Here is a 42,301-nt window from a genome sequence, read left to right on the forward strand (position 1 = left end):
CCGTGGGCGGGCCCCCGCCCGGTCTGGTCAATCACAAGGCCCGGTTGTTGACCGAAGCGGCCCAGGCCATGCGCCTGACCACCGACCGGGCCACCGTGCGCGACGTTGCGGGAGAGGTGGAGTGGGCCAAGGTCTCCATGCTCACCCCGGACACCTACGCCGCCGCGGCCGAGAAGCGCAGCATGCCCATGGGTTACGACGTACGCACCATGCAGCGGCTCTACCAGTCCTACGAGGATCTCAAGGCGGATCGCCACCTGATCGACTTCGAGGACGTGTTGCTCATCACCGTGGGCATCCTGGAGGAGGACGAGCGGATCGCCGCCGCCGTCCACTCCCAGTACCGCCAGTTCGTGGTGGATGAGTACCAGGATGTTTCGCCGCTGCAGCAACGGTTGCTCGATGCGTGGCTCGGGCAGCGGGACGACCTCTGCGTGGTGGGGGATGCCTCGCAGACGATTTACTCGTTCACCGGCGCGACCTCCCGGCACTTACTCGAATTCCCGTCCCGTCATCCGAATGCGCGCGTGGTGGAATTGATCCGCGACTACCGCTCGACTCCCCAGGTGGTCAACACGGCCAACCAGTTGCTCGCCGCGCGCCGACCCGCTGCCGGGTCCACCCCCGGAACCTGGGCCACGCCGCTCCAGCTGATCTCCCAGCGCCCGGCCGGTCCCGAGCCGTCCTGGAACGAATACCCGGACGACGAGGCCGAGGCCGCCGGGGTCGCCACGCGCATCCAGGACCTCATTGACGACGGCGTTCCCGCCCGGGAGATCGCCGTCCTGTTCCGCACCAACGGGCAATCCCAGGCCTTCGAGGCCGCGCTCGCCGATGTGAACATCGGCTTTCAACTGCGCGGCACCGAACGGTTCTTCAACCGCCCCGAGATCCGGCAGTCACTCGTGCAGATCCGGTCCGCGGCCAAAACACTGGGGGATGCTCCCGTCCAGGTCCCGCAGCAGGTCAGGGACATGCTCAGTTCCCTGGGTTATTCGGCCCGCGCGCCCCGCTCGGACAGTGCGACTCGTGCCCGGTGGGAGTCGCTGTCCGCGTTGGTGTCCCTGGCGGACTCCATGGCCCATCGTGCCTCGGACGAGGACGAGGAGTTCACCCTTCAGCAGTTCTCGGACGAGTTGGAACGGCGGGCCAAGGCTCAGGAGGCACCGGTGATGGACGGCGTGACACTGGCCTCGATGCACTCCGCCAAGGGCCTGGAGTGGGATGCGGTGTTTCTCGCGGGGCTGTCCGAGGGGCTCATGCCCATCTCCTTCGCGGAGACGGCGGACGGCGTGGACGAAGAACGCCGGCTGTTCTACGTGGGCATCACCCGCGCCCGCGAGCACCTCGTGCTGTCATGGTCCCTGTCTCGGACACCTGGGGGCCGGCCGACCCGATCACGCTCACGGTTCCTGGACGCGATCTTGCCCGCGGGGTCCTCGAACGCCGCCCAGCGTCGGGCTCGCCGCGTCGGATGAGCGCGAAGACCGGGGCGTGATCAGCCGAGCTCCGGGGCCGCGATCGATTACCGGGTCTTGTGGAGTTGACGCGCCAGATAATGCCGATGATTGACGGGCATCACTCGTGAGATCACGTCCACCAGAACCGCCTTCCGTGTGATGACCACACGTTCCCTCCGTTGCGCCACAGCGTCCACAATCTGCGCTGCGGCACGCTCCGGGGGCATGGTGAGGAAACGCGCAAACTGAGCACGCCGACGTTGCGCTTCCTCGTTGCCCAGGAGGGAGCCGGTGCGCGAGTTGCGGGCGATGTTCGTGGCGATCCCACCGGGGTGCACCACGCTCACGCCGATGCCCCGAGGAATCAGTTCGGACTGCAGGGCCAGGGTGAAGCCACGGATGCCGAACTTACTGGCCGCGTATGCGCTCTGCCCCGCCGGTGCCACCAGACCGTACAAGCTGGAGACGTTGACGATGTGTGCGCCGTGTTCCCGTTGCAGGTAGGGCAGGAACGACTTGGTCATGGCTATGGGTGCCCGCAGATTGATGGCAAGCACCCAGTCGAGGTCCGCCATCGAGATCTCATCCACTGTTCCGTTCAGGGCCACGCCCGCGTTATTGATCAGCAGACTCAACCGATGGTGCTCCGCGGCCACGGCCGCCGCCAGACCATCGAAGTCAACGGGCTGCGCCAGGTCCACCTCGTGGGTAGTGATGACCAAGCCCGGGTGTTGGCGGGTGAGTTCCGCCTTGACGGCATCGAGACCGGTCTTGTCCCGGTCCACGAGCGCAAGATCATTGCCGCGCTCGGCAAGGTTCATGGCGGTTGCGCGTCCAATGCCACTGGCCGCGCCCGTGATGACCGCGCTTCCAACACCGAACTGGAAGGGCTGGAGACCCCGGGGTTTCTTGCTCTCGGGGCTGAAGGACATGCTGTCTCCTTGATCGACGCCGTCCCAGAACTTCCGGGCCAGGCGAGCGAATTCATCGGCTTGTTCGATCTGCGGACCGTGACCCGTGTTCGGGAACCGGTGAGTGGCTGCGCGCAGCATCCGGGCCCCGCGCTTGAGATGCCGGAAGGGCAGGACGGCGTCTTTGTCGCCCCACACGATGAACGTGGGGATACCGGTGGCACGGACACGGGGCGTGAGCGCTCGCCGCCACCCACTCTTGACCCCGGCGACGGAGCCGAGCGAACGCAGCATGTCGAGAAAGGCTTCTGTGCCTCCCGGACGCTGTGCCAGGTCGAAACCACGCTGCACGCGGGCGGGCGTGGCGAAACGCGGGTCGTGATACATGGCGTGTTCGGACCGTTGAGACCCCTTGCGGCTGGGCCGCAGTAGTCGTTCGCCCACTCCGGGGATACTTGCCAACCGGAGAACGGGGCTCACCCCCCGGCCGAAGCCCGCCGAATTCGCCAGCAACAGACTGGACACGAGCCCGGGATGGTCCGCCGTCAACTGCATTGCCACTGCGCCCCCAAGACTGTTTCCACCCAGATGGACGGGGCCGATGTCCATGCCGCGAATGAAATCTGCCATCAGGTGGGCCAGATGCTCTAGCCGCATCCCGTGGGGTGGTGGTTGGGAAGCCCCGAATCCGGGGAGATCCACGCTCCACACCTGATAAAAATCACTCAGCCGCTCATGCTGGTCGTCCCAGTCCGAGAGGCTACGACCAATGCCGTGGATAAGGAGCACTGGTCTGCCCCGACCGGTGACGCGGTACCGGAGACCGTTCCACGTATCGGTGGTCATGAGTTCACCTCCGCTGCGGCATCGGATGTCATCGCGTAGTCGAGCTGGCTGTCCAGTTCGGTGCCCGGGCGGAACAACACACAGTCCCGGAGATAATTCTGTCGGACGAGCCACGCGCCGCGGCGGCCTTGGCGGGGCATCAAATGGGCGCCGCGTCGAACGTAGCCCGAAGCGAGGTCAAGGAGGGGACGCAGCTCAGACCTGGAGCCGGAATAACGAGGTGTGACCATCCGAGCGCCCTGCCGCTTCGCACGGTCCAGGACACGGCGGAAGTACCTCGTCACCAGGTCCACGCGCAGGGTCCAGGACGAGTTCGTGTACCCGATGGAGAAGGCCAGGTTGGGTACACCGTCGAGCATCATGCCTCGGTAGCTCACGCGGGTAGCGGGATCTATCGTTTCACCGTCCACCACGAGGTCCATGGTGCCGAAGAACTGCACATTCAGTCCCGTGGCCGTCACGATCACGTCCGCCGGCAGATGGCGCCCCGTGCCCAACATGATGCCGTCGGGGGTGAACCGCTCGATGGTGTCGGTCACAACCTCGGCCTGCCCGCAGCGGATGGCCTCGAAGAAGTCTCCGTCCGGTGCCGCACACAAGCGCTGGTCCCAGGGATCGTAATCGGGGGTGAAATGTTCGGCCACGGGGAAGGTAGGGCCCAAATGTCTGGCCACACCCTTGTGCAGCAATTCCCTCATGGCCCGGGGGCGGCGTCGGCTGTATTCATAGATCATCATGCCCCGCATGATGTTGCGCCACCGGTTGACTTCCCCGGCCACACGAGGGGGCAGCCACTTGCGCACTGTCATACCGGTCTCGTCCCGGCCGGGCACGGAGGCCACGTACGAGGGGGATCGTTGCACCATGCTCACGCGGGCGCCCAGCTCCGCCAGGGCGGGCACGAGTGTCACGGCCGTGGCTCCGCTTCCGATCACAACCACCCGCCGATCCGCCACTTCTAGGTTGTCCGGCCAGAGCTGCGGGTGAACCACCCGGCCCTGGAAGTCTCCGAGGCTGGGCCAGTCCGGGGTGAAGCCCTGGTCGTAGCGGTAGTACCCGGTGGCCATGAAGAGCCACCGCCCGGTCATCTGGGACACCTCGCCCGTGTGCTCGTTCTGGTAGGTGACGGTCCACGTGCATGCGTCGGAGGACCACTCGGCGCGTTGCGCCCGTTGACCGAAGCGGATGTTCTGCGTCACCCCGGCCTCATCGGCGGCCGTGCGGACGTAGGTCAAAATGGTCTCGCCGGTGGCCAAACTCCGATCCTCCGTCCACGGACGGCTGCGGTACCCGAAAGTAGCCATGTCCGAATCCGACCGGATTCCGGGGTAGCGGAACAGGTCCCATGTTCCACCCAAAGCATCCCGTGCCTCGAGAATGGCCACCGTGTGGGCGGTGCCCGCGAGTTCCCGTGCGGCCCCGATTCCCGAAATACCGGCGCCGATAATAATCACATCAACAGTGTGCGTTTCCATGGTGCCTTTCGACGCTCTGGTGGTGTCACCGCTCCACACGGGGCCTGATCGTTCGGATTCGCCGCGTTCGGTGGGGGGAGAAGGTGGTTACTAACACGTGTTAGTAGATCGATGTCACAGTGTAACAGGTCACATTTACGGGGCGACGGGCCTGGCGGCGCCGAGCGTTGATTAGCATGTGGAGATCGAATTGAAAGGGGATACCGCGGCATGCACGGACGCAACGACCCACCGCGTCGAGCCACGAGTGCCGACGTCGCGCGGTTGGCCGGGGTGTCTCGAACCACCGTCAGCTTTGTGCTCAATGACACCCCGCACCAGTCCATCTCGCCCCTCACTCGCCGCAGGGTCCTGGACGCCGCACAGCAATTGTCGTACGCGCCGTCGGCGGAGGCGCGGTCCCTGAGCCGCGGGCATTCCAGTTCGGTGCTGCTGTATCTTCCCCCGGCGCGTGCTCTGTCGGAGGACATCGGGGACATGATTGAGCGACTCTCGGTCTTGTTCGCCCACGTCGGTCTGTCCATGGTGATCCACGCGTGGACGCGGAGACCCGCGGCCCAGGTATGGTCCTCGGTGACGCCCGCCGCAGTCCTGGCGTGGGACCTGCGGGATGACGACGCCGAGCTCATGCGTCGCAACGGCGTGCTCGGCGTGGTCTCCTGGACAGGCTCTGATGCCATGGGTCGGTGGATCACGGGCCCTCGCGAGGAGGAGATTGTTCGACTGCAGGTCGAACGGCTCACGCGAGCAGGCCACCGGCACCTGGTGTACGCGGTCACCGGCGGGGATCACATGCATGGTGCCGCCCAGTGGCGATACGAGGTTCTGCGGCGCGAGTGCGCGTCACTGCAGCTGCCCGAGCCGGCCGTGCTCCACGTTCCCGCTGATCCCCACGGGGCCGCCGAGTCCTTGCAAGCATGGCGGGGGCGGAATCCAGCGGCGTCAGGTGTGTGCGCCCACGATTCCACCGCAGCGCTGGCGGTACTGTCGGGCATGCGAGTGCTGGGGTTGACTGCGCCGAGTGACCTGGCCGTTGTGGGCGTCGGCGATTCCCCGGCCGCAGCGCTTGCCCAGCCGCCCCTGACCATGGTGGCGCTGGACACGGACATCACCGCCCGCTACATCGTGGATGTCATAACGTCCCTCGTGCGTGGTGCACCCGCGCCGCCCATCCCCCGCAGGAGTGGGGCGTCGATCGTGGACCGCAGTTCCGTGTGATCCACCTGCGTCAACCGTCCAGGGTGCACAGGCAGTCCCCGCGGGGTGTCAAGGCGGTCCGGTGGAGTCCGTGGCGGACCGTGAGCCGTCCCGGAGCTTCCACGGCCACATCGTCTCGGGGGGTGACCTCGGATTCCAAGGCCCGGCCCAACAGTTCGACCGCGAGGTGGGACGCGGTAATGACGCGTGTCAACGTGGTGATGGCGGGGGAGTGCGGGGTGGCTACCGCTTCATGATCTCGGAGTGGCTGATTGCGCAGCAGCCTGCGGGCGTCACGGACGGCCACCTCCAGACATTCCCGACATGGTCGGCGGTACCAGGGGGTCAGGGGCCAGGTCAGGGACACGGACCCGTCCGTGACGACCGTGATCGTGGGCAGGTGAGCGTCCGGTGTCGTTGCCAAGACCGGTACGGAAAGGTCCTGGGGGAGCGGCCCCGCCACACACGCACTGCGCAGCATGACGGCCGTGGGGATGACCGATGAGCAAAACAGCTCGGGCGCGCTCAAGGGAACGCAGCGCGGCCACCGAGCGCGAAGCAGCTTGCGCAGCGCGTATTCCCGCGGTGAACCCGCGAGCGCGGAGGGATAGGGCCCCACCGCTGCATCGTGGACCGTCACGAGAGTTGGATCCGTGACATTGATCAGGCACACTCCGGCATCCGCCATGAGCAGGGCGGTGGTTGCGGCAACGGGATCCAAACCCGCGAACAGCACATGCACCTCATCAGGCCGGGAGGCGGACGCGGAGGGCCGCTGATCCACCGAAAAAGACGTTGACGTGTCGGGTGTGGGCGCCATGAGTTGCTCCGCTGGTCGAGGATCGGTTGGTTGTCCCAGGCTGTCAAGAAGCCGAGGAAGGCGCAGCACAAAATCCGTCATCCACAGTTCGAGTGCACCCTGACGGCCCGCGGATTCGCGTGAGCACGGCACACCCGGGCGAGAAATGCGACCTCGAGCGGGTCTGCCGTGATTGGTCAGCACCACCCCTCAGGTGGTGAACTACGGACCATGTCCCCGTTCCAGCCGCCCCGCAGCGCGCAGCCACGACACCCCGAGCCGCAGCCGCCCTCCGACTCGCCCGAGGTGCTCGTGCAACGCAGCGCTCGCCGGAAAAAAACGGTCAGCGCCCACTTCAGCGGAGACACGGTGATCCTGGCCGTCCCGCAATCGGCCACCCGCCGCGAGGTGGAACAGTGGAAAACCACCCTGGTGCCCAAGATCGTGGCCAAACGGGATCGGGCCCGGCAGAACGCACGGCGGCGCGGAACGGATGAGGCCCTGTGGCACATGGCCCAGGAATTATCGGCCACGTACCTGAACGGCCAGGCACAGCCCACCCAGGTGAAATGGTCTTCGCGGCAGAACACCCGCTGGGGGTCGGCAACTCCCAGCACCGGTGTGATCAGGATTTCCACTCGACTGGCCGCCGTGCCGGACTGGGTGTTGGAAACCGTGGTGCTCCACGAATTGGTGCACTTGCTGGAGGCCCAGCACAACGACCGATTCTGGTCGCTGGCCCGCAGGCACCCCAAAGCACGCGACGCCGCCCAGTTCCTGGACGGCGTCGCGTGGGCGGATACCAACCCGCGGGAGGGGTCGGCAGCCACTGATTAGGCCTTGGGGGTGTCTCCGGGCTCCTCCGGCGAGTCTTCATCGGAGTCAGCGGAACCCTCGGAACCACCCGGCCCGTTCGGATCGGAGGAGTCGGAACCGGCGGGAGCATCGGACTCGGCGCCCTCGGCCCCGGCCGCGGGACCGCCCTCGGAGTCCTCGTAACCACCGGAGAGCAACTTGGCCAGCGCGGCGTCCATTTCGTCATCGCTGGCGGTCAACAGGCCACGGCGCTGTTCGAAACCCTCGGGATCATCGAGGTCTTCGTTGCTGGGCAGCAGTTCCGCAGATTCCCAGAGCCCGTCTCGTTCCTGGATGCCGCGCTTGCCCTCCACGTGCTCCCAGAACGCGGCGGCCTCGCGCATCCGGCGCGGGCGTAATTCCAGACCGACGAGCGAGCCGAAGGTGCGTTCGGCGGGGCCGCCCTCGGCGCGGCGTCGGGACATCATCTCGGTCAGCGCCGCGGCGGAAGGGATGTTGCCGGTCGAGGCCACGGTGACGCGCGTGACCCAACCCTCGATCAGCGCCAGGACGGTTTCCAGGCGTGCCAGGGTGGCTTCCTGCTCGGGGGTCATCTGCGGGCTGAACACCCCGGACGACAGGGCGTCCTGGATGCCGGACGGGTCCATGGGATCCAGGTCCTGCGCAATGGTCTCAATGCGGTCCATGTCGATGTGAATGCCCGCGGCGAACGAGGTGATCAGGCCCAATACGTGATCGCGCAGCCACGGAGCACCGTGGAACAACCGCACGTGAGCGGCCTCGCGGATGCCCAGGTACAGCATCACATCGGTTGCGGGCAGCTCCAGGCCCTCGCTGAATTCGGCAATGTTGGAGGGAACCAGTGCCGAGCGGTCCTTGGCCAGCGGTAGGCCCACGTCCGTGGAGGACACGACCTCGCAGGACAACGCGCCCACTGCCTGACCCAGCTGCATGCCGAACAACATGGAACCCGCGCCGGACAGCATCCCCGACAGGTCCGCGCCGCCCATGGCCTGGGAGAGCTCGGGAGGCAGCTGCTTGGTCATGGCCTCGGTCATCGCGTTGGACACCGACGCCGCCACCGGCGTGGTCATTTCCTTCCACGTTTGCGCGGTGGCCTCGATCCACTCCGCCCGTGACCAGGCCGCGGGCAGGGTGCTGGGTTCGGCGAAGGCCGTGTTGGGCGTGAGCCACAGTTCGGCAAGTTTCATGGCGTCGTCCACGGCGCCCTTCTGCTTACCGGTCACCGACGGATCGCCCTTTTGCGAGGCGACCTGACGGGCGTGGTTGCGCGCCAGCTCCCAGTTCACGGGCTCATCGGTTCCACCGGAGCTCATCATGGACTGGATCTGTTGGAACATCATGGACATCGCCTGCGGGTTCACGGGCATACCACCGGGCATGTTCTCGCCCGACATTCCCTGGGATCCGAGCAGACGTTCGAACATCTCCTGGAACGGATCCTTCGGGTTGTCGCCGTTCTCGTCACGAGGAGGGTTCGAACTCATGGGTACCGCCAATCGGGTGGGGAAAAAGGATTCGATTAAGCCTATCGGCAGGGCCCTGGGAGTACCACCGGGGCGGCCCCACAATTCGCTGCCAGCTCACGGAACGGCCGCTCACCCCCGCTGGGTGCCCCGCCGACGCCGACGCCGACGACGCCGCGCACCCGGCCGAGCGTCGTCGTCGCCGTCGCGTGCCGGCCGGGGAGCGGCGGGGCCGGTTCCCAGGGGAGGCACGTACGCTATGACGGTCCTGACAACGGTGAGAGGAGCGCGCGTGCGCAGCACTGATGGCACCACGCGGTGGTCGCGATCGCGCAAGAAGCGATCCCTGGAATCGGTGAGCCTCATGGGCACCGCGGCCCTGTTGATCGCCGGTGTGGTGATCCCCGCGCCCTTCGTCATTGAATCCTCCGGTCCCACCTTCAATACGGTGGGACAGTTCGAGGACCGGGAACTGGTGCGTATCGACGGTGCGCAGACGTACCCGAGCGAGGGCAACCTGGACTTGACCACGGTGTACGTCAAGGGCGGGCCGTCCGGGCACGTCAACGCGGTCAACGTGCTCATGGGTTGGTTGAACCCCTCGGACACCGTGCTGCCCCAGGACACCGTGTACGACCCCACTCTTACGGGACAAGAGGTGGACGACTCCAATGCTGCTGCCATGCAGACCTCCCAGGAGGATTCGGTCGCCGCGGCCCTGGACTACCTGGACAAGCCGTTCAAGACCACCCTGCAGGTGCACGCGAGTATTCCCGACACACCCGCTGACGGTGTCCTGGAACCGGGGGACACCCTCGTCGCCATGAACGCCGAAGACATCACGGAACTGGACCAGCTGCGTGACGGTCTGGACGAGGCGGGGGACCAAGGCGTGGACCTGACCGTCAAGCGGGGCGATGAGACCGTGACCCGTCACGTGGACCTCACGCGCAGCCAGGACACGGGCAGGTGGCAACTGGGCGTGTATTTGATTCCCGAGTACGAGTTCCCGCTCACGGTCGATTTCGAACTTGACCAGGTCGGTGGGCCGAGTGCGGGCATGATGTTCGCGCTCGGTGTGATCGAGGAGCTGACCCCCGGATCCATGGTGGGCTCCGAACACGTGGCCGGCACCGGAACCATTACCCCGCAGGGCGAGGTCGGTCCCATCGGAGGGATCAGGCAAAAACTTCAGGGCGCCGCGGACGCCGGTGCCCGCTATTTCCTGGCGCCGAGCGGAAACTGCAACGAGGTCACCGATCACGTCCCGGACGGCCTGGACGTGATCGAGGTGGAGAACCTCGGCGAAGCCGTCAATGCCGTGGAACAAGCGGCCGCGGGCAATATCTCCGCCCTCCCCAGTTGCGGTACCAGATGACACCCCCGGGGAGTGTCATTGCACGTGCACTGACCACCCCGCAGAATAGTCTTGACCTTGACCTAATAACAGATCATGTTCATCAGCGCAGGAAGCTCAGAGGTAATCAGTGACCGCCGGATCTGCTGCCCCCCGTCCATCCAGAACCTCCTCGGGAGGCCGCCAAAAACGCGGAGCACTGATCCCCACGGTGATTGCGGTGGTCGTTCTGATCGCCGCCTTCGTGGGCTTCACGCAGGTTTACACCAACATCCTCTGGTACGACCAGCTCGGATACCTGCGCGTGTTCGTCACACAGAACATCACGGTGATCAGCCTGTTCATCATCTCGGCGCTGGTCGTGGCCGGACTGATGTTCCTGAGCCTGTGGCTCGCCTACAGGTCCCGGCCCAAACAGAACGCCGCCCAGACCACGGACACCATGCGCAAGTACCAGCAAGCGCTGGACCCCGTGCGCAGGATCGTCATGATCGCCGTCCCGGTGATCTTCGGCCTGTTCGCCGCATCCACCATTGCCACCCAGTGGCAGACCGTTGCTTTGTTCTTCAACCAGGAACCGTTCGGTCAGACCGATCCGCAGTTCAACCTGGACCTGAGCTTCTACGTGTTCACCCTGCCGTTCCTGCGACTGCTTCTGGGCTTTTTGGTCACCGCGCTGTTGTTGGCCGGTGTGGCCGGTTTACTCATGCATTACGTCTATGGCGGTATTCGCCTGCACGAGCGCGGCATCGACTCCACGCGAGCCGCTCGGGTCCAGTTGGGTTCGATCGCGGCGGCGTTCCTCGCACTGCAGGCCGTGAACTTCTGGCTGGATCGCTACTCCACCCTGACCTCGAACTCGGGTAAGTGGACCGGCGCGCTCTACACGGACGTGGAAGCCGTCATCCCCACCAAGGGCATTTTGGCCATCGCAGCGCTGTTGGTGGCCATTCTCTTTGTCGTGGCCGGTTTCATCGGCCGCTGGCGGCTCCCGCTGATCGGTGCGGCCATGCTGGTGGTGGTGGCCGTGGTGGCCGGTGGCCTGTACCCGTGGGCCGTTCAACGTTTCCAGGTGACCCCCACCGAGCAGGCGCTGGAAAACGAATACATCCAGCGCAACATCAACATGACCCGGCAGGCCTACGGCCTGGACAACACCGAGGTCACCCCCTACGACGCCACGACCCAGACCGAGCAGGGCGCGTTGCGTGAGGACACCGAGACCACCTCGAACATTCGTTTGCTGGATCCCAACGTGGTGTCCTCCGCATTTGCGCAGCTCCAGCAGTTCCGCCCGTACTACCAGTTCCCGGACATGTTGAACGTGGACCGCTACGAGATCGACGGTGAAGTGCAGGACACCGTGATCTCCACCCGCGAGCTCAACCCGGACCAGATCGACGGCTGGTACAACCAGGCTGTGGTTTACACCCACGGTTACGGTGTGGTGGCAGCGTACGGTTCCCAGGTCCAGGCGGACGGTAAGCCCGAGTTCATGCAGTCCGGCATCCCCTCCACCGGCGAGATCTCGGACAGCTACGAACCGCGGATCTACTTCGGTGAAGACTCGCCGCAGTACTCCATCGTGGGCGGTTCCGAGGACGACGTGCCGCTCGAACTCGACCGTCCCCAGACCAACGACGACGACGCCGGCGACGCCAAGACCACGTTCGCCGGTAACGGTGGGCCCGGCGTGGGTAACTGGTTCAACCGTCTGGCTTACTCGATCAAGTTCCAGTCCACGGACATGCTGCTTTCGGATGCCGTGCGGGACGAGTCGCAGATCCTGTACGACCGCAACCCGCGGGAGCGGGTGGAAAAGGTAGCTCCGTACCTGACGGTGGACGGCAACCCGTACCCGGCCATCGTGGATGACAAGGTCGTGTGGATCGTGGATGCATACACCACGGCTACTTCCTATCCGTATTCCACGCCGTCCGTGCTGCAGGATGCCACGCAGGACACCCAGACGGCCCAGGGCGCCGCGGCCACGCTGCCCCCGGAGCGCGTGAACTACATTCGCAACTCGGTCAAGGCCACCGTGAACGCCTATGACGGTTCCGTGGACCTGTACGCCTGGGATGACCAGGACCCGATCCTGAAGTCCTGGCAGAAGGTGTTCCCCGAGACCATCAAGCCGTACTCGGAGATGTCCGCGGACCTCATGGCCCACGTGCGCTACCCCGAGGACATGTTCAAGGTGCAGCGTGAGCTACTCAACCGCTACCACGTGACCAATGCGAACAGCTTCTACGCCAACGACGACGTGTGGTCCGTTCCCAACGACCCCACCCAGCAGGACCGCGACGTGGCGCAGCCTCCGTACTACCTGTCTATGCGCATGCCGGGTGAGGACAAGGCCAACTTCTCCCTGACCACGTCCTTCATTCCGCAGCAGAACGAAACGGGCAACACCCGCAACGTGATGTACGGCTACCTCTCCGCCAACGCGGACGCCGGAACGGGTGAGAACGGCGTGAAATCCGAGGACTACGGCAAGTTGCGGTTACTCGAACTGCCGCGTTCGTCCGTGGTGCCGGGACCGGGTCAGGCGCAGAACGTGTTCAACTCCGACACCGATGTGTCCACGGAACTGAACTTGCTGCGACAGGGCGCCTCCGAGGTCATTAACGGCAACCTGCTGACCCTGCCCGCCGGTGGCGGCATGCTCTACGTGCAGCCGGTCTACGTGCAGTCCTCCGGCGACGCCGCGTACCCCACGCTTCGGCGTGTGCTCGTGGGCTTCGGTGAGAACGTGGGCTTCGCCCCGACGCTGGAAGAAGCTCTTGACGAGGTCTTCGGCGGCGACTCCGGCGCCACCACCGCGAACGGCGCGGGTGTCAGCGAGGCCGAGGCGCGTGAGGCGCAGGGCGACAGTGCGGAAGGCGGTGCGAGCGGTAACGAGCAGGACGGTGCCTCCGCGAGCCCGTCACCGTCGCCTTCGGGATCGGCTCCGGCGCCCCGTTCGTCGTCCCTGCAGGAGGCCCTCGACAACGCGAACACGGCCATGCAGGAAGCCGATCAGGCCCGCCGCGACGGCAACTGGGCCGAGTACGGTGAGGCCCAGGAGCGTCTGCAGCAGGCCATTGACGAGGCACTGGAGCAGGACGGCGCGACCGGGTAAGACACCACCGGGCCTGGCCGGGTCCCGCGACGGGGCGCTCATCCCACCGGATGGGCGCCCCGTCGCATGCCGTGGCGCGGGCAGTGGGACCGGCACCGGGTCTCTGACGTGACGGGGAGGCGCTTACCCAGGTCAGCGGGAGTATCATCGTGACACCGGAGCGAATTGCACCGGAGCGGCTTGCGCTCACAGGAAGTGGTCATCATGCCCGTTCCTCCCGGATCCACTACCTCCCAGCAGATCGGGCGGCACAGCATCGCTTCCCGCTCCCACGAGGTCTCCCCGCACCGCCAGCTGTCCCAGCCCGCCGCCCCGGCCAAGTCGTCCTTCATGAAACTGTGGACGGACGCGCTGGGGCGGGCCGCGATCCGCGGTGTGCAGCTGCTCGTGCTCATTGCCGTGGCAGCGGTGGTGTTCTACGTCCTCCTGGCGGTGAAGGTCGTGGTGCTCGCGGTGCTGGTCGCCCTCATCCTGGCCTCGGCGGTGCGCCCCCTCGTCTCCGCCCTGGAGCGCCACGGCTGGCACAGTGCCCCGGCCGCCGCCGTGGTGTTTCTGTCGCTGCTGCTGCTGCTCGGCGGGGTGGTCACCGGGGTCGCGCTCGGCATCCGTGGGTCGTTGCCCGATCTCACGACCGCCGCGGCCTCCGGGTGGCGCCAACTACAGGACCTCGTGCACGGCGGCCCGCTCCCGGTTCCGCTCGATGCAGGCACGGTCAACGACGCCCTCTCCCAGGTCGGTGACTACCTCAAGAGCGCCACGGCCCGCAACAGCGCGATCACCGGGCTATCGGTGGCCGCGGAGGTGCTCACGGGGACCGTGCTGATGGTGATCGTGCTGTTCTTCTTCCTCAAGGACGGCCCGCGTCTGTGGGCCTTCGTGCTGCGCTGGTTCCGCGGCAGCACTCGGGCCCGGCCGCCCCGCGCCGTCGCCCCGGCCGAGCACGACGGCGCCCCCGGCACCTGACCGCCCCGGCCCCCAGCTACGCGGGGACTTTCTCTGAGTCGCCTAGTCGATTTGCACGGTGTGGCTGGGGGACGTATAGTTTTGTTCATCGCCGCGGGGTGGAGCAGTTCGGTAGCTCGCTGGGCTCATAACCCAGAGGTCGCAAGTTCAAATCTTGCCCCCGCAACTCGATTAAAGAATCCCCGGTCAGCACAGCTGGCCGGGGATTCTTCATGTCCAGGTGGGGGACAAGCCATGGGTCCGTGTGGTTCCTTTGGGCCACAGCGGACCGTGGCCCCTCCTCGGGGCCGGTGGACTCGGCTAGTTTGGCGCTATGGGAGTTCCGGAGACGTTGGTATCGCTGAGGAAGCACCGCTGGGCGCGGCTGGCCCTCTTACCCCTCAACCTGTCCATTCCGGCTGAGGTGGAGATCGGAAGCGAATTCAGGCTCCTTCACTACGGAATGGGCACGGTGATTTATCCGGAGGTGACCATCGGTGATCGCGTGCGGATTTATCAGCAGGTCACCGTGGGCCGAAAAGATGCCCACCTGCCCCGTGCGCAGTCCCGGTTCGAGTGGCTGACCATCGGGGACGACGTCGTGCTGTTCCCCGGCTGCAAGGTGCTGGGCGGCGCCGGCGTGACCACCATTGGCCGCGGCACACTGGTGGGTGCCAATGCCGTGCTCATGAACTCGACCGGTGAGAATGAGATTTGGGCCGGTAACCCGGCTCGCCTCGTGGGGCACCGCAAGGATCTGGCCCGACCAGCCACCGGCACCGACACCGACATTGACACCGAGGCCGCGGCATCGTGGGCACGGGCGAACGTGTGAAGGGCGGCCCCGCAGCAATGCGCGGGACCGCCCTTCGTTCCACAACACCGGCGACGTCACTGTCGGAACGTACCGAGGCTGGAACGGGTGATGTGGTGCCTCAGAGTTACACCGGGGAGAGCTTGCCCGCCCCTTAGATTTCCTCGGCGGAGACGATCTTTTCGCCGTCCTTGCTGCCCTGGCCGGCCTTGAGTGCTGCCAGTCGTGCCTCGATCTCGGTCTGCTGACCCATGTCTTCGAGCGCTTCGAACTGACGGTCAAGGGAGGAGTCGGCCAGTTCCTGTTGACCGGCCACGCGGGCCTCCTCGCGGCGGATCTTGTCCTCGAAACGGGAGACCTCGCTCGTGGGATCCATGATGTCGAAGGACTTTAGGGAGTCCTGCACCTGGGCCTGAGCCTGCACGGTCTTCTGACGGGCGTTGAGCTCGTCGCGCTTGGCGGAGAGCTCCTGCAGCTTTCCGCGCATGGTGTTGAGTCCGCCCTTGAGCTTGTCGACCACTTCGGTCTGGGAGGCGATCTGCGGCTCGGCCGCCTTGGCCTCGGTCTCGGACTGGATCTGACGCTGGAGGGCAACCTTGGCCAGGTTGTCGAACTTCACGGCCTCGCCGGACTTACCTGCCCCGCGGAATTCCTCGGCCTTGTTGGAGGCGGCCAGGGCCTTGGAACCCCACTGCTGGGCCTCCTGCAGGTCCTCGGCGTGATCCTTTTCCAGCAAGCGCAGGTTACCAATGGTCTGGGCCACGGCCGCTTCGGCCTCGCGGATGTTCTCGGTGTAATCGCGCACCATTTGATCCAACATCTTCTGCGGATCCTCGGCGGAATCGATCAAGGAATTGATGTTGGCCTTGGCCAACTGGGCAATGCGCCCGAAGATGGACTGCTTCATCATGGTGTTCTCCCTTGTTGTTGGAACTATGTCTGATCTGGACGTTCTGGTTCAGCGTGCAGCACGGTGGGTGATCTGCGGAACAGCTGCCGGGAGGAATTCTCGGACAGCTGACAGTACCGGTCAGAAATTACCGCCGATGTCGAAACCGCCTCCGCCGCCTCCGCCGAAGCCACCTCCGAAACCGCCGCCGCCCATGCCGCCGCCACCGAAGACAGCGCCTCCGCCGCCTCCGCCGACGCCCCCTCCGAACCCGCCGCCCCTGCCGCCGCCACCGACTGCGCCTCCGCCTCCGCCTCCGCCTCCGCCGAGGATGCCGCCCAGCAGGATGCCACCGAGCATGGCGCCGCCCATTCCGTTACTGCGTCGACCCATTCCGCCGTAACCGCCGTACCCTCCCGGATAGCTGAACTGGTCGACGTCGCTCTGGGCCGCACGCTGCGCCCCATCGGCCAGGCGGATGGCCTGATTGGCCTCGTTCAGGGCGCGGACGGGATCGGAGTTCTGCAGTTGCTGAGCCACATCGAAGTGCCGTTCGGCTTCCGAGAGCTGCGTGCGAGCCTCGGACCCCACACCACCGCGGCGGGCCCAGATGTACTCGCCCGCGGTGGAGAGGCTGGCTTGCGCGCTGACCAGGGTGTGCGCCAGGGTTTCCCGGGCGGAGCGGGCCTGGTCGTTCTGGCTGCGCACCGCGGCCAGTCCCTTGTCGAGTTCGTCCTTGGCCTCGGCAAGTCGGCGGGTCGAGCCCACGGGATCGTAGCGGCCGGACGCCATGTTCTGGGTGACGGTGCGAAGTACGGAGCGCACGCCCGCGGCGGCACCCGCCAGCTCGGGGCGGGAACCCTGTTCCACGAGCCCCTCGGCCTCTGCCACATCACGCTGGGCAATGCTGACCGCGTCCTTGAGGGACTCCTCCGCCCGGTTCAGGTCCCGTTGCGCGTGCTCCACCGATGTCACGAGACCCTGGGCCTGACCCACGGCCTCCTCGGCGGCGCGGATGCCCAGTACGGCCTCGGACAGGTTGTTGGCCTCCAGCGCGGTATGAGCCTCCGCGATCGCCGTGCCGGCGAATTCGAGGCGGTCGCGCGCCTGCTCCCCGTTGTCGCGCACGGGTGCCAGGGCGGCGTCGTCGTAGTGGGCGGCCAATGACACGAGAAGGTTCTCGGCCTCGCTGAGGCGAGGTTGCGTGTTCCGTAGTTCGGTCTCCACCGATTGCAAAGCCTCCGGGGCGCGTGTTTCCAGCTGGCGCAGATCCGCGAAGCTGCGTTCCTGCTCGGCCAGGGGCGCGCGGGCCTTCTGGGTGCGGTCGATGATCTCGCCCAGCCAGGCGCGCTGGTCCGCCTCGGTGTCCGGGATGTGGTCCTCAAGTTTCTTCTGCAGCTCGAAGGAGGCACGCATGTGCTCCTTGGCCTGCGCGAGGGCTGTTTCGAACGGTTTGGTCTGCTCCGTGCCGTACTGCAACTGCGCGAACTGCAGTTCCTGTTCGGAATGTTGAATGGCGTTGTCCGCCTCGACCAGGCTCGCACCGGCGCGCTTGTGCAGTTCCGGGAGCGGGACCAGGGGCCGCTGCGGGGGAGCGTTGCGCCGCCCCGCCGGTACGTTGCCCTGCCGGGATTGGTTCCGACCGCGACGCCGCTTGCCCATCAGCGCTACCGCGCCCACGCCGGCGGCGGCGATTCCGCCCAGAACGACGACGCTGCCGACCACCCCGCCCGCACCGTCGATGCTGACGCCGCCCAGCTCGCTGTTGATGCCTTCCACGGCGCCCATGGCGGCGCCGTCCCAATCGCTGTTGCGCAGGGCGGGAACCACGTTGTTGGTATAGATGTCCTGGACCTGGGACTGGCTCAAGGGCCCGGAGTTACCCGCGTACATGCGGGCCTGTCGAGAATCGGTGGCCACGGCCAGCACCGCATCGTTGCTGCCGAAACCGTTGGCCTCCGCAAATTCTTGGATCCAGTCGGAGGGGTTCGAGGGATCCGTGAACTGATCCACCATGACCACGTAGAGGGTCACGTTGTGCTCGCTGGCCACCTGGTCGATGCCCTCCTGCACCTGGGACTCGTTACTGAGCGCATTGGCCGAGTCCACGATGCGCGTTCCGGGATCCACGGTGGCCGGGGGCTCGGCGAATGCCGGCTGGGCCGAGACCGCCAACGCAATGCACGCGCCCGCGGTCGCTATGGTCCGACGAATTGAGCTTGCACGGCTCATGATCCTCATTTCCTCGAGCGACTACCACGGGCAAGAGTACGCAAAGTACTGGGCAACCTGACGGCTACTTCGCTGAAAGCCTACGCCGCGCCCGTGTGTGCGTCACGTGATCAGAGATCATGGGGATGACATTCAGGGAACCATCACAGAGACCCCAGCCCATTCAGCCACGACTCAGTGCAGGGCACCATACTGGGGCTCAGAGACCGCCTGTGCCGCCATTGGTACACACTGTGAGGAGCACACATGAACGACCCGCACGAGCCGCGCCCGGGGAACGACCCCCAGCGTTCCGTACCCCAGTACGGCGAGTACACGGGGGGAGCCGAGCGGACCCCGAACGGCTATCAAAAGCACCAAGCCGGCGGGTGGGAGAACCAGTACACCGAGCCGCTTCCTCGTGCGGGAGAACCAACCCAGGGTCACTACGAGTCGCAAGGGGCGACCGCGACGCAGGCACCTGCCCGGCACAAGAAGTTCTCCGGCGGGGCCGTGATCGCGGGCATGTTGTTGGCCGGGTTGATCGGCGCCGGAGCGGCCGTGGGGACGGACGCCCTCAACGACAACGGCTCGGGCGTGGGCAGCACCGGCAACACCTCCCCGGTCATCGTGAACGACACCGATTCGGTCAACTCCACCACCGCGGCGACCCAGAAGGCGTCACCGTCCGTGGTCACCATTTCCGCCACCGGCAACAACGAGCAGGGCACCGGTTCCGGCGTGGTCATCGACGATCAGGGCCATATTGTGACCAACACGCACGTGGTCACCCTGGACGGTACGGCGTCCAACGCGACCATTGAGGTGCAGACCTCGGACGGTTCGGTGCGTTCGGCGGAGATCGTCGGCACGGACCCGCAATCCGACCTCGCCGTGTTGAAGGTTGATCCGGAGGGTCTGACACCCGCCGAATTCGCCGATTCGGATCAGCTCAACGTGGGAGACACCGCGATTGCCATTGGCGCACCGCTGGGGTTGTCCGGAACCGTGACGGACGGCATCGTCTCCACCCTGAACCGCACCATTTCCGTGGCCTCATCCGCCGCACCCGACACCCCGGTCGAGTCAGAGGAGAGCCCCGGCGGTTCACAGGACTTCTTCTTCAACTTCCCGGACAACGGCGAGTCCGGTTCTCAGCAGGCTCAGTCCTCGGTGTACCTCAATGTGATTCAAACCGATGCCGCCATCAACCCGGGTAACTCGGGTGGCCCGCTCATTGATTCCGAGGGCAAGGTCATCGGTATCAACGTGGCCATCGCCTCCGCCGCGGGATCCTCGGACACCGCGGCCGGCAGCATCGGCGTGGGTTTCTCCATCCCGTCCAACACCGCCAAGCGGGTTGCCCAGGAAATTATTGACAACGGTACGGCCAGCCACGGATACCTGGGCGCTTCTGTCTCCGCCAACACGGAGTCCTCGGACGGGTCCGGGCAGTTCTCCAGCGGTGCACTCGTGCGCAGTGTGGAATCGGGCTCACCCGCAGACGAGGCCGGCTTGCGCGCGGACGATGTGGTGACGCAGTTCAACGGTAAGCGCATCGAAGACGCGGACGCACTGACCGCCACCGTGCGCGAGCTCGCCGCCGGGACCGAGGCCGAGATGACCTACATTCGCAACGGTAACGAGGAAACGACCAAGGTCACCGTGTCGGACGCCGCCCAGCAGGGCTGAGTCACACGCCCTCGGGGAACCCCAGCTGCCGCCAGGCCTCGTACATGGCGATCGATGCCGAATTGGCCAGGTTGAGCGAACGCCTGCCCGGGAGCATGGGAATTCGCACACGTTCGGTGACGTGCGGGTCGTGGAGCACGTCCTCCGGCAACCCGGTGGATTCCCGACCGAACAACAGCACATCCCCATCCCGGTAGCTCACGTCCGTGTGCCGCACCTTCGAATGGGACGTGAAAGCGAAGACCCTGGCAGCACCGAGTTTCTGCCACGCGTCCGCCATGGAGGGATGGACGTCCATGACCGCGAGGTCGTGGTAGTCCAGGCCCGCCCGGCGTAGGTGGGCGTCGCTGAAGTTGAACCCCAACGGTTCGACCAGGTGCAACCGGGCGCCGGTGCAGGCGGCCAGTCGAATGGCGTTGCCCGTGTTGCCGGGGATTTCCGGAGTGTGAAAAAGGATGTGCAGCATAGGGGCGATTCTAGGTGCGCGCGGATGAACACCCGGGTAGCCGTTCTCCACGGGCCGCGTGGCTCGGGGAGGTGAGCGTCACAGCCAAGAATTCGGATCGGATCTAGAATGACGCGCATGTCCGAACACGTCTACATGGATCATGCCGCCACCACCGACATGCTGCCCGAGGCCCTCGAGGCGTTCACGGAACAGGTGCGCCGCGGTGGTAATCCTGCGTCCCTGCATTCGGGCGGGCGATCCGCTCGCATGGCGTTGGAGATCGGGCGTGAGCAGGTTGCCCTGGCGATGGGCGCGGAACCCGTGGAGCTCATTCTGACTTCCGGTGGGACCGAGGCGGACAACATGGGCATCCTGGGTCTTTACCGCACGCGCCGTGCCGCCGACCCGACGCGCACCGTGGTGGTGTTGAGCACCGTGGAACACCACGCCGTCACGGAAACGGCGCAATGGCTTGCGAAACACGAGGGCGCCCAGCTCGAGTGGCTGCCCGTGGACGAGACCGGTCGTGTGCTGCCCGGATCGTTGCGGGACATTCTGCAACGCAGTGCGGACCGGGTGGCGCTGGTGAGCGTCATGTGGGCCAACAACGAGGTGGGCACCGTGCAACCGATCGCCGAACTCGGTGAGATCTGCGCGTCCTTCGATGTACCGTTGCACGTGGACGCGGTCCAAGCCTTCGGGTCCATCCCCGTGAACGCCCATCTGAGCGGAATCAGCACGCTCGCGGTCTCGGCGCACAAACTCGGTGGCCCGGTGGGCGTGGGCGCCCTCTACGCCCCGCGCACCGTGAAACTCGAACCTTCCAGCTACGGCGGGGGACAGGAACGCGACGTGCGCTCGGGAACGGTCAACGCCGCCGGAGCGGCCGCGTTCGGCGCCGCGGTGGAAACAGTACTGACCAATCAACCCGCCGAGATCGTGCGGCTGGCCCGCTTGCGCGATCGGCTCGTCGAGGGGATCCGCCGGGAAGTTCCCGACGCCGTGCTGCGCGGTGTCGAGCCCGAGGCGCCCGAGCGCGAGGCCGAGCATCCCGTCCGGTTGCCGGGCAACGCCCACTTCACGTTCCCCGGGTGCGAGGGCGACTCCATCCTGTTCCTCCTCGACGCCGCGGGCGTGGCCACATCCACGGGTTCCGCGTGCAATGCGGGGGTTCCCCGACCCTCCCACGTGTTGTTGGCCATGGGGGTCGATGAGGACACGGCCCGCGGGGCCCAACGGTTCTCCCTGGGTCACGGGACCACGCCGGAAGACGTGGACGCGGTGATCGCGGCCATGGCAGACGTCTACTCCCGCGCCCGGGCGGCGGGACTGTCCGGCCATGTGCCCACCACCGGCTCGCGCTGAGCCCATTGGTGGTGACCGCAATGCGGCAGGAGCCCGGGCCGCTGCCGAGCACGGCGCGGGGGCTCGGGAATAAAAACGTGTCACCCACCGTTGATTAAACGATTTCTGCAAGCATTGATCATCAATTTACTGGAGGCAGTTCCGTGCGGGTTTTGGCAGCGATGAGTGGTGGAGTGGACTCCGCCGTGGCCGCAGCGCGCGCCGTGGACGCGGGGCACCAGGTCACCGGTGTGCACCTGGCCCTGTCCCGCACCCCGGGAACCCTGCGCACGGGCGCTCGCGGTTGCTGCACGATCGAGGATTCCCGGGACGCGTGGCGCGCCGCGGAGAAACTGGGCATCCCGTACTACGTGTGGGACTTCTCCGAACGTTTCCAGGCGGACGTCGTGGAGGACTTCATCTCCGAATACGCCGCCGGGCGCACCCCCAACCCGTGCATGCGCTGCAACGAGAAGATCAAGTTCGCAGCCCTCCTCGAGAAAGCGCTCGCACTGGGTTTCGACGCCGTGTGCACCGGTCACTACGCCAAGGTCGTGGCGGACGAACACGGTCACAAGGAACTTCACCGTGCGGCCGACTGGGCCAAGGACCAGTCCTACGTGCTGGGCGTGCTGACCGCCGAGCAACTGGATCATGCGATCTTCCCCCTGGCCGAGACGCCGTCCAAGGCAGAGGTTCGGGCGGAGGCCGAGGCGCGCGGGCTCACCGTGGCGAACAAGCCCGATTCCCACGACATCTGCTTCATTCCCGACGGCGACACCCGCGGCTGGCTCGAGGACCACATGGAACTCGCCCCCGGTCGCATCGTGGATTCCGAGGGCGGTGAACTCGGCGAACACCGCGGCGCACAGGCCTACACCGTGGGCCAGCGCAAGGGTCTGCGGATCGGCACTCCCGCCCCCGACGGCAAGCCCCGTTTCGTGCTCGAGATCCGGCCCAAGACCAATGAAGTGGTCGTGGGACCCGAGGCGATGTTGTCGATCGACGTCATGGAGGGCATCCGCCCCTCATGGGCCGGTCTCCCGCCGGTCGAGGTGCAGAACCTGTCCGAGGGCCAGGAAACCAGCGACACCTTTGACGTGCAGGTCCAGGTGCGAGCCCACGGCGATCCCGCGGACGCCGTGGCCTGGTTGACTCGCACCGACGGCGAGGAACGACTCAACGTCCGGTTGCGTCAGGCCCAGCGCGGTGTGGCTCCGGGACAGACCATGGTCGTGTACCAGGGCACCCGGGTGCTCGGGCAGGCAACCATTGACGCCGCGTACGCGGATCGTGCGGCCGCGGTGGCCGGTGCCCACTAAAGTGGCAGCATGACCAGCGCTTCTGATCACGCCAACCCGCCCGTCGCCGACCACTCGATCATGGACCCCCATGCCTCGTGCGTGAGTGATCAGGCGTCCCAGGACGCGCTGAGCGAGTTGCGGAGCATGCGCGGAACGATCGACAACATCGACGCCGCACTGGTGCACCTGCTGGCCGAACGCTTCAAGGCCACCCAGCGCGTGGGTGTCCTCAAGGCCAAGAACGACTTTCCGCCGGCGGACCCCGAACGGGAAAAGGCCCAGATCCAGCGGTTACGCGCGCTCGCCGAAGCCGCTCAGCTGGACCCAGAGTTCGCGGAGAAGTTCCTCACCTTCATCATCAGCGAGGTCATCCGCCACCACGAAGCGATCTCCGAAGACCACCAGCGCGCCGACGCATCGTGAGCGCCCCGGACACTTCTGCCACGGCCGGCGGCCCCGCTGCCACGGCCGTGACCGCCACATTGACCTGTCCACTGCGCGGGTCGGACATGGTGGAAACCTTCACCGTGATTCGCGGTGAGCTGGGGGCACCGCACCTGTCCGTGCTGCCCGTCCTGGGTGAGCGCGGACCCCATGCGGAGCCCCTGGCCCGGACGGCGGCCATGTTGGACTCCCTGTACGCGGACCGGCAGCCGCACGGTTGGCGCATCACGTCGGTACCGGGCAAGGACTCCCGAGCGGCCCACCACGTGCTGCACAGTGATCTCAACATCATGGCGGATGTGATCGGTCACGAATCCGACAGCGATCACGGTCCCGTGCTCATCTCGATCGTCGGTCCGGTCAGCCTGGCCGCCGGTGTGCACGTGCACAACGGCGAGAAATTGCAGTCCGATCACGGCGCGCGACGCGAGCTGCTTCAGTCCTGGTGTGCGGGTGTGGCCGCGTTCATCGGTGACATGGCACGTAACACGGAAGGCCGCGGCGTCGTCGTGCACGTGGACGAAAGCGAGCTGCAGCGTGTGCTGGAGGGTACGATCCCCACCGCGAGCGGCTACCGCACGCTGCGCGCAATTGGTTCGCACGAGGTGCGTCATGCACTGACCGACGCCGTAGCGGCGTGCCGTGGGGCCGGTGCGGTCGAGGTCGCGATCAGCACCGGCCGCGCCGAGGCTCGCTGGGCGCGTGACATCGGCGCCGACGCCGCCGTGGCCGTTCCGCCGTCGAGTTCGGTCCACGCGTGGGAGCCGTTGGCGGCCCTCGTGGAGACGGGACTGAAACTGTGGTTCCCCGTGGTGCCCGTGACCGGGCGAGCCACTATCGGGGAGATCGCGAACGTCGTCACGCGGCCGTGGCGTGAATTGGGGATGGCCCCGGAAGCGCTGTTGGGCTCGCGCGTACTGCCCGTCGCGGAGCTGGAAGGGCTGACTCCGCCGCACCTTCCGGGGGCGTTACGCCGGTGCACGGATGTGGCGGGCGCGCTGACGGAAGCCGGCAACGACGGTTGAGTGGCACCTAGGCCGTAGACTTCTCGGCAGAGAAGGTCACTGGCCACCCAGCGCGGCCACGGTAGAAAGTTGAGGGCTCACACAGCACATGAAGGCACGGATTTTGGTAGTCGACGACGACGCCGCGTTGGCCGAGATGATCGGGATTGTGTTGTCCTCGGAAGGTTTCGAGCCCGTCTTCTGCTACGACGGCTCCGCCGCGGAAGAAACGTTCAGGTCCGTTGCCCCGGACCTCGTGCTGTTGGACCTCATGCTGCCCGGAATGGACGGCATTCAGGTGTGCCAGACCATTCGACAGACCTCGGACATTCCCATTGTGATGCTCACGGCCAAGTCGGACACCGCCGACGTGGTGCGGGGCCTGGAAGCCGGCGCTGACGACTACGTCCCCAAGCCCTTCAAACCCGCTGAACTGGTGGCCCGGGTCAAGGCCCGGTTGCGCCCCATTGAACGCGGCGCGACCCAGGAGATCACCCTGGGCGATGTGGTCATCGACGTGACCGGTCACTCGGTGACCCGGGAGGGCGAACAGATTTCCCTGACCCCTCTGGAGTTCGACCTGCTGACCACCCTGGCGAAATCGCCCAACCAGGTGTTCAGCCGCGACGAACTTTTGCGTGATGTCTGGGGCTACCCGCACGCCGCGGACAACCGCCTGGTCAACGTGCATGTGCAGCGGTTGCGCTCCAAGGTCGAACGGGACCCGGAGAACCCCGAACTTGTTCTGACCGTCCGCGGTATCGGCTACAAGGCCGGGGGCCATTCACATCGATGACGGTCGACAGCCGCGAGCGGAATGCGACCCGATTCAAGCCAAGGTGGATCCGTAGACTTCGCCTGGGACGCAGAATCCTGTCCCGGCGGTGGCATCAGTCCCTGCAGTTCCGGGCCATCCTGGTGGCGCTCACGCTGACCCTGTGCGCGTTCTTCGCCACGGGCAGCTTCATGTCCCATCAAATCGCGGACCGGTTGTTCTCCGACCGGCTCAATCAGGTGCTGGCCGAAGCGCGCACCGACATCGCGGACGTACAGGCAAGTTTTGACGCCTCGGACGCGTCGGACCGCACCGAGGTCCAAGCCCTCATCGACTCCACCATGGGCGCCCTCAGCATGGACTCGGAAGAGGCCGGTCGGCATTGGATCCTGATTCCCCTCGATCGCGGTGCCGGACAGTCCTTCGTGGGAGTGCAGACCCAGAGCCCCTGGATGACTTCCGCGTCCGTGCCGCAACAGCTCCAGCAGCGCGTGGCCGAAGGGGACGGCACGTATTGGCAACCCGCCTCGGTGCGCATGGAGGAAGGCGGCGCCGAACAACCCGTCATCGTGATCGGTGACGTGGTCCAGCTCAATCAGAATGCCCGCTACGGCCTGTTCTTCGTCTACGATTTCGCGGACCCCCAAATCACTCTCAATTCCATCCACGCGGTCCTGCTGCTGTCCATGGTGGCGTTGTTACTGCTGGTGGGAACCATTGTCTGGTACGTGACCCGTGAAGTGGTGCGCCCGGTTTCCAGCACGGCAAGGGTCTCCGAACAATTGTCGGAGGGCGATCTGGATGTGCGCATGGAGGTGCGCGGTTCCAACGAAGTGGCCCGGTTGAGCCGCTCCTTCAACCGCATGGCGGACAACTTGCAGGAACAGATCACCCAGCTCGAACAGCTGTCCACGATGCAGCAGACCTTTGTCTCCGACGTCTCCCACGAACTGCGTACCCCGCTGACCACCGTGAAGATGGCGGCCGAAGTGCTCTACAACGCGCGGGAGGAGTTCGACCCCGTCAATCGCCGGTCCGCGGAACTGTTGCACCATCAGGTGGATCGCTTCGACTCCATGCTCTCGGACCTGTTGGAGATCTCGCGTTTCGATGCCGGGGCCGCCACCTTGGACATCGCCTCCACGGATATTTTCTCCGTGATCTACGACGTGGTGGAGGCCGCCGGACCCCTGGTGCTCAAGTGTGGTTCCACGCTCACCGTGCGTTCCCAGCTGACTCGCTGCGTGGCCCAAATGGATCAGCGGCGCATTGACCGGATCATTCGCAACCTGGTGTCCAATGCGCTGGAACACGGCGAGGGTAAACCCGTGGAGATCTACGTGGCCTCGAACGAGAACGCCGTGGCCGTGGCGGTGCGCGATTACGGAATCGGTATGCGGGAAGAACAAATGACCAAGGTCTTCAACCGGTTCTGGCGTGCGGACCCCGCCCGCGCGCGCACCGTGGGGGGTACCGGTCTGGGGCTGTCGATCGCGCTGGAGGACACGCGCCTGCACCGCGGCCAGTTGGACGTGTGGGCCCGCCCGGGCGAGGGCGCCTGTTTCCGGTTGACCCTGCCGTTGGTCCGCACGCAAGCGCTGGACCCGGACGTGCCGAATCCGCTGCCGATGCCGCCCGCGCCGGTGCTGGCCGACTCCACGGCCCACGTGACCGACACGGGCTCCTTGGCCCTCACCGCGCAGGTGGACCCGTTCGCGACCGGCACCGGTTCTCACGCCGTCCAGCTCGGCGAGTCGTCCATCACCGCGACGCCCGGAGCCTTGGAAACCGCGGCGGGCTCCGCCGCAGCGAGCGATCAGCCGGGAACGGAGGCCCCATGACACGTGAGCCCAGCAACCAACGACCGCGGCGACGTCGGCAGTGGGCGGCGGCCTGCGCACTGGCAGCGACGCTGGCCGTGACCGGCTGCGGGGCCATGCCCCGATCGGGCCCCGTGCACAAGGTGGTGGAACCCACGACCGAGGCCCAAGAACAACCCGCACGGTATACACCGGCCACGCCCCAGACGGGCGCGAGCGCGCAGGAGATCGTGGAGGGCTTCCTCACCGCCGGGGTGGGCGCCCAGGACGACTACGCCGTGGCGCGCCAGTACCTGACACCCCAGCTGGCCAACACCTGGAAGCCCGACACCCGGGTGCTGGTCTACAAGGGTGAACCCAGCACGGTGCCGCGCCTCAGCGACGGTCAGTACCGAACCAGCCTGGAAGTCGGCGCCGAGCGTTCCGCCAACGGTGTGTTGGAGCAGCAGCCCGAAGGCACGACCCGCGTTCTGGATTTCACGCTCACCTCCGTGGACGGGCAATGGCGTATCTCCGAGGCCCCGGACGGCGTGATCGTACCCTTCGATGACTTCCCCGAGATCTTCAAGGCCTACACGCTGTACTTCTTCGATGACGACTACGGCCGTTTGGTTCCGGATCCCCGCTGGTTCGCGGAACGATCCACGGTCCCCACCGCCATGGTGCGCGAATTGCTGGCGGGCCCGGCGGCCCACCTGGACGGGGCGGTGACCTCGGCGCTTCCCGGGGGCGCCACCCTGGCGCGCTCGGCGGTGCCCGTGTCCGACGGAACCGCTTCCGTGGATCTCAATCTGGCTCAGTTCGACCCCGCGGACGTGGAGCGGGGCAAGCGCATGGAGCAGCAGCTCGAGGCGTCCCTGCAGGGCGTACCCGCCGTGGACACCGTGGAACTCAGCATCAATGGCGCCCCGGTGGAGACCTCCGGTAGCGACCGGGACGAACCGGTGCGTGAGGTCACCGTGCCCAATCGGCAAATCGGGGTGTCGCACAATCAGCTGGCCTTCTACCAGGGCGGACAGACCGAACTCATCAATGACGTACCCCTTTCCGGGGATGCGCAGATCGTGCGCCCCGGGATGGACCAGGCGATGGAGAATTTCGGGTGGGTCGGTGGCGCCGGCGGCGCCGTGTTCACCGCGGCGCAAGGGGAATCACCGGTGCAGCGGTGGTCCGGTGAGGACCTGACGCGACCCAGCTTCGACATCCAGGGCTGGGTGTGGGGCTCCGGTGCGGACGGGGTGGTTCATGCCGCCCGTACGGACGCGGGCGACGACGCCATCACGGTGGCGGCCGACTGGCTGGCCGATGATCGGGTCGCCGGTCTACGAATCTCCCGCGAGGGGAACCGGGCACTCATCGTCACCACCAACGAGGGCCAAGATCGTTCCAACGTGTGGCTGAGTGGCATCGTGCGCGACGAGTCGGGCCGCCCCACGGAGCTGAAACAGGGCAATCTGGTCGCGGCTGATGTGGACGTGGACACGGTGCAGTGGATCAGCGGTACCGAATTCGTCACCACGGCGCTCGGGGAGAACGGCAACTCACAACCCCGCCAGTACAGTGTGTCCGGCTCCAACGAGGCACTCCCGTCCCTGGTGGGTGTCACGTCCCTGGCCGGGGGCAACGGCTCCACCGCGATCTACGGGGCCGCGGAAGGCAACCTCTACTTGCTCACGGGAAGTTCCTGGTCCCAGCAGAGCGACAACGTCACGGACACGGCCTTCGCCGGGTGAGAGCTACTGCACCGGCCCGACGGTGATCGGCCTTGATAGGGGTGGCCGCGCGGTGATGCGTGGCGGGCGCACGGCGAGTGCACTGCACAGCCCGCGGCCACCCGGGCCCGGTCAGCACGCTCGCTGCACAGTGTGCGTCCGCCCCGCGGCCACGACAGTAACCGCGGTTGGCTGGGGGCATGTCGAAAATGTCAGCCCGAGCCATGGACCGAGCCGGGGCGGCCGTCTGGACGTGGGCCGCGGCGGCGTCGGAAGTGCTGCTGCCCGTGAGCTGTGCCGTGTGCGAGGAACCGGGTGCCGTGCTGTGCCGCGGGTGTCATCTGATGCTGCGCCGATCCACGGTGCATCCGGGAGAAGTCCTCGCCCCGCGCGGGTTGGCCGCCGTAGACGCCCGCGTGTGGGCGGCCGGTCCCTATGAGCACGAACTGGCCTCGTGTGTGCTGTCGTTCAAGAACGGCGGGCGCACCGACCTCGCACCGGTTCTCGGTACCGTCCTGACCGGGGTCCTGCTCCGAGCCGCACCGCACGTCGCACCGACCGGGGAGCCAGTGCTGTGGGTGCCGGTCCCCACCTCGACACGAGCGAGATGGAAACGTTGGTTCGACCCGGTCCAGGAGATCCTGGCCCGCACCTCGCTCCCGCCCGCGACCCGGATCCACAGGGGACTGGAACACCGCCACAGGTCGCGGCTCGGGGCGACTTCCCAGAAAACTCTGGACGTTGCTCACCGGGCGCGCGCCATCAAGGGCAGCATGCGCGCATCCGGTGTTCAAGGTGCCACGTGTGTGGTGGTGGATGACGTCATGACCTCCGGAGCTACTGCGGCGGAGGCCGTCTCGGTGCTTCGACAAGCGGGTGCCCGCGTGCCCGGAATCGCGGTTCTGGCAACCGTCAGGGCCGGGTGTTCACCCGGGGCTGATTCCACCACGGCTGGGTCACATGTCAGTGAATTTCCCCACAGTTTGAACTAACGTTGGGTTACGGGAACGGAATACATGTATCCCGTGTGGGAGCAGCACTATCCCGCGTCATCCTCAAGATTTGGAGGGTCTCATGGAACTGAACGTCCAAGGACGAAACGTTGCGGTGCCGGAGCGATTCAAAGAATACGCGGAGAAGAAGAGCGAGCGTTTTACGCAGCTCGGTGACAAAGTGCAGACCATTGAGGTCAAGGTCACCAAGGACAACGGAGTATCGGGGCATCAAGGTATTCGCGTGGAGATCACGGTCATCGGCCGGGGCCCCGTGGTGCGCGCCGAATCTCGCAGCGACGACAAGTTCGCCGCTTTCGACGAGGCCTACGCCAAGCTGATCGAACAGCTGCGCAGGGCCCGTGACCGTCGCAAAATTCACCGCGGGGGACATCAACGCCCCACTGCCGTGCACGAAGCGACCGGTTCCCTGCCGGTACTTCCGAGCGAGGGAATCCCCGCCCCGGCCAGCGAGGAAGAGCTCTCCGCCGCGGAGGACGAGGCCTTCAGTGGGGAATACGCGTTGAGCGACACCCCTACCCCGGTAGAAATTCGCCGCAAGCGTTTCCCCGCTGACGAGCTCAGCGTGGACGAGGCCGTGGACCAGATGGAACTGGTCGGACACGACTTCTTCCTGTTCGTGGACAAAGAGACCCAGGAACCCTCGGCGGTGTACCGCCGCAAGGGCTGGGAGTACGGCGTGATCAGCCTCAGCAAGGACGGTACGGCCGCGGAAGAACAATCCCGCGCCTACCAGCCCCAGGCCAGCGCCTGAGAAGTTCAGTAGGATCGGGCGGATTCTCCGCACCCACCGGGCCCCGCGGCTTCAAGCGCGGGGCCCGGTGTTGTGCCGCACCACCCCGAACTCACTCAGGCGGACTCACGTACACTGATCGGCGGTGCACCACCGTCCACAATTGAGGAGCGAACACACGTGGCGTCATTCCTGGAAAAAGTCCTTCGGACCGGGGATAAGCAGGTCCTGAAGCGACTGAGGTCCTACACGGACGCCGTGAACAGCCTCGAAGAAAGCTTCAAGGCGCTCAGCGACGCGGAACTGCGCGCCGAAACCGACTCGTTCAAGGCGCGCATCGATGACGGGGAATCCTTGGACCGTTTGCTTCCGGAAGCCTTCGCGGCGGTACGTGAAGCGGCGTCGCGAACCCTGGGGCAACGGCACTACGACGTTCAGCTCATGGGCGGTGCGGCACTGCACCTGGGCAACATTGCCGAAATGAAGACGGGTGAGGGCAAGACCCTCGTCGCCACGGCTCCCGCCTACCTGAATGCCCTGAGCGGTAAGGGCGTGCACGTGGTGACGGTCAATGATTACCTGGCCGAGTACCAGGCGAACCTCATGGGCCGTGTGTATCGCTTCCTGGGACTGGAAACCGGCGTGATCCTCGCCGGGCAGGACCCTGCCACCCGGCGCGAGCAGTACGCGGCGGACATCACCTACGGCACCAACAACGAATTCGGTTTCGACTATCTGCGCGACAACATGGCGTGGAGTGCGGACGAGCTGGTCCAGCGCGGGCACAACTACACCATCGTGGATGAGGTGGACTCGATCCTCATCGACGAGGCCCGTACTCCGCTCATCATCTCCGGGCCGGCCTCCGGTGAAGCCAACCGGTGGTACAAAGAATTCGCCAAGGTGGTCACCAATCTCAAGGCGGACACCGACTACGAGGTTGACGAGAAGAAACGGACCGTGGGGGTCCTCGAACCCGGGATCGAGAAGGTCGAGGATTACCTGGGGATCGACAACCTCTACGAATCCCAGAACACCCCGCTGATCGGTTTCCTCAACAATGCGATCAAGGCCAAGGAATTGTTCCACGCGAACAAGGACTACATTGTGACCCAGGGCGAGGTGCGCATCGTGGACGAGCACACCGGCCGTGTGCTGGCCGGGCGCCGCTACAACGAGGGCATCCACCAGGCCATCGAGGCCAAAGAGGGCGTGGAGATCAAGGCCGAGAACCAGACCATGGCCACCATCACCCTGCAGAATTACTTCCGGCTCTACGACAAACTGTCCGGGATGACCGGCACTGCCCAGACCGAGGCGGCCGAGTTCATGAACACCTACGAGATCGGTGTGGTGCCCATCCCGCCCAACAAGGCAATGGCCCGCATCGACCAGCGCGATCTGGTGTACAAGAACGAGGCCACCAAGTATGCGGCGGTGGTGCGGGACATCGAGGAGCGGCATGCCTCGGGTCAGCCCGTGCTCGTGGGTACGGCCTCCGTGGAGAAATCCGAATACCTGTCCAAGCTGCTGGCCAAGCGCGGTGTACGCCACGAGGTGCTCAACGCCAAGAACCACGCCCGTGAGGCCGCCATCGTTGCCCAGGCAGGACGTAAGGCCTCGGTGACCGTGGCCACCAATATGGCCGGACGCGGCACCGACATCATGCTGGGCGGCAACGCCGAATTCGATGCCGTGGAGGCCATGGAGCAGAAGGGCCTGGACCCGGAGCGTGATGCCGAGAAGTACGAGGCCGAGTGGCCCGCCGTCCTCGAGCACTACGAGGTGGCCACCAAGGCCGAACACGAAGAGGTCATCGAGCTGGGCGGCCTGTACGTGCTGGGTACCGAGCGACATGAGTCCCGCCGGATCGACGATCAGCTGCGGGGCCGCTCCGGACGCCAGGGCGACCCGGGTGAATCCCGCTTCTACTTGTCGTTGGCGGACGATCTCATGCGCCTGTTCAACCCGGCCGTTGCCCAGCGCCTCATGGCGGTTGCACCGGATGACGTTCCCGTCACGGGCCGCATGATCACCTCGGGTATCGCCAACGCGCAGAACCAGGTGGAGGGTCGCAACGCCGAGCAGCGCAAGAACGTGCTCAAGTACGACGACGTGCTCAACCGCCAGCGTGAAGTGGTCTACCGCGACCGCCGTCGAATCCTCATGGGTGATGACATCGCCGAACAGATCCAGCAGTTCATCGCGGAAGTCATCACCACAGCGATCGAGGATCGAACCCGCGAGGGACACTCCGAGGACTGGGACCTGGATGGCTTGTGGGACGCATTGCGCGAGATTTACCCCATAACGCTGACTCAGCAAGAAATCGTTGACGAGGCCGGCGGGCGGCCGCGGCTGAGCGCGGACTTCCTCACCGAGCAAATCCTCTCCGACGCGAAACTGGTGTACCAGGAACGTGAGGACGAACTCGGCTCGGAAGCCATGCGCAACCTGGAACGTCGCGTGCTGCTGTCGGTGATCGGTCGCCGGTGGCCCGAGCACCTGTACGAGATGGACTACCTGAAAGAGGGCATCGGCCTGCGAGCCATGGCCCAGCGTGATCCGCTGGTCGAGTACCAGCGCGAGGGCCACGCAATGTTCAAGGGCTTGATGGACACGATCCGCGAGGAAACCGTGGTCACCATGTACCACTTGGAAGTCCGCCGCCAACGTACCGGTCTCGACGGCGGTGCCGTGGAGCTGGCCAAGCCGCAACGGCCCGCGTTCTTGCAGTACTCGGCCCCCAACGAGGACGGCGAGCCGATGGCCCGCCTCGAATCCAAGGACAACCACCAGTCGCCCGTGGGTGAGGGGGCGCGTGCCGCGGATGAGACGGAGGCGGAGGACGAGTCGGCCGAAGCCACCGACAACCGTGCACAGCGGCGCAAACGCAAGGGCGGCAGCGCCAAGAAGGGCTCACGCAAGTAAGTAGATCCAGATGGAGTAACGAGAACGGGCGGTACACACCACGTGTACCGCCCGTTCCCATGCGTGAGACTCATCCGACCTCCAGGTGCACCACGCGCCACTGACGGTTGATGCGCTCAATTCGCAGGGCCACGGCTCGGGCCCGCACCGATTCCTCGATGACGAGGGAGGCTTCGTAGCATTCGGGGGCCGGGGAACAGATCCTGACCCTGCGTACTCGCGGCGCGCGGTGGATCTCGAAGAGCGAGGCGCGATCGCGATACTGCTCCTGCACCAGACGGAGCATGGCGGCGCGCTCCTCGAAACGTTCCACGACGTCCGGGGTGGTCCAGCGGGCCAACTGTGTGGCGGGACGGGTGCCGCCCAGGATTTCCACGGCGGCCTGGCCGATGCTACGAGCCATGGCCGTCACGCGTTCCAGCTCGTTCTTGTGGGTCAGCCCGGCCCGGGTCCGGTCCGCTCGCCAGGAATAACCGCCCGAGGGAGGCTGGGGAGCAGAAACTGATGTGGTGGTGCTCATGACGTGGCTCCTTCGGTGGGTACTGCGCCGGGTGGTGTGTGGAGTAGCTGGGGTGGGACCCGCAACCGGTCCCCGGGGCGGATCAGATTTCCGCCGTTCTGCAGGTCGTTGTGTTCGAGCCACGTGGCAGTCTGCGCCGCGATCTGCGCGGCAGTTGCGTGCGGCTCCAAGAACTGCGCGGTGAGGTCCCACAGGGTGTCTCCGTGGATGACGGTCACGGTCGACTCAACCACTCGGGTGGGGGCGGGTGGCTGTTCGCATACTTTCGGGGAGGCCACCGCGGCGGAGGATTGGCCCGGCGCGACATCGGGCAATGCCGGCGCCGCCGGTGAAGGTTGAATCTCGGCGGGTGCAGGCTCCAACGCGGGATCCGTCCGGTCAGGAGCGCCGGTTTCCGGCGGCGGGGTGGCGGAATGCGCCTCGGGAGCACCGTGGGCATTCGGTTGCTGCGGCTCCGCCTGACTGATGCCGGAGTCGGAACGTGGCCAAAAGGGATCGATCGGTTCGTCCGCGTGGGCCGTCGAGACGGCGACCAGCTGGATTCCGAGCACCGCGCCCACCGTGCGGGCCATCAGCTTGGGTGTCAGGCGAGTGGCGCACCGTTCCACGCGATGCCACCGGAGCGCACGGGCCACGGCAGTGCACGCCATCATGAGAAGACCGGTGAACCACCAGGTGGCCAACACCACGCCGGCCAGGGCGGCGGTGAGCGCGACCGCGAGATCCGCGTTCAAGGGTGCCACGCCCAGCTCGGACCGGCCCAGGAGAGCCCACCCCAGAGCGATGAGCAGGGCCGATAGCAACGGGATGACCCACGTGGTGAGCGCGAACTCGATGCCGTGCGCCACGGTTCCATTCCTGGAGGCTTGATCACGTTTCATTGTTTTTGACCCTAGTAATGTCGTTTGATGCTGTTTGGTAATGTTTAGATCATTCAGGCTGAGGTGCCGGGCGTCAAGCATGGATGTAAATGCACAAGACCCCGAGCGTCATATTTCTCGGCCCCGGTCGTGATGTACTGATGCCACGCAGTGGCCGCTTCCGGTGACTGTCGCAACGGGAGGCACAGGGGGACGGCGTGCGCTGGGATGAACTTTTCGCAGACATGGAAGCGCAGCTGGCGCAGGCGGAACAACGCAGTGTGGAACGTGAAGCCGCGGAAACAGCCAGGGCGGAGCTGTCCCGACTCACGCTGGCGGAGCGCCTGTCGGCTCACCGGAATCACACCGTGCGGTTGTTGCCGGCTCATGGTGACGTGCTCGAGGGAGAGTTGACGGACATCGGCGCGGGGTGGGCGGTGATCCGGGAACGCTATTTTCAGCACCTCGTGCCCTTGCATTCCGTGGTGTGGTGGGAGGGGCTCCACCGCCGCTTCGAGATCGTCACCGAACGCGCTGTCCTGCGGAAGTTAGGGATGGGGCATGTGCTCCGGGCCCTGGCAGCATCGAGAACCCATGTCCGGGTCTTGCTCCTGGACCCGTCGTCCCGCGGGGACATCGACGGCACGCTGGATGCGGTGGGCCACGATTTTTTCGACGTTGCGCTCCACCCGGACGATCAATTCCGACGCCGCCACGCGGTCAAGGCCGTGCGCACGGTACCTTTCGGGTCGGTGGCGCTGATCTCCTCACCGGATACCGCCTAATCCGCGCCCGGTTCAGCCGATGGATCCTTCGCGTACCGCCTGCTCGGTGCGTTCGTACCCCTTCTGGATGTACTCCTCCAGTTTCCGGGTTTCCACTCGCCACTGTCCTCGGCCACCCACCTGAATGGCGGGTAGCTCTCCCGAACGCACCATGGCACGAGCCTGAGCCACCGAGATCGACAGGATCTCGGAGACATCCGACAGCGTGAGAAATCGCTGCTCTGCCATGGGTGGTTCGCCTCATCTCGGGTCTTTTGATGCAGTTTGGTGGCTTCCAGTGTCCCACGGATGACCGCCCGGTGTCGGGTTATGCACAGAATTTTGCAGCGCGTGCGGAACGAGAGGGGCCAGATGTCCACATGTTGCGAGCCCTGATTTCCTCCGGGGCGGTTCACGGTGCACACTCATGACAGATTCGGTGGGGGCCGGATCCACCTCGGGGGAAGGGAAAAGTACATGTCCAGCGATGCGCGCGGCGACACAGCAACGGCCCAAAGATTCAAGAAACCGACATGGCGCGACCCCCGGCTGGTGGTCGGACTCTTGCTGGTGCTCACATCCATTGCGGCGGTGGTGCTGCTCATTTCGGCACTGAACCGCACGGAGCCCTATTACGTGGCCGCGCGCGATCTCTCGGTGGGGCAGCAAGTCACAGAGGAAGACCTCGTACCGGTTGATGTCAGGCTCCAGGACGCTTCTCAGCAGTACCTGTCCACGGAGAGTGGTCTGAAAGACAACGATGTCCTGGTGCAACGGGTTCCCAGGGGTCAGCTGGTGCCCACGAGTGCCGTGGGCACCGCTGATGAACTCGATCGCAGCCCCGTGGGTATCGCTCTGGAGACTCCCTTACCCGCAGAAGCGACGGCCGGCTCGCGCGTGGACGTGTGGGTCGCGGACCAGAAGGCGTCCGGCCGTGGGTACGAGAGTCCCCGCAAATTGGTTCCCGGTGCCGAGATCTCCACCATCGAATCCAATAACTCGGCGCTGGGGAACTCGACCGGCACCACGGTGCATGTCCTCGCCACGCCGGCCCAGGTCGAACCGCTGGTGGACGCCTTGGGCAACAGCGCCAAGGTCACACTGGTCCTCAACCCCACGGGTGGTGACTCGTGAGCATCTCTGTGGTGACGCTGGGGACGGGAACATGGCCGCTGGTCGACCAGATCGAACGACAGCACGGTTCCGTCACCGTGGTGCGCCGGTGCCTGGACCTCTCAGAACTGTTGGCCTGTGCCCACACGGGCATGGCCCGGGTGGCCCTCCTCGCCGAGGGTGCGGAAGAACTGACCGCGAGCCTGTTGGAACAACTGTCGCTCAGCTCGGTTCGGGTTCTGGTGCTCGCCGGTCACGATGAAATCCGCTTGGCAGCATTGGGTGTCACCATTGTTCCCGAGGGGGTCTCGGGTGATGACGTCACCGGCCTCATCGAGCAGGTGGCGGACTCACCGGATCCCGTGCCGTCCTATCGTGGCCATTCCCACACGGACGATCATCCCCGGGCCACCACGGTGCCCGAGACCCATCAGGCTGATACGTCGGAAACACATGAGACCACCGCGGCGAGCGCTGACCCGGGCCCGTTCCCGCAGGGTGGCACCGGCCGCATTATCACCGTGTGGGGCCCAATGGGTGCCCCGGGGCGGACGGTCACGGCGCTGAACGTTGCCGCTGAGCTGGCGTTGACGGGATCCACGGTACTTCTGGTTGATGCCGACACCTATGCGGCGTCGGTCGCGGCGAGCTTGGGCATGCTCGAGGAAGCCGCGGGTTTGGCTCAGGCGTGCCGGTTGGCTGACCAGGGGCGTCTGGATGGCGACGGGTTGCAGCGCTGTGCCACACGAGTGTCGGTGGCCGGGGCCACGATGGACGTGCTCACCGGGCTCACCCGCCACGACCGATGGCCGGAGGTCCGCGCGGCCGCTCTCGAAACCGTGCTGCTCCACGCGAGCGAGGCCTATCACGCGGTGGTGGTCGATACGTCTTTCGGCCTGGAATCGGATGAGGAGATCAGTCTGGACACGGTGGCGCCTCGGCGTAATGCGGCCACGCTCAGCGCGTGCGCCATGGCCGACACGGTGATCGCCCTGGGTTCGGCAGACGCCCTGGGTATTCCACGGTTGGTCAAGACACTGCCCGATCTCACGGACGCGGCGCCCTCGGCGCGATTGCTTCTGGTGATCAATAAACTGAGAAAAACATCGGTGGGACGCTCCGGTGCGGACTCCGTGGCCGAAGCGTGGGCGCGGTTCTCGCCCGGGCACGGCATCGACGCGACCCTGGACTGGGATCCCACCGCGTGTGACGAGGCGTTACTGGCCGGTGCGGTGTTGGCCGAGTCGGCCGCCAAGAGCGGTTTGCGGCAACAGATCACGAATTTGGCGGCTCGCGCGCTCCACCCCGAGGGTGATTCGGGCGCGGAGGAATCGTCGCCCGGGCGGGCGCCGGGGACTAGGCTGGGACAACGAATGGGCGCGTGGTTGCGCCGTTGATGTCCCCCCTGAAAGCGAGTGACCCGTCGTGGCATTTACGGACCCCCTCCGTTCCATCGAGGACTTCGACGCCGGTGATGCGGAATGGTTGCACTTGTTGGTGGGGGACTGGCAGCTCGTGGCGGATCTTGGCTTTGCGGACCTGCTGCTGAGTTTCCCCAACCGGGTCATCTCCGCGCAGGACAGTCCCACGGGGGCCGCCATCCCTGCTCCGAGCAGCGATTTCACGGTGCTGGCGCACGCACGCCCCACCACGGGCCCCACCGCGTTCCACAAGGACATGGTGGGGGAGACCATTTCCCCACGCGACTCCGCCCCCTTGCGTTCCGCGTGGGTGGACCAGCGCATGGAGCGCTTCAAGCTCAACGCCACGGACACTCAGCCCGCGGAATCGATTCTCGTGGTTCCGCTGGTCCGTAATCAGCGCACCATTGCGGTGGTCAGTGTGCCCCTCGACCCGCATTTCGGGCACCCGGTGTCCCAAATGGAAACCGTGTACCGGGAAACTGCCCGGGACCTGTTGCGCATGGCCAACGAAGGCACATGGCCCGATTTCGCGGTGCGTAGCGATTCCCGCAGGGGCGCGCCTCGCGTGGGTGACGGAATGATGCGCCTTGACGAGCACGGCCGGGTGGCGTTCTGCTCACCCAACGGGCTGTCCACGTTCCGCCGGCTGGGCCACGAGGGAGACGTGACCGGCGAAAATCTTGTCGCGATTGCGCGCAAACTCGACGTCCGCGGCAACGGGGTGGATGAGACGATTGCCCCGGTGCTCGCGGGAACCATGCCGTGGCGCGGTGAGCTGGAGGCCGGAAACGTGTCCGTGACCCTGCGGGCCATTCCCTTGCGACAGGGGCCGTCGCGGACCGGGGCCCTGCTGTTGTGCCGGGATGTGACCGAATTACGGCGCAGGGACTTGCAACTGGTGTCCAAGGACGCCACCATTCGCGAGATCCATCACCGGGTGAAGAATAATCTCCAGACGGTGTCCGCGCTCCTGCGACTGCAGTCACGCCGAATGACCTCGGACGAGGCGAAACACGGACTGCAACAAGCGATGCGCCGCGTGAGTTCCATTGCCCGCGTTCATGAATCGCTGTCCTACGACATCTCGGATGACGTGGATTTCGACGAACTGATTCGGCACCAGGTGAAACTGGCGGTGGAAATGGCCTCGTCCACGCAGACGGTGGGCACCGAGGTGCGCGGCGAGTTCGGCCTCCTACCGTCCAAAAGCGCGACGTCCATGGCGCTGGTCATCAACGAGGTCGCGGCCAACGCCGTACAGCACGGGCTCAAGGATCGGGACGGAACGGTCTCTTTGGTGGTCGATCGGCTGCCCGACGTCGTCACCGATGCCGGGGAAGTTCACCGGGTCATCGAGGTGACCGTGAGCGATGACGGATGGGGCATGGGGGACACCGTCATCGAGGAATCGGGTGCGAGTGCTTTCCGTCAGGCCGGTGAGGGTGAGGGATTGGGCATGCAAATCGTCCGGACCCTCGTGGCCAGTGAACTCAAGGGCAAGATCCGTTGGCAACCGCGTGAGGGCGGGGGAACCAGCGTGGTGATCCAGGCCCAGTTCGCCGTGTGACCCGTGCCGTGCGGCGGTGACCCGTTGCGCCCATGTTCCAAGGGGTCAGCGCTGACCGGGATAGAGCGGAGCCCCCGTGACCGTCGAGGGTCACGAGGGCTTCGTCAAAACTTCCGGGCCGGAGGCCTCAGGGTTTCCCGAGACTCAGGACGCGCGACGAGCGCGTGCTGCACGGCGCTTGAGGGCGCGGCGCTCGTCTTCGCTCATACCGCCCCACACCCCGGCGTCCTGGCCGGATTCCAGAGCCCACTGCAGGCAGGTGTCCATGACCTCGCACGTGCGGCACACGGCTTTGGCCTCTTCGATCTGCAACAGAGCGGGGCCGGTGTTACCCACGGGGAAAAATAGTTCGGGGTCTTTCTCAAGACATGCTGCGCGACTACGCCAATCCATGATCTGCGGTGACGCTCCTTTCACAACGTTGGGTGTGTACGCAAACACGGCAGCACCGTCAAACGCGGGCTGAGCGCGGCAGGACAGTGTTCAGGGGGCGTACACACAGAAAAGGCCCGTGACGGCCGGGCCTCGAAAGATGATCTGTCCATTACTTTCTCACGTGAACAACTCGTGAACAAGGGTCTGAGCGGTATATCACATTGAAAGTTTTCCCTGATCAGTTTACCGATCATGACCGCGCGTGATCGTCATTAGAATTGGGGTGCCCGCTCGCCCTCCAGAAAGGCATTGTCCATGGTCCCCGCGTCTCAGCAGCAGTCTCTCAATCGCCCGTGGCCGGTGTGGTTGATCGGTGTGATCGTCGGGCTGGAAGCCGGGGCACTGGCCTATGTGGGTGCGCGATTTGTCATTTCCCTATTTTCCGAACACGCCATACCCACGGCGGGCATCATTTTCGGCGCAGTGGTGATGCTGGGTGCCGCCGTGTGGTTGGGGTCCGCGGCGTGGGGCACGGTCAAGGGTTTGCGGTGGCCCCGGGCTGCGATCCTGGTGTCGCAGGCCTTCTTGGTGATCGTGGGGATCTCCTTGACCCAGGTGGGTGCCCGGGCCATCGGTGTTGCTTGCGTGGCCGTCGCGATCATCACGCTCATTGCGTTGTTCAACCGGTCCACCGTGGTCTGGATGGGGGAGTCCACGCGCTATCCGTCCCACTGAGGGGTTTGGACAAGTTCGGCCATCCCGCGGTGGATCCAGTAACCGCGCCCGGGTGACCCGCCCAGCGGCATACCGGACAGCGACGCTCCGAACAGATCTCCGTCAAAGGCTTTCCTGGGCCTGAGCAACAGCGTGTCCGCCGTATGACGCCATGACATGAGCGGCGGAAACAGCGATGGCAGGCCGTCACTCAACCGCGCCGTCACGATCAGCCGCAGCTCCTTCCCGACGACGCCGGCGCTCCCGACGCCGCTCGTCCCGGTCCCCGGTTGCCACAGGGCACCCAGGCGCTGGATAACGGGTGCGGGCAACGAGTCCGCATCGTCAATCAGCACGGTGGTCCCCGGTTCCGCCTCGGTAAAGAGGGCGTCCAGTTCTCCGGCGGTGGTCGAGCGACAACGCAGGGGTGGCGTGTCGTGGAGTTGACCGGCCACCGAGTTCAGGAATGAGCTGCGGCCCGAGCGAGAAGGGCCCACCACCAGCAGGGTGGAACCGGGATTCCAGTCATGCACGGCCGGAACATGGTCCGTTCCCAAACCCATGAGAAGACCCCGGACGGGTTGTTGCGGCCCACTCCACTGATCGGGCAGCGGTTGATAGCGGGCCCAGACACGGGTGTCCGGTTCCGGAGGGGCGATTTTCGTTGGGCGCTCCGGGTCACGCCCTGACCCGCCGGAGACAGCGCACGACCCCGCTGGAAGCTGGACCACCGTGTGAACACCCTGCCCGCGGGAGGCTGCCGCGGGCGCGCACCTGACAGCGGCCGTTCCCTGCAGGACACCACGCAACGGCAGCGCTTTCACCGCGGGGAGTGCGGGCCATTGCAGCAGGGCCTCGGCCGTCTGATCCGAGGGAAAATACACGCGCGTTCGCGCCGCGGACGAGACCCGCCCTGCCGACAGCGACCGGTCACCGGCAAACACCGCTGCTATCCCGGCCTGGGAGCCGGAAGCCGCAACGGCCAGCAGATCGTCTTCGAGGTGGGCCCACGGGCTCGAACGAATGAGTGCGCAACATCGATCCCAATCCTCCACCAGGAGCACCGCCGGCGGTGCCGTGGCCGCTGCGCCGCCCGAACCCGACAGGAACCGCTCCGACCCCGCCGAGAGCCGACCGAGAAGTCCTTGGAGACTTGCGATATCCGCAGCATCCGCTGTCCCGTGCAGCAGACCCTGCCGCGACCTCGCGAGGGCGGCGCTTCTGACCGTGGAGGTTGTCGAGATGACATAAACGGCGGGGGCCTCGCGGCCCGGGCCCGCTGACCGCGAGCGCACCACCTGGTCCAGAACGGACAACAACGCCGCCGAGGTCTGTTCGGGGCGGCCGATGAGAAACAGTGTGCCGTCCGCCAGGAGGCGCCAGGATGCCCGGCCGGTCCAGTGGTCGGTGGAGTTC

35 protein-coding genes and 1 tRNA gene are annotated in these 42,301 nt (G+C 65.8%); 24 read left to right on the plus strand and 12 right to left on the minus strand.

The genetic code is table 11. The features are described from left to right. On the plus strand, positions 1–1,478 hold a 1,478-nt coding region (locus Q4E95_RS01925), incomplete at its 5' end, for an ATP-dependent helicase (protein ID WP_303381694.1). Positions 1,479–1,525: 47 nt separating this feature from the next. On the opposite strand, the gene Q4E95_RS01930 is transcribed toward Q4E95_RS01925, so the two are convergent. Further along, a complete protein-coding gene (locus Q4E95_RS01930) occupies positions 1,526–3,217 on the minus strand; it encodes an SDR family NAD(P)-dependent oxidoreductase (protein WP_303381695.1) in 1,692 nt (563 codons plus the stop codon). Then, positions 3,214–4,692, minus strand: a complete 1,479-nt coding sequence (locus tag Q4E95_RS01935) for an NAD(P)/FAD-dependent oxidoreductase (protein ID WP_303381696.1) — start codon at positions 4,690–4,692, stop codon at positions 3,214–3,216. Before Q4E95_RS01935 ends, Q4E95_RS01930 begins: the two co-directional genes overlap by 4 nt. Before the next feature lie 210 nt (positions 4,693–4,902). On the opposite strand from Q4E95_RS01935, the gene Q4E95_RS01940 reads away from it, so the two are divergent. Beyond that, positions 4,903–5,910, plus strand: coding sequence for a LacI family DNA-binding transcriptional regulator (locus Q4E95_RS01940; RefSeq protein WP_303381697.1), 1,008 nt, complete (start codon positions 4,903–4,905; stop codon positions 5,908–5,910). A gap of 10 nt (positions 5,911–5,920) precedes the next feature. Here Q4E95_RS01940 and Q4E95_RS01945 read toward each other — a convergent pair whose 3' ends face one another. After that, complete coding sequence (locus Q4E95_RS01945; RefSeq protein WP_303381698.1) at positions 5,921–6,709, minus strand: hypothetical protein; 789 nt, start codon at positions 6,707–6,709, stop codon at positions 5,921–5,923. 210 nt (positions 6,710–6,919) lie between these two features. On the opposite strand from Q4E95_RS01945, the gene Q4E95_RS01950 reads away from it, so the two are divergent. Continuing rightward, a complete protein-coding gene (locus tag Q4E95_RS01950; protein WP_303381699.1) occupies positions 6,920–7,525 on the plus strand; it encodes a M48 family metallopeptidase in 606 nt (201 codons plus the stop codon). On the opposite strand, the gene Q4E95_RS01955 is transcribed toward Q4E95_RS01950, so the two are convergent. Beyond that, complete coding sequence (locus Q4E95_RS01955) at positions 7,522–9,012, minus strand: zinc-dependent metalloprotease (RefSeq protein ID WP_303381700.1); 1,491 nt, start codon at positions 9,010–9,012, stop codon at positions 7,522–7,524. The genes Q4E95_RS01950 and Q4E95_RS01955 overlap by 4 nt on opposite strands. A gap of 271 nt (positions 9,013–9,283) precedes the next feature. Between Q4E95_RS01955 and Q4E95_RS01960 the strand changes: the two genes are divergently transcribed. From Q4E95_RS01960 to Q4E95_RS01980, 5 genes are all read left to right on the plus strand, one after another. Beyond that, positions 9,284–10,369 carry a PDZ domain-containing protein gene (locus Q4E95_RS01960; RefSeq protein ID WP_303381701.1) on the plus strand — a complete coding sequence of 362 codons (1,086 nt, stop codon included), beginning with the start codon at positions 9,284–9,286 and terminating at the stop codon, positions 10,367–10,369. A 109-nt stretch (positions 10,370–10,478) separates the two neighbouring features. Beyond that, positions 10,479–13,472, plus strand: coding sequence for a UPF0182 family protein (locus Q4E95_RS01965; protein WP_303381702.1), 2,994 nt, complete (start codon positions 10,479–10,481; stop codon positions 13,470–13,472). Positions 13,473–13,676: 204 nt separating this feature from the next. After that, on the plus strand, positions 13,677–14,435 hold the full coding sequence (locus Q4E95_RS01970; protein ID WP_303381703.1) for an AI-2E family transporter: 759 nt from the start codon (positions 13,677–13,679) through the stop codon (positions 14,433–14,435). A gap of 92 nt (positions 14,436–14,527) precedes the next feature. Beyond that, positions 14,528–14,601 (plus strand) — tRNA-Met (locus Q4E95_RS01975). A gap of 147 nt (positions 14,602–14,748) precedes the next feature. Further along, positions 14,749–15,249, plus strand: a complete 501-nt coding sequence (locus tag Q4E95_RS01980; RefSeq protein WP_303381704.1) for a hypothetical protein — start codon at positions 14,749–14,751, stop codon at positions 15,247–15,249. Between the two features lie 133 nt (positions 15,250–15,382). Here Q4E95_RS01980 and Q4E95_RS01985 read toward each other — a convergent pair whose 3' ends face one another. Continuing rightward, positions 15,383–16,138 carry a PspA/IM30 family protein gene (locus Q4E95_RS01985; protein WP_303381705.1) on the minus strand — a complete coding sequence of 252 codons (756 nt, stop codon included), beginning with the start codon at positions 16,136–16,138 and terminating at the stop codon, positions 15,383–15,385. Positions 16,139–16,258: 120 nt separating this feature from the next. Beyond that, positions 16,259–18,349: a TPM domain-containing protein gene (locus Q4E95_RS01990; RefSeq protein WP_303381706.1), complete on the minus strand. Its 2,091-nt coding sequence runs from the start codon at positions 18,347–18,349 to the stop codon at positions 16,259–16,261. A gap of 246 nt (positions 18,350–18,595) precedes the next feature. Between Q4E95_RS01990 and Q4E95_RS01995 the strand changes: the two genes are divergently transcribed. Beyond that, positions 18,596–20,020, plus strand: a complete 1,425-nt coding sequence (locus tag Q4E95_RS01995) for a S1C family serine protease (protein ID WP_303381707.1) — start codon at positions 18,596–18,598, stop codon at positions 20,018–20,020. 1 nt (position 20,021) lies between these two features. Here the strand turns inward: Q4E95_RS01995 and Q4E95_RS02000 are convergent, their stop codons facing one another. Beyond that, positions 20,022–20,486 (minus strand): tRNA (cytidine(34)-2'-O)-methyltransferase, encoded by a 465-nt coding sequence (locus Q4E95_RS02000; protein WP_129699927.1) that lies wholly within the window; start codon positions 20,484–20,486, stop codon positions 20,022–20,024. Between the two features lie 117 nt (positions 20,487–20,603). Between Q4E95_RS02000 and Q4E95_RS02005 the strand changes: the two genes are divergently transcribed. The 10 genes from Q4E95_RS02005 (at position 20,604) to secA (ending at position 33,548) form a co-directional block, all read left to right on the plus strand. Then, the gene (locus Q4E95_RS02005; RefSeq protein ID WP_193554297.1) at positions 20,604–21,833 is read left to right on the plus strand and encodes a cysteine desulfurase family protein; all 1,230 of its coding nucleotides are present in this window, start codon (positions 20,604–20,606) and stop codon (positions 21,831–21,833) included. A gap of 143 nt (positions 21,834–21,976) precedes the next feature. After that, positions 21,977–23,134 (plus strand): tRNA 2-thiouridine(34) synthase MnmA, encoded by a 1,158-nt coding sequence (gene mnmA / locus Q4E95_RS02010; RefSeq protein WP_129699923.1) that lies wholly within the window; start codon positions 21,977–21,979, stop codon positions 23,132–23,134. Positions 23,135–23,143: 9 nt separating this feature from the next. After that, positions 23,144–23,539 carry a chorismate mutase gene (locus Q4E95_RS02015; protein WP_129699921.1) on the plus strand — a complete coding sequence of 132 codons (396 nt, stop codon included), beginning with the start codon at positions 23,144–23,146 and terminating at the stop codon, positions 23,537–23,539. Further along, the gene (locus Q4E95_RS02020) at positions 23,536–24,585 is read left to right on the plus strand and encodes a hypothetical protein (protein WP_303381708.1); all 1,050 of its coding nucleotides are present in this window, start codon (positions 23,536–23,538) and stop codon (positions 24,583–24,585) included. The genes Q4E95_RS02015 and Q4E95_RS02020 overlap by 4 nt, the downstream gene beginning before the upstream one ends. An 88-nt stretch (positions 24,586–24,673) precedes the next feature. Then, complete coding sequence (gene mtrA / locus Q4E95_RS02025; protein ID WP_303381709.1) at positions 24,674–25,360, plus strand: MtrAB system response regulator MtrA; 687 nt, start codon at positions 24,674–24,676, stop codon at positions 25,358–25,360. Continuing rightward, positions 25,357–27,180 (plus strand): MtrAB system histidine kinase MtrB, encoded by a 1,824-nt coding sequence (gene mtrB, locus Q4E95_RS02030; RefSeq protein ID WP_303381710.1) that lies wholly within the window; start codon positions 25,357–25,359, stop codon positions 27,178–27,180. The genes mtrA and mtrB overlap by 4 nt, the downstream gene beginning before the upstream one ends. Further along, on the plus strand, positions 27,177–28,892 hold the full coding sequence (locus Q4E95_RS02035; protein ID WP_303381711.1) for an LpqB family beta-propeller domain-containing protein: 1,716 nt from the start codon (positions 27,177–27,179) through the stop codon (positions 28,890–28,892). Before mtrB ends, Q4E95_RS02035 begins: the two co-directional genes overlap by 4 nt. 179 nt (positions 28,893–29,071) lie before the next feature. Continuing rightward, positions 29,072–29,863, plus strand: a complete 792-nt coding sequence (locus tag Q4E95_RS02040) for a ComF family protein (RefSeq protein WP_303381712.1) — start codon at positions 29,072–29,074, stop codon at positions 29,861–29,863. 82 nt (positions 29,864–29,945) lie between these two features. After that, complete coding sequence (raiA, locus tag Q4E95_RS02045; RefSeq protein WP_303381713.1) at positions 29,946–30,638, plus strand: ribosome-associated translation inhibitor RaiA; 693 nt, start codon at positions 29,946–29,948, stop codon at positions 30,636–30,638. Between the two features lie 159 nt (positions 30,639–30,797). After that, positions 30,798–33,548, plus strand: a complete 2,751-nt coding sequence (secA, locus tag Q4E95_RS02050; RefSeq protein ID WP_303381714.1) for a preprotein translocase subunit SecA — start codon at positions 30,798–30,800, stop codon at positions 33,546–33,548. A gap of 70 nt (positions 33,549–33,618) precedes the next feature. Here secA and Q4E95_RS02055 read toward each other — a convergent pair whose 3' ends face one another. Together Q4E95_RS02055 and Q4E95_RS02060 are read right to left on the minus strand one after the other, a co-directional pair. Beyond that, positions 33,619–34,068 (minus strand): Rv3235 family protein, encoded by a 450-nt coding sequence (locus Q4E95_RS02055; protein ID WP_303381715.1) that lies wholly within the window; start codon positions 34,066–34,068, stop codon positions 33,619–33,621. After that, positions 34,065–34,949, minus strand: a complete 885-nt coding sequence (locus tag Q4E95_RS02060) for a hypothetical protein (RefSeq protein ID WP_303381716.1) — start codon at positions 34,947–34,949, stop codon at positions 34,065–34,067. Before Q4E95_RS02060 ends, Q4E95_RS02055 begins: the two co-directional genes overlap by 4 nt. A gap of 224 nt (positions 34,950–35,173) precedes the next feature. Here Q4E95_RS02060 and Q4E95_RS02065 point away from each other — a divergent pair, with 224 nt between their 5' ends. Beyond that, positions 35,174–35,713, plus strand: a complete 540-nt coding sequence (locus tag Q4E95_RS02065) for a hypothetical protein (RefSeq protein WP_303381717.1) — start codon at positions 35,174–35,176, stop codon at positions 35,711–35,713. Positions 35,714–35,725: 12 nt separating this feature from the next. Here Q4E95_RS02065 and Q4E95_RS02070 read toward each other — a convergent pair whose 3' ends face one another. Continuing rightward, complete coding sequence (locus Q4E95_RS02070; RefSeq protein ID WP_303381718.1) at positions 35,726–35,941, minus strand: helix-turn-helix domain-containing protein; 216 nt, start codon at positions 35,939–35,941, stop codon at positions 35,726–35,728. Between the two features lie 228 nt (positions 35,942–36,169). On the opposite strand from Q4E95_RS02070, the gene Q4E95_RS02075 reads away from it, so the two are divergent. Genes Q4E95_RS02075 through Q4E95_RS02085 form a run of 3 tightly spaced genes read left to right on the plus strand, consistent with a single transcriptional unit; the run spans position 36,170 to position 39,796 of the window. Continuing rightward, the gene (locus tag Q4E95_RS02075; protein WP_303381719.1) at positions 36,170–36,826 is read left to right on the plus strand and encodes an SAF domain-containing protein; all 657 of its coding nucleotides are present in this window, start codon (positions 36,170–36,172) and stop codon (positions 36,824–36,826) included. Continuing rightward, on the plus strand, positions 36,823–38,202 hold the full coding sequence (locus tag Q4E95_RS02080) for a hypothetical protein (protein ID WP_303381720.1): 1,380 nt from the start codon (positions 36,823–36,825) through the stop codon (positions 38,200–38,202). Before Q4E95_RS02075 ends, Q4E95_RS02080 begins: the two co-directional genes overlap by 4 nt. A 28-nt stretch (positions 38,203–38,230) precedes the next feature. Further along, positions 38,231–39,796, plus strand: coding sequence for a sensor histidine kinase (locus tag Q4E95_RS02085; RefSeq protein WP_303381721.1), 1,566 nt, complete (start codon positions 38,231–38,233; stop codon positions 39,794–39,796). Positions 39,797–39,940: 144 nt separating this feature from the next. On the opposite strand, the gene Q4E95_RS02090 is transcribed toward Q4E95_RS02085, so the two are convergent. Next, complete coding sequence (locus Q4E95_RS02090; RefSeq protein WP_019309413.1) at positions 39,941–40,189, minus strand: WhiB family transcriptional regulator; 249 nt, start codon at positions 40,187–40,189, stop codon at positions 39,941–39,943. Between the two features lie 297 nt (positions 40,190–40,486). Here Q4E95_RS02090 and Q4E95_RS02095 point away from each other — a divergent pair, with 297 nt between their 5' ends. After that, entirely contained in the window at positions 40,487–40,906 is a 420-nt protein-coding gene (locus Q4E95_RS02095; protein WP_303381722.1) for a hypothetical protein, read from the plus strand. Here Q4E95_RS02095 and Q4E95_RS02100 read toward each other — a convergent pair. Beyond that, positions 40,891–42,301 (minus strand): hypothetical protein (locus Q4E95_RS02100; RefSeq protein ID WP_303381723.1); only part of this gene is annotated, 1,411 nt, incomplete at its 5' end. The two genes, Q4E95_RS02095 and Q4E95_RS02100, sit on opposite strands and share 16 nt — an antisense overlap.

The sequence above is a fragment of the Kocuria sp. genome, from assembly GCF_030536815.1.
Classification (GTDB): domain Bacteria; phylum Actinomycetota; class Actinomycetes; order Actinomycetales; family Micrococcaceae; genus Kocuria; species Kocuria gwangalliensis.

Coding starts and splice junctions, on each gene's coding strand:
- Q4E95_RS01930 (WP_303381695.1), bottom strand. CDS start 3,217: ATGACCACCGATACGTGGAACGGTCTCCGGTACCGCGTCACCGGTCGG.
- Q4E95_RS01935 (WP_303381696.1), bottom strand. CDS start 4,692: ATGGAAACGCACACTGTTGATGTGATTATTATCGGCGCCGGTATTTCG.
- Q4E95_RS01940 (WP_303381697.1), top strand. CDS start 4,903: ATGCACGGACGCAACGACCCACCGCGTCGAGCCACGAGTGCCGACGTC.
- Q4E95_RS01945 (WP_303381698.1), bottom strand. CDS start 6,709: ATGGCGCCCACACCCGACACGTCAACGTCTTTTTCGGTGGATCAGCGG.
- Q4E95_RS01950 (WP_303381699.1), top strand. CDS start 6,920: ATGTCCCCGTTCCAGCCGCCCCGCAGCGCGCAGCCACGACACCCCGAG.
- Q4E95_RS01955 (WP_303381700.1), bottom strand. CDS start 9,012: ATGAGTTCGAACCCTCCTCGTGACGAGAACGGCGACAACCCGAAGGAT.
- Q4E95_RS01970 (WP_303381703.1), top strand. CDS start 13,677: ATGCCCGTTCCTCCCGGATCCACTACCTCCCAGCAGATCGGGCGGCAC.
- Q4E95_RS01980 (WP_303381704.1), top strand. CDS start 14,749: ATGGGAGTTCCGGAGACGTTGGTATCGCTGAGGAAGCACCGCTGGGCG.
- Q4E95_RS01985 (WP_303381705.1), bottom strand. CDS start 16,138: ATGATGAAGCAGTCCATCTTCGGGCGCATTGCCCAGTTGGCCAAGGCC.
- Q4E95_RS01990 (WP_303381706.1), bottom strand. CDS start 18,349: ATGAGCCGTGCAAGCTCAATTCGTCGGACCATAGCGACCGCGGGCGCG.
- Q4E95_RS01995 (WP_303381707.1), top strand. CDS start 18,596: ATGAACGACCCGCACGAGCCGCGCCCGGGGAACGACCCCCAGCGTTCC.
- Q4E95_RS02000 (WP_129699927.1), bottom strand. CDS start 20,486: ATGCTGCACATCCTTTTTCACACTCCGGAAATCCCCGGCAACACGGGC.
- Q4E95_RS02005 (WP_193554297.1), top strand. CDS start 20,604: ATGTCCGAACACGTCTACATGGATCATGCCGCCACCACCGACATGCTG.
- Q4E95_RS02015 (WP_129699921.1), top strand. CDS start 23,144: ATGACCAGCGCTTCTGATCACGCCAACCCGCCCGTCGCCGACCACTCG.
- mtrA (WP_303381709.1), top strand. CDS start 24,674: ATGAAGGCACGGATTTTGGTAGTCGACGACGACGCCGCGTTGGCCGAG.
- mtrB (WP_303381710.1), top strand. CDS start 25,357: ATGACGGTCGACAGCCGCGAGCGGAATGCGACCCGATTCAAGCCAAGG.
- Q4E95_RS02035 (WP_303381711.1), top strand. CDS start 27,177: ATGACACGTGAGCCCAGCAACCAACGACCGCGGCGACGTCGGCAGTGG.
- Q4E95_RS02040 (WP_303381712.1), top strand. CDS start 29,072: ATGTCGAAAATGTCAGCCCGAGCCATGGACCGAGCCGGGGCGGCCGTC.
- raiA (WP_303381713.1), top strand. CDS start 29,946: ATGGAACTGAACGTCCAAGGACGAAACGTTGCGGTGCCGGAGCGATTC.
- Q4E95_RS02055 (WP_303381715.1), bottom strand. CDS start 34,068: ATGAGCACCACCACATCAGTTTCTGCTCCCCAGCCTCCCTCGGGCGGT.
- Q4E95_RS02060 (WP_303381716.1), bottom strand. CDS start 34,949: ATGAAACGTGATCAAGCCTCCAGGAATGGAACCGTGGCGCACGGCATC.
- Q4E95_RS02065 (WP_303381717.1), top strand. CDS start 35,174: ATGGAAGCGCAGCTGGCGCAGGCGGAACAACGCAGTGTGGAACGTGAA.
- Q4E95_RS02070 (WP_303381718.1), bottom strand. CDS start 35,941: ATGGCAGAGCAGCGATTTCTCACGCTGTCGGATGTCTCCGAGATCCTG.
- Q4E95_RS02075 (WP_303381719.1), top strand. CDS start 36,170: ATGTCCAGCGATGCGCGCGGCGACACAGCAACGGCCCAAAGATTCAAG.
- Q4E95_RS02090 (WP_019309413.1), bottom strand. CDS start 40,189: ATGGATTGGCGTAGTCGCGCAGCATGTCTTGAGAAAGACCCCGAACTA.
- Q4E95_RS02095 (WP_303381722.1), top strand. CDS start 40,487: ATGGTCCCCGCGTCTCAGCAGCAGTCTCTCAATCGCCCGTGGCCGGTG.